Below are 57,671 nucleotides of genomic sequence, written 5' to 3'. Positions count from 1 at the left end.
TCATTAGCTAAACCTCTATTACTTTTTTTAGTCTCAATGATTTCGTTAATAGTTCCATCGGTATCCCATGTACGATATTGCAGTTTACTATCTACACTTGATTTGGCAATTTTTGGACGGCTTTTTAGTACATAATTGAATGCAATACGTAATTCATCACAGAAATTTTTCTGAAAATCATTTAGTTCTTGATCTGCTTCAGGTTGAAGAGCAGACTCTACAAATTGCTCTAATGATAGAAATAAAGCAGGGAATTTAAGAGTTAAGAATGCTTGATAATCTAATGCGTGAGCATCTTTTTTTTTTGCAAAAAAAGACTTGTTTGCAACGCGGAAACGCTGAAATAAGCGCTTAATCGTATTGAGATGCTCTGTATGTTGTTTTTCAAATAAATCTGGTTTGATCTGCGGCAATGCTAATAAATATAGTGCTGCTTTAAGGACGAGCACATTCCAGGTGAGTAGTTCCGTGTGCGCATGATAAATGCTGGCAATACTGTTGATGTAATACGTGATTGGGGAATCACCAATTTTAGATTTTCTAGACGCTTGGAGAGTAGCGGGAATGCGAGGTGGTGAACTTGTAGAAATATCAGATTCAATCTCACTGAGAACAAGCCCCTTAAGATAATCTGAGCAGTCATGGTAAACCAATAGATCTGCGATAAAGTTAATATGTGCATGAAGACACAAATCCTCTGCATTAAAAAGCTTTTTTAATAAGTCTGATAATAAAATTTTGGGTTGAGGAAGGGGCTTAGTTTCACTTTCGTGCATATGAACAATTCCAAAAATCTGTTGGATTTGGTGAAAAATCATTTTGATTTAAATAATGATCGACGACTTTTGATTGCTTGCTGACTTCGTCAAGTAGATGCTGGCGACGTGCATGGATTTTTCTGTTTCTATTGTGGAGTTGTGTATGGCTAAAATTGAGTAACTTACCAAGCCCCTCAAGACTGAGCGTTTTATGTGCTTTGAATGAATGTAAGCGATTAAAGTCGAGTAAAACTTCAGTCGAAATATATCGGTTGATCGCTTGCTGAAGATGCTGCGGATTTAAATTGTGTATATCAAAAGTATTTGCTTGCAAAAAACTTAAGAATTCAAAGCTTGCATAGTGTTTGAGTTGTTGTTGTAAGTTGGCATCAGGTGGGAACGTATATACATGTAATTCCTGAGGTGAAGGCGGAAGCTTCATGTGATGCAGGTACAAATCAAAATTATCAGCGATCCAGAAATTGGATATTCCTGCTATAGACCAAACATTGAGTTTGTTTGATGCTAAACGAAAATGAGAAGTTAATCGTAGAGCTCGAAAGGCCATGTGATAGCAGTGATGAATGCCAGCAAAATCTGGATGAGTGTTTAATGCGAGTTTAGAAAGATCTCGCTTGAAGATAATTTTGGGGTTATCAAAATTAAATGAACATTCAGAAGTTACTTGTTTACGCGTTCCACGGCACATATTTAGATTATTAAAATATAACTATGATACATTTCTACTATTTAACTGTTTACTTTTCAAGTAATCTAACGGTATTTATTGTGTAAGTGTAGAAAAGTAGACACAATTTATAGTTTTGGTGTGCATAATTTAATTTGGTTCTATTTTTATTAGTAATATTTTTAAGCTATTACCGAGGTTGGGATTGATTGATTGTATGGCTGTGATTCCTGCTACAAAGTAGTAAAAGTTAGATCATAAAAATTTACCCCAACCTTGGCAAGGTCACCGAGATTTATTCCATTAAATGACCTTAATTATAAGTATATGATTTGATTACTGGTATATAGTTTTTGGTGGAGTAAAATTTTGATCAATTTAGATCATTTAATGTGGTTTTGGTCACTTCATTTTAGACATTTTAGTTTATAAAAGTCACCTATGTTTTGATGCTGATTTTCGTGAGAAATAATAACAATATATAGTTTAATATAATGATTATTAATAATTTATAAATCGACTACAACATGTAGTAGCGAAGATGCTCAAAATGCACTTACTACGTAACATCAGTTAAATAAAAGTCTCCCACAAACCCAATACGGTTCACTTGGGCCTATGCAGTCTGAAATAGGTTTATAAACTTAATCTGATCTTAAGAACTTAATCTTAGCTTTGTAGAGAAAATCTCTTGAAGGATGAAACGAGTGGATCAGCGAGTAGATGTACTAAATTTTAAAAAACTATTATATCTAATGAGCGTCTTGATCTTGATTAGCCTTGGGCTATGGTGGGGAAGTAAGCTGCTCTCGAATAAAAATATAGAGGCTAAAGTAGAGAGACAGGTTTCAGAGGCTGAGAGGAGTCCTGAAGTCTCAGAGCAACAAATCTTAATTTCTTCAAAACAAATTGAGCAAGTTGGGATCAAATTACACACATTAGGTGCTTCTTCTACTAACATACAAAAACAAATTATTTTACAAGGGCAAGTACAGTGGTCACCAGAAAGCAAAGTTGTACTGACTAGTCCTGTTTCAGGAATGGTGCAGCAAGTTTTGGTACAACCCTTGGCAGAAGTTACCCGGAATCATCATGTACTTGCTGTACATAGTCCAGATTTAATTCAGATTCAAAATGAAATATTGCAGCTTCGTGCTCAACAACAATTAGCCCAGCAAAATTTAACACGTGAACGTAGCTTATATGCTGAAGGCATTATTGCCGAGAAGCGTGTGCAAGAGGCACAGAATCAAGTACAGCGTCTTAATATTAACTTAGGTGCAAAACAGCGAATGCTGCAATTTATGGGAGGAGGGCAGGTAAATAGTCTAAATTCCATTGTCTATGTTAAAAGCCCAACAAGTGGTTATATAGAAAACTTACAGGTTTCTACAGGTCAGTATGTTGAGGCTGGTACAGTATTAGGTCAACTTGTAAACGCTGATTCACCGTTACAATTGTTATTACAAGCTAATTTAGCTGACAGTAAATATGTGCATATTGGGGATGTTGTTCAGGTTGAAGGTTGTGATATTACAGGGCATATACAAAATATCGCTCCAGCACTTGTAGGGAATACACAAACTCAAAATATCATCGTACAAATGGATACCAAACATAATTGTTTGCGGGTGCAACAATTTGTCAAAGTTCATGTTCAAAGTAAGCAGCCAACAGTAATTGCAGCATGGCCAGTACCAAGTACTGCCATAACCTCACAAGATGGTAAACACATTATTTTTGTTAAAAATCAGAAGGGGTTTGAAGCTGTAACGGTTGAAGTTCTATCAGCTGATCAGCAGCAAAGTTATATTACAGCTGAAAAATTAAAACCCAAAATGCAACTTGCTATCAGTGGTGTAGAGCGTCTCAAGGCGGTGTGGTCTGGCTTTGGTGCAGAGCAAGCACCTATTAGCACTACAGAACGTTGAGGTGAGACATATGTTAAAACGTCTTATCGCCTTTTCACTTAGTCAGCGCATTTTAATATTATTGCTCACATTGGCGATCAGTGTGGCAGGCTACATTGCTTTTACGAAACTACCAATTGATGCTTTTCCTGATGTGTCAAGTACGCAAGTACAAATTGTGATGAAATCGCCCGGCATGACGCCCGAAGAGGTGGAAAGCCGTATTGTTGTACCCATTGAACAAGAAATGTTGGGAATATCTCATCAGACAGTAATGCGTTCGCAATCTAAATACGCGATTGCGATTATCACATTAGACTTTGCTGAAGGCACTGACCCTTATTGGGCTAGACAACAGGTGAATGAACGTTTAAGTAATGTGATGTCTGCATTACCAAGTAGTACGTCAGGTGGAATTGCACCCATGACGACCCCATTAGGTGAATCTTTTATGTTTACCTTACATGGGCCACTCAGTGATATGGAAAAACGAACTCTACTTGATCGGGTGGTTCGTCCACAACTTCGTAAAATTGAAGGGGTCGCCGATGTTAACGCTTTGGGGGGACTTGTTCGTACATTTGAAGTGACCCCTAATTTAGAGGCCCTGGCGGCACGAGGCTTATCTTTAACACAGCTACAACAGGCAATCGAGCTAAATAATGCCAGTGATGGTGCTGGGCGGCTTAATGAAAATGGAGAGTCATTACTGATCCGAAGCGATAGCCGCGTCAGAAACCTTGAAGAGTTAGGCGATATTATTGTTTCTAGCCATCAAGGAACATTGGTGCGGGTTAAAGATGTTGCACAGGTACATACTGGAGCACTCACACGCTATGGTGCAGTGACTGAAAATGGCCAAGGTGAGGCTGTCCAAGGTATTGTATTAACTTTAAAAGGTGCGAATGCACGTCAAGTCGTTCAACATGTTCGTGAGCATTTGTCCGACATTGAAAAAACTCTGCCACAGGGTACAACGATTGAACCATTTTATGATCGTGGTGAGTTGGTAAACCGAGCCATTCATACCGTAAGTAAAACGTTATTAGAAGCTATTGTCTTAGTCTTGATTTTACTTTTATTGTTCTTAGGAAACCTAAGGTCTGCTTTAGTGGTTGCGGCAGTTTTACCATTATCTGCACTAAGTACTTTTTTGATGATGCACCATTTTGGTTTAAGTGCCAATTTAATGTCTTTAGGTGGTTTGACGATTGCGATTGGTTTATTAGTGGATGCTGCAGTTGTAGTGGTTGAAAATATTGAAATGCAACTTGCTGAAGCAAAAGAGTCACCGCAACGTTCTTTTTTACCGCCATTAAATATGATTTACCGCGCAGTGTCTGAGGTTGCAGTACCAGTCACAGCAGGCATGATCATTATTATGTTAGTGTTTATTCCATTGGTCACGCTTGAAGGATTGGAAGGGAAGCTCTTTTCACCTGTGGCTTTAACAATTGTATTTGCTTTATCAAGTTCACTAATTTTTTCTTTGACAGTGATTCCTGTACTGTGTTCATTCTTTCTAAAACCGAAAGCACATCACACACCCTTTTTAGTAGCTAAATTAGAAACTGGTTACCGAAAACTTTTGAATCTGAGTTTAGCCCATCCTAAACAGATTTATGTCTTAGCAGGTGGTACCTTACTTCTGGCTGCATTGATTTTCCCATTCATTGGAAAGTCATTTATGCCAACCATGGATGAGGGAGATACTATTTTACAGTTAGAAAAAATCCCTTCGATTAGCTTACAAAACTCAATTGCATTAGATCTGGATATTCAAAAACGTATTTTGGAACAAGTGCCTGAAGTTGAAAGAATTGTGGCACGTACAGGTTCTGATGAATTGGGATTAGACCCTATGGGGTTAAATGAAACAGATAGTTTCATTGTGCTAAAACCACAAACGCAATGGCAAGTCAAAAATAAAGAGCAAATTTTAGAAAAAATTCGTCTTGTACTTCAAGATGTTCCTGGCGTGAACTTAACATTTAGTCAACCCATAGAGATGCGCACTTCAGAAATGTTGTCTGGAGTACGAGGAGATTTGGCTGTCAAAATTTTTGGAAGTGATTTAGACCAGCTTAATGATTTATCAAAGCAAATTGCAATAGTTCTACAAGGCATTGAAGGCAATGAAGATGTCATGACACTCGAAAATTCGGGAGTACAGTATCAAGAGCTGCGAATCCATCGTGATATGGCTATACGAAATCAATTGGACAGTCAAAATGTTCAAGCCCAACTCAAGATGCTCGTGGAAGGCAAAGAAATAGGTTCCATTATTGAACAGGGGCGCCCTGTTCCATTAATGATGAAAGGGGATCCACGTTTGGGAGAGTCGAGTTTTGAATTTTCCAATATTGCCTTGCCAATTGAGAATGCAGCTGCAGTGCCATTGTTATCTTTAGCAGAAGTGGTTAAGACTGAGGGTGTCGTAAAAATTGATCGTGAAAATGCATCACGAATGTCAGTGGTACGTGCCAACGTACGTGATCGTGATTTAGTTAGTTTTGTAGATGAAGCAAAACAATTGGTTGCAGAGAAAGTCAAGTTACCAACCGGCTACTCACTCAAATGGGGGGGGCAATTTGAAAACCAACAACGTGCGGCTGCTCGCTTAATGCTTGTTGTACCTGCTGCATTAACAATGATCTTCTTTTTACTATTTACGACTTTGGGTTCGGTGCGTCAAGCCGTATTGGTTTTCGTCAATATTCCCTTTGCGTTAGTCGGTGGAGTATTTGCATTAGCATTAACAGGTGAGTATTTATCTGTTCCTGCATCAGTTGGTTTTATTGCCTTGATGGGGATTGCTGTACTGAATGGTTTAGTGATGATTAGTTATTTTAATCAACTGATTTCTCGTGGTGTTGCAATTGAGGAAGTTGTTCGTGAAGGTGCTATGCGCCGTTTACGTCCAGTCATGATGACCGCGAGTATTGCAGCTTTAGGTTTGATCCCATTGTTATTTACTACTGGCCCTGGTGCCGAGATTCAACGTCCATTGGCGATAGTTGTGATTGGAGGGCTTATTTCTTGTACTTTGCTGACTCTGATTTTACTTCCTAACTTGTTTAAAAAATTTGGTTTAGCGCGAGATCATCATGTCTGAAATATGCCAACTCTCTATTAACGTGTCCTCTGATATTGCTGAAGAACTTATGGAGCATTTGTGGTTAATTCCTGAGTTGATTTCAGGGTGTACTTGTGTCAACGCACAAGGGTTTGGTAATCGCCAACATTATCGTAATGTTCAGGAAAAAATTCGCGGAGCAACTGAACGGAATCTTATATTGCTGATTGTACAACACGAATCTGTATCATTGGTTTTGGCGCATATTCAGCAAAAATTTAAATCAAGTGATTGTTTTTATTGGGTCATACCTACATTAATTTCTGGTTATATGAGCCAAGGAGCACTTGACTAATGACATTAAATATCAAATTTAAATCAACACTTCTAGGCCAAATTTGGTATCTGTTTGGGTTGGGCTATTGTTTTACAGTGGCTTCGACAGCAATTGCAAAACCTCAACTTGAAGCTGCTTTGCCACCACTTGAAGCAGTACAACAGAGTCTAGTAGAACATCCGAATGTGCGTGCTGCAATATCAGAGCAAGATTATGCAGACTTTGCCCGACAAGGATTAAAAGTAGGGCAAAATCCGTGGACTGTTACAGCCGGTATGCAAGTACGTAAGACGGATACACAACTAGAGCGAAAACAAGCCAATAGTTATGAACCTAGTTTGGGGATAGAAAAACAAATACGTTTGCCTAATAAATACCGGCTAGATCAAGATCTAGCACAACGTATTTCAAGTATTGCAGAACTGAAGTATGAGAATGCTCAACATCAAGCATCTAAAATGTTGTTAAATAGTTGGTTTGCTTATATGCGAAGCACATTGCATTTGAAGCGACTGCAAGAACAGCTGGATCAAATTCAGCAATTTATCCAAGTGACTGAACAACGTATTCGAGCAGGAGATGCACCACGACTTGAGCTAATGCTCTTGAAGAATGAGTACCAACAACTTGAGGAACAATATATGCAAGCTAAAGCTGCATATATTCAAGCTCAGCAATTGTTGGCCCGCGATTATAGAGGAAAGATCCCTGAACAGTGGAGCAGCGATGTTATACAGCCTAGCCCTATACAGTATAGTCAAGCAGAGTGGGTACAGAAAATTTTGTCAGTTAATCATGAGTTAGCACTCGTAAGGATGCAAGCTACACAGCAATACGCAGTATTAAAAAGAGAGCAGCTTAATAGACTGCCAGATCCTACGATTGGTTTTGGTTACAGTAGGGAGCAATCGGGAGAGGAGAATTTATTAGGGGTTAGTGTTTCAATTCCTTTGACTGCGCGACAAGTCGGTATTGCTTCAGGAATGGCAGCGGCAGAAGCAAAAAAAGCGGATTTGGAGGTATTGCGTGTAGAAAAACGTCTGCGTCAAGAAATACAGGGGTGGGTGATTCAAATGGAGTCAGCGACTGTACGGAATACGAAGGCGCAAGAAAACTTACAACTGTTGCAACAACAACATCACTTGATGCAAAAAGCGTATAAATTAGGTGAGTTGAATCTCAATGAGCTTTTGTTGCATTCGCAGCAATTGATTGAAGCACGTAGCCGAGTCGATCAAGCTAAAGTAGATTATGCAGAAAGTATGAGTTCCTTATTACTTGATTCTCATCAATTGTGGCCTTTACATGAGATGGATAGAATTTAACAGTAATATTTACGAGCATAGTAGGGATTATAAATTTGCGCTGTAGTTTGGTAAGCAAGAGAAAAAGGTGTTATGAGAGTTCTATTGGTAGAAGATGATAGCTTGTTGGCAAAAGCAACTGCACGTGGTCTAGATCAAATGGGCTTTGTAGTTGACATTGCGAGCACAGCAGAGCAAGCGTACCATTTTTTAGTGAGTTATCATTATCACTTTATTCTACTAGACTTAGGTTTGCCTGATCGAAATGGGATTGAAATTTTAAAATCACTACGTCGCAAAAAGAATCAAGTTGGAATTATTATTCTGACTGCTCAAGATCAAGTTGATGATCGTATTACAGGTCTAGAGGCAGGAGCTGATGATTTTGTTGTTAAACCTTATGATTTACATGAGGTCGTAGCAAGGATTCATGCTGTATTACGCCGAATTTCAGGAGAGGTAGGGGACCTAATTCAGGTTGGAAATATTAGTATTAACAAAGCGAGTAAACAAGTACTGTTAAATCAAGTCGAAATTGAGTTGACACATAAAGAGTTTCATTTATTGGAGTTATTTACTCTCAATCGTGGTCGTGTAATTTCGCGTGAAAATATAGAAAATTCATTTTATGCTTATGACGTTGATGTGAGTAGTAATGTTGTACAAGTCCATATTCATAACTTGCGTCGGAAATTAGGTAAAAATATTATCCGTACAGTACAAGGTTTTGGATATATCATGGATGAACAGCATTAAATGGCTGATCCAATTCGCAGCTATTCATTAACCCAGCGCTTATCTATAATTTTACTGGCAATTACCACTAGCGTTTGGTTGGGTAGTTTAGGAAGTATTTATTGGGGAATGCAAAACACTGCCAATAATATTTTTGATAAGTCATTAGCAGAAACTGCTCATGCTTTATTGTCTACGACTCTAAGTACCCTAGATGGAAAAGTACCGCAGCATACAGTGATTGAAAAAGCTAAGGGTGAGCATTATGACCAAATTGTATTTCAAATTTGGCATCGTGATGGACAATTAATTTATCGTTCTATTGGTGTGGAAACACAGCCATTTGTTCAGCAAGATAATTTTGGTTGGATTAAACTGAATAATAATACTTATCGTAGTTATTCTGTTTGGGATAGTACGCATACAATACAGGTACAAATTGCGCAGGTTTGGACAATTCGAAAAGATATTCAGCAAGATATGTTGCTGTTTTTGATTTTGGTTTCAATCATATTTTTGCCATTATTATTATGGTTGATTATTTGCACGATCCGTCGTCATTTATTGGCTGTATATAGCATTAGTCAAAACTTAGAAAAACAATCCATTGAACATTTAAATCCAATTAAGCCAGTTGTACCGAAAGAAATAGAACCTTTAGTGAGCTCTTTAAATACCTTACTTAGTGAGATTGCTGAAAGTATGCAACGTGAAAAACGTTTTACCTCAAATGCCGCTCATGAACTCCGTACACCATTAGCTGCTATACGCTTACATGCCCAAGTACTTCAAAATGCACGTTCCAATGAGGAGTCTAAGGAAGCTGCACAGGACATTATTACAGGAGTAGACAAAGCATCAAGAATGATTACTCAGTTGCTTACATTAGCGAGGCTTGAACCGAATGCCACACAAAACAAAAGCAATATTGATTTGGTAGATATTGTTAAAGGTACAGTTGAAATGATGGGTATTCAGTTCAGAAAAGCAGGTGTAGACTTACAATTGCATCTCACCTCAGTGTGCGTTTGGGGGCAGTCAGATCAGTTGGAAATTATGTTGAGAAATATACTCGAAAATGCCATTCTTTATCGTAGTTCAATACATAAACCTATTATTAAAGTCAGTTGTGGAAGTATTGGAAATGGTAGTTTTATACAGGTTGAAGATAACGGCATAGGTCTAGATGAAGCACAAATCCCATTTATATTTCAGCGTTTTTATAGAATAAATCAAGCCAGTTCTGTAGTAGGAAGTGGTCTGGGATTATCTATTGTGAAGCAGATTATTGACTCTCATTTAGGCAAGATTACTTTACAACGTGCAAATGCAGTTGGAGGATTGATTGTCAGAATTGAATTTTTCAAAAAATTGAATATTTATTAAAACGATAGTCAAAAAAATAGATTTTATCATATTGATTTATAAATTTAATTTAAATGCTGGCGTATATCGTTGTCCACTCATAATGTTCTCTCCTATGCAAAAAGAATAGACGAAATTTGTCTAGGAGAATGGTGGCAGTCCAGGGCCTGGTTCAAGCATGACTTGAGTAATACTCGGGCTGTGCTCATGATTTGCTTGAGCATTACTTGCGGATTTTCCCCAACGTGCTTGGGCTGCATTTTTGGTTTTATCAGATTTGATTTGAAATCAAAATATGTATAAGTTTTTGTAGCTCTCAGATTATTTTAAGTCATTTTTAAGATTCAAATTTTAGGCTAAAGCATATTAAAGTCTTTGAACTAAAAAAAATGCTTAAGCTGCCTTCTTTTCCCGGTCTACGCCAGATCAAACCCCTCAGCCTTGCACGCTTCAACCTGTTACTCGCCATTTGGCTGGGACTGGTCTTAAACTTTGCTTTCTATCAGAAAATCCATCAACTGACGCCTTATACCAACCTCAAGGCAGACGCATTATTGGCGGCTACAGTCTTGGTAGTTATCGGCTTGTACAATCTGGTCTTGCAGTGGCTGAACTGGAAATGGAATGCCAAGATACTGGCCAGTGTGCTGATCATTCTGGGCGGTTTTAGTGCTTATTTTGTCAATAGTCTGGGGGTTGTTATTACGCCGGACCAGATCCAGAATATGCTGCAGACCGATGCCCGGGAAGTCCGTGATCTCTGGTCAATACGGCTGGTGATCTGGACGCTGGTCTTTGTGATTTTTCCTTTGTGTATCGTCTGGATGCTGAACATTCAGCCTGCATCTTTCGGGCGTCAATTGTTGCATAAAAGCCTGAGCAGTCTGTTTTCGGCCGTATTGATTCTAGGACTGTTATTCTGTTTTTATGTCGATTATGCAGCCATCTTCCGCGAGCACCGCGATCTGAAGGGCATGATTTCCCCGCAAAATAGTATTGCATCCACCGTATCCTACTATAAAAAGAAAGCACCTAAAGCCAATTTGCCTTTGATTCCTTATGGTGAAGATGCCCATCTGCTGCAGCAGGCTCAAATACAGAAACAACCCAAATTGATGGTGCTGGTGGTTGGGGAGACTGCACGTGCCGAGAGTTTTGCTTTAAATGGTTATGCACGCAATACCAATCCTGAACTGAGCAAGTTACCGATAATTAATTTCAATCAAGTCAGTTCTTGCGGAACTGCCACAGCTGTTTCAGTACCGTGTATGTTTTCAGGGATGACACGTCAAAACTATAATGAACAGTTGGCTAGCCACCGAGAAGGTTTGCTGGATATTGCTCAGCGGGCCGGTTATCAGGTGACCTGGATTGATAATAATTCGGGCTGTAAAGGTGCCTGTGACCGCGTACAAAAATACCAGATTCCAGCCCAACTGAAACAGAGATGGTGTGATGCTGGTGGTGAATGTTTTGATGAAATCCTGGTGGATAGCCTGAAAGATTATCTGGCGCATCTGGATAAAAACAACTCGAAACCGCAGTTAATTGTACTGCATCAGATGGGCAGTCATGGCCCCGCATATTTCAAGCGCTCCAAAGCACCATATCAGCCATTTCAACCGACCTGTAATACCAATGCCATTCAGGGCTGCAGTACAGAAGAATTAAAGAATAGCTATGATAATTCGATTGTATATACAGACCATGTTCTTGCCGAGATCATTGAAACTTTAAAGCAACAGACTCAATATCAAACCGGTTTCTGGTATCTGTCTGATCATGGAGAATCTACCGGAGAGCACGGTTTATACCTGCATGGTGCTCCTTATAGCATGGCGCCCACGCAGCAAACCCATATCCCAATGCTGATGTGGTTTTCTGATACCTGGCAACAGTATAATGCCCTGCAGCTAAACTGTTTAAAAACACAGACCGGACAGGCACGCAGTCACGATCATCTTTTCCCCAGCTTATTAAGTATGCTGGATATAAAAACGCAAGTGATTGAAGCTAAAAATGATATGCTTGCACAATGCTCATCATCATTAAAAAACAGAGCTTGAAATGCATAAAATACTGATTATTGAAGATGACTTTATGATTGCCGAGTCGACTGAAACATTGCTTAAACTGCATCAGTTTGAGGTGTACTGGGTCAATAATGGGATTGAGGGTTTAAAACAATTACAGCAGCAGGTCTACGATATTGTGCTGCTCGATTTAGGTTTGCCAATGATGGATGGCATGTTGGTGCTAAAAAATATCCGGCAGAAGTTTCCGAATTTACCGGTATTGATTATCTCTGCCCGGGATCAATTACAAAACCGGGTAGATGGGCTGAATCAGGGAGCTGATGACTACTTGATTAAACCCTATGAGTTTGACGAACTGCTGGCCCGTATTCATGCCTTAATCCGACGTGCCGGCTTAAAAAATACTGTGACAGATATGAATAAGAAATTATCACACAGTGGGCTGGAACTGGACCTGGAACAGCACATCGTATGCTTTAATGGTGAACCGATCGAGTTGTCTAATCGGGAATGGTCTATTCTCACTGCACTCCTCATGCATCCTAGCAAAATTTTTTCTAAAAACGATTTAGAAGACAAACTTTATGATTTCGATAAGTTGACAAAAATAACTAATCATGCGAAAAAGTTTTTTTAGTTAACAGATGTTCACACATGCCTCGAATTGTTTCTGTACCACTTAGTTTAGAACAGCGAGAATGACTCATTTTTCTGGCCAAGCATGCAAAACATTGGCGTGAAAGACAACGTGCCCAAACTATTCTCTGGCTTTCTGAAGGTAAAAGTGTTGCGGAAGTTGCCACTCTACAAGAAACCCCAACCTTGGCAATAGTCACCAACATAATTTACATTAAATTGTATAAATTGCTGTGTATATAAGTACAATAACATCAATAACTTACGTTTTAAAATATTTGGTCATGATTGCCAATGCCGACTAAATTATCAGCTTTTAATTTCGTCATTCTAGCCACTGCAAAACTCATTGTATGCACCTCATTTCGGAGTTATCTTCCAAGTAAAGTATAACACACTATACTTTACATTCGTAAAGGTGTGCTCTCCGAGGGTCAAAGCAAGAACCTGGCTTGTGCCAGATTCCCAAAGTCAAAAGCAAAAAAATAACCGCTGCTGCCGTTTCTTTTTCCTAGTAACAGAAATGAGATTTTCACCTTTGCGCTTTTCCGCAACGGTTGCAAATTCATTCCCAAGATCAAGTAAAAAAACCATGGGCTTTGCCCAAACCCACGAGGGAAAAATTTCCCCTCGACCCCCTCCAAAAAACTCCCCCAACCCCCTCACTTTTTGAGGGGGCTCCCTCGCCGGTTGGCAGGACAAAACAAAGTTTTGTCAATGCCGAGAGGGTGGAAAATCAGTGGCTCGTATCAACTCCTTAAATTCCTTCCGCTTTGCTCCAGTCAGACATTTACCGTTGACACTTCCCGTTTATCTTTCCTTCTGGCCAAATAAAAAAAGAGTAGCCGTAGCCACTCTTAATTTTACTTATTCAACAATCGCGCCCGATTGCGGCATACTTAAAAATAATCTCAATATTTTTTTGATCTTCTATTCCTCGATTATTCCATATCCTTCTGGTGCAGGAATCCCATGTTCTGCAGAACGACTGACTGATTCCCACTCTTTCCATGTAGATATACGTTTTTCTGCATTTTCAACAGCTAAATCATAAACAAGGCTTCCTAGAATCAATCGGAGAGGCGGATTCTCACTATTAACCAGTTTCATTATAGCTTCGGCAGCCAACTTAGGGTCACTATCAACTGATTCGGTTGAGTTTTGTTGAGCCAACTTCTCACGTAATGAATCATACTCTTTGTTCTGTGTGGTAAAACTCATTTTTAAGTATAGATTCGTCCAATAGCCTCCGGGTTCAACGATAGATACCTTTACACCAAAATGTGCAGCTTCTTGTGCTAATGCCTCGCTAAATCCTTCTAAAGCAAATTTGCTAGCACTATAGATTCCCGACATTGGACCAGTAATCAGTCCACCAATACTAGATATCTGTATAATATGACCTGATCCTTGTGTCCGTAAGTACGGCATAGCTGCTTGACAAATCCAAATTGCACCATAGAAATTAGTCTCCATTTGACTTCTAACTTCATCTTCACTAAATTCTTCAATCATTCCCAATACCATATTTCCTGCATTGTTAATGACAATATCGATCCTTCCAAAATGTTTAATGGCAGTTTCCACTGTAGTAAAAACAGCACTTCTATCAGTAACATCAAGACTTAACGGAAGTAACATTCCTTCAAACTGGTATTTTAACTCATTAAGTTTTTCAATATTTCTAGCAACACCAACAACCTTATCTCCTGACTCTAGTACTTTTTTAGTGAACTCGTATCCTAGTCCACTGCTCGCTCCTGTAATAAACCATACTCGTGTATTTTCTACGTTACTAAATGTCATAAATAATTTCCTCCATTAATCATGTAATATTTAGGTAGCAATTACCCGATATAAAAAAGGGTGAGTACCAAATATTTTATCCAAAAAAGGCTCAGCAAAAAGGGAAAACAAAAAAACGCAAAACGTAATAGAAAACTGAACTGCCAAGTAAAACATGTTGATGGTGGTATGAATGCAACAGAAAAGAAAGAAAAAATCACTTGGCTAAAAGAACAAGCACCTGAAAACACATGCCGTATTTTATCGAATGTACGCTGTTTATCAGAGGGTGTTGATGTTCCATCACTTGATGCAGTGCTTTTCCTTACACCTCGTAACTCACAAGTAGATGTCGTTCAGTCTGTGGGTCGTGTCATGCGTAAAGCCCCAAACAAAGAATTGGGCTACGTAATTTTACCTGTCGTTATCCCTGCGGGTGTAGAGCCTGAACAAGCATTAAATAATAACGAAGCCTATCGTGTAGTGTGGCAAGTATTAAATGCCTTACGAGCACATGATGACCGCTTTGATGCCATGATTAATAAACTTGAGTTTAATGGCAAAGACGTATCTCGTATGGAAGTCGTTGCCATCGCAGACAAAGTCGTTAAAAAGACTAAAAAAGCCAAACCAAAACAAGGTGACGATGAAACAACGACTACAGGTTTAAGTGAAGGTAAAAAACGCAAGGCAAAAGCCCAAGCTAGAGGTGGATCATCTATTGGGGAAGCTGTTTCACCAATGCCACAGCAAACAGAAATGGAATTTGAAGTTGGTGAAATTGAACGTGCTTTATATGCCAAAATCGTAAAAAAATGCGGTAATCGCCATCACTGGGAAGATTGGGCTAGTGATGTTGCTAAAATTGCTAAAACTCATATTGACCGTATTCAAGCCATTCTTGAGAATCCTGCTAATACAAATGAAATTGCAGCATTCAATGAATTTGCACATGAACTACGTGATGACTTAAACAATAGCGTATCTGATGCTGAAATCATTGAAATGTTGGCACAGCATTTAATTACTAAACCTGTATTTGATGCACTCTTTAAAGACCATAGCTTTGCTGAACACAACCCAATGAGTTTAGCAATGCAAAAGGTGCTTGATGCGCTGAATGAGCATCACTTAGAAAAAGAAGCAGATACGCTTAATTCCTTCTATGAATCAGTCCGTATGCGAGCAGAAGGCATTAATACTGCCGAAGGCAAACAAAGTATTATTTTAACGCTATACGATTCATTCTTTAAAAACGCCTTCCCACGCATGACGGAAAAACTAGGGATTGTTTATACCCCTGTTGAAGTCGTAGATTTTATTATTCATAGTGTGAATGACGTACTCAAAAGCGAATTTGGTAAAACCTTTGCGGATGATAACGTCCATGTACTTGATCCATTCACGGGCACTGGTACATTCATCAACCGTTTACTTCAATCAGGTTTAATCCCTGCTGATCGTTTGACCTATAAATACAAAAATGAAATCCACGCCAATGAGATCGTTTTATTGGCGTATTACATTGCCTCAATCAACATTGAAACCGTATATCATGATCAGATGAAAACGGTTAATTCTGCTCTAGAATATGCACCATTTGAAGGGATTTGTTTAACAGATACCTTTGAAATGTACGAAAAAGAAGACTTGGTCAGTAAAGTTCTTGTTGATAACAGTACAAGACGTAAACGCCAGAAGAACCTTGATATAACAGTTATTGTTGGTAATCCTCCTTATTCTGCGGGTCAAGAATCAGCAAATGATAATAATGCGAATGTTGCATATCCACATTTAGATACACGAATTCAAGAAACCTATGCCGTAAACTCGAAAGCTACTTCAACAAAAAATTTAATGGATTCCTATATTCGTGCAATTCGTTGGGCGAGTGATCGTATTAAAGACTGTGGTGTGATTGGTTTTGTGACCAATGGTGGTTATATCGATTCAAACTCTGCCGATGGTTTACGTAAATGTTTGGCTGATGAATTTAGTTCACTGTACTTTTTTCATTTGCGAGGCAACCAACGAACATCTGGTGAACGCTCACGACAAGAAGGTGGGAAAATATTTGGTGGTGGTAGTCGAGCGCCAATTGTAATTGCTGTATTAGTTAAAAATCCAAATGCTAAACAACATGGTCAAATCTATTTTCATGACATCGGTGATTATCTAAGCCGGGAAGACAAATTAGAGAAAATTTCTGATCTAGTCAGTATTAATGGTATTACTGCAATTGATGGTTGGACGATTATCACACCTGATGCTCACAATGATTGGTTAAATCAGCGTGACGACAGTTTTAGTGAATTTATTGAAATTGGAAATAAGAAAACTGCAAGTCCTGTTTTATTTGAAAGTTATTCTTTAGGCATTGCTACAGGTCGTGATGCATGGGTTTATAACTATTCATTTAAATTATTGAAAAAAAATATCAATAATTTCATAAAATTCTATAATACTGAACTTGATAGATACGTTGCTTCTAATAATAAGAATGTAGACATAAAAGACTTTATAGCGATTGATACAACAAAAATTAGTTGGAATGATAACTTACTGTCAGATTTCAAAAGAGAAAAACGACTATGTTCTGAAGATACTTCTTTTTACAGAGTACAGTACCGACCTTACAACAAACAATTTGGCTATATTGCTAAAGAATTGATTGCAAGACGTTACCAAATGCCACAAATTTTTCCTAAAGCTGATACGGAAAATTTAATTATTTCGGTTACAGGGCGAGGTGCAACCAAAGAATTTTCAGCGTTAATCTCAAATCATACAATGGATTTAGAGTGTATTTCTAAGGGGCAATGCTTTCCGCTTTATTTGTATGGAGATGATGTAACTAAAAAAAATGACGATGACCTATTTAGCCATGCTGAAACTAACACGGCAGATGGAAAATATACTCGTAAAGATGCCATTAGTGATGCGGGGCTAAAGCATTTCCAAGATGCTTACCCGACTGAAACGATTAGCAAGGAAGATATTTTCTACTATGTGTATGGGTTGTTGCACAGTGAAGATTATCGTACTCGTTATGCAGACAACTTGACTAAAGAGTTACCACGTATCCCATGCGTGAAAAAAGCCGAAGATTTCTGGGAGTTCTCAAAAGCGGGTCGTGACTTGGCTCATTGGCATTTGAACTATGAAACGGTAGAGCCGTATAAAGCTAAATTGGATTTAGGCGGTAAATCATTAAAGCAATTAGAAGATAAAGACTTCTATGTGACCAAAATGAAATTCCCTAAAAAAGACCAAAAGGATACGGTGATTTATAACAATGCCATTACTATCCGTGAAATACCGTTAGAGGCTTATGACTACGTGGTGAATGGTAAGTCTGCACTTGAATGGGTTATGGAGCGTCAAGGCGTTTCTACGCACAAAGACAGTGGCATTGTGAATGATGCGAATGATTGGGCGATTGAAACGATGGGTGATGCTAAATATCCATTGAATTTGTTTTTACGTGTGATAACGGTAAGTTTAGAAACAATGAATATTGTGAGAAGTTTACCGAAGTTGGATATTTAAGCAAAAAAGCCCTTTCTATTTGAAAGGTAAGCGTCTGATCTGACGTTCTGAAATATGAAGTAGCTGAGCAGCTTGGGATTGAGTTATGCGTTGATCACAGATTTCCTGCAAGACCGACACTCTCCGAAAATATCGAGACGATTCACGGTTGGTTACAGATAGTTTGGGTGTTATTTTTATCTCTATGCTTGATAGGCTTTATGAGCTTACCACAAATAATTTTTCATTCGGTCAGTCCTCGCTTTCATCCGACCAATTTTGACTCAACTCACTCACCAAACGACTCTCATCGCATTTAAAATCAATATAGTGATAGGTATTGGCAGGCAATAGCCAATCCTGCCCTGTCAGTGGACATTTTTGTTCCATATCTTCTGCCTGTGTCCAATCACGGTAATTCATTAGAAAATAATAGGTGGGTACACCTGTGCTTTGTTCAATGATACGGCACAATTCTCGACCTATTTTGCTATGCTCAGAATTGGGATTTTGCATTTGCTCTAAGGCAAAGGCTTCACTTACTGGTTGAGAACCAAGCCACAAACGATATAACGCTTCAGCCTGACGATACCATGACCACACATTATCATAACAAGGGTGATCAGGTTGGGTATATGGGATTTTATATAGAGGAATGCCTTGTAAGGTTACTCCATCTAGTAAAGGCGAACTCCAGCCCCAACGCAACATGTAAAATTCAGATTGCGTTGGTACGGCATAACGGGGAAGAGGATAGTCATGGTCTTCTCCGATATACAAGGTTTGAATGGGTTTACCTGCTAACTGTTCGATTTTATTGTGCATTTCTTGGGCATAGCTGTTCATATTTTTACGGTCAAGGGCATCCATTTCAGGACACACCACAGTCACGCGAGTAATATCATTTTGGCTAACAGCTAAATGATGGTTACGGGGTAATATTTGTCCGTTGCCTTCTAAATTTCCTAAATAACAAAATACATCATGGTCGTGGCTATCATCATCTTCAGCGATACCTGTATATTGGGGTATGATAATATCAAAGGCGTGCATTTTTATATCTCATGCTTAATTTATATTAAATATATTTGGGGATGTTGCTGTTGAAATTGGTTAAAGTGCTGTCTTGTAGTGTCAATTTAACCTATACCGTCAATGCCGTACACTCTAAATATTAATAATACTTAAACTACTTGATATTATAACTATAATTTTTCTTATCATATTTACCGAAATAAGGAACAGCTACATCCTTATGCACTGTATTATTACTATCAGTATATGTAATTACTATAGAGTCTTCGGTGTCAGAATATTTTATAGGATACTTAAATGATTGATTAGGAGATAAATTACCTATATTTTCTGATTTATTAGTGGTTTTATAAGTTAAATTAACCTTAGTTATATCTTCGGAGGTTTTGTTATTTATAATTAGCATCCCTTCTGATTCACTTTGACTGGAACAAGCCACAGTAATTAATGCACTTAAGCTAATTACATACAGTTTTCTTATTGAGATCTTCACGAGCCAAACCTTTAGTTATTTTATTTAATACAAAATAATTCTATGCAAGAAATGCCACTCTCAACTTCTTAAGCCTATTGGAATGGCTGTATTACAAGAATTGTAAGTTTAATATTGAAAGTCTAACCTTCGTAAAATAAATGATTTAGCGAAAAAAAGTTGAGAGTTAAGCATAAAATGGAATCTTATTTTTCACCAAAGGAATTAGAAGATGTTAAAGAACCATTAGTTATAACTTTCATTTTGAGACTACCCTAAATTCTGTGTAACTATCTAGTTTTCTAAAATACTTCTTAAATTTTGTCAAAATGGCTTTATTAGCTCGAAAAACTAACTTTCTATACACCATGAAGTACACCGCGACTACCTAAATAACTCAATATACCAATATCATTAGCCTACAGCCTAAGGTTCTAGTCCTCACTAGGGTACCGAAGCAGTGAAATTGGTTTGCCATAGGCATACTAATCAGAGTATGAAAAAGAAACTCCTCTCTCTGCAAATTCTTGATTGAAAACACTAAGAACCTTCATACTAAAAGTATAATAAATAAGTACTAGCCTTTCTATTATGGTGATGTCGTTCATATTCCAAGATATTCTCCGATCATCTAATAACCCCTCCCAACTAGGATCGTTTATTTTAGGTATAGATTGACTGCCGTAAGAAGGTATTTGATCAACTAAATGACGCATATCATCGAGTTTTTGATTTGATAGGGGTTACCCCAGAATTTGGAGAAAATAGTACGACAAGGAATTTTGTCGACTAATTAATTTATTAAAATCAAAGATTTATATTTTTATGCTTTGCCTGTCTGCTAGAGATTGGCAACATGCAATTTAATTGAAAGATTTTTAACGAAGTTCTTAAATAACAACTACAAAATATTTTTATTGGAATTAATGTTTATTAAGATCGTTTAATTTTGGTCACATAAGTTTTTAAAAATTTACCAAATAATCACCAACATAATTTTGTGATGATTAATTAGGTAAACCGAATGGTAAAAAATCAGGTTGATGGAGTTATATATGGCTGAACCGTACCGGGTTTGTCGGAGACTTTTTTATTTAAGTTAGGCCACCTGACCTAACGGGTTAATCTTATGCTGCTGTTAGGGTCTAAAAATAGCAGTTTTGAAGGGCTTTATCGAGTGATTTTTTCAACACTCTACGCAATTATGGATATCATAGTATCCACTTTATGTTTTATTTCGCTATAATGGATATAACTGTATCCATTTAGTCTTTGCGGATGAATTTTACCTTACTTGATGATACCGATGTAAGCCAAGCTTATGCGGCTTATTTACGTGAGTTACGCAAGCAGGCAAAGCTGTCGCGCGCTGCATTGGCTGAGCGAAGCTGCGTACCTGCGGCCACCATTAAGAAATTTGAGCTGACCGGGCAAATTTCATTTCGTCAATTGCTGTTGCTATGGCAGACACTTGATTCGCTAGATAGGCTTTATCAGCTCACGCAACTTAGCAAAGAACGCGCTGCTATACCCATGAGTATTGATGAGGTGCTAAAAGATGAGTTTTAAACCGATTCAGAAGCTTAATGTTACTCGTACGCTAAGCTCAGGTGAGCAGATATCTGTTGGAGTCTTGGCGCAGAATCGGCAAGGCGTTTTTTTTCAGTATACTGACGACTATTTGCAGCAGTTTGGCAATTTATCACCGTTTACCTTGCAAGCGAATACGCTAGTTCAAGCCGCACCTAAAGCGCCGCACCAAGGTGTACATGGCGTATTTGGGGATTGTTTGCCCGATGGCTGGGGCATGTTGTTACAAGATCGTATTTTCCGGCAAAAGGGCATCCTACCTAATCAATTAACGGCGATGGATAGACTGGCCTTTGTCGGTGATAAAGGCATGGGAGCGCTGTCTTTTGCTCCGGTGTCTGAGTTTTCAGCCACGACATACGCGGACATTGATTTAGCAACCTTGGGCTTAGAAGCACAAACGCTGTTCGATGCTTCAATGTCAGATTATATGGATGATAATCACGATGAGTTAGATGGGCATACGCAACAGGTGTTGGCCGCATTAGTCGCCGGTGGTAGTTCGGGTGGAGCAAGGCCTAAGGCGCAGATTTATATGCCTGCAGGGGAAACTCAGCATTGTCGAACCTTTGCTCAGCCTGGAGATGAGGCTTGGCTGATTAAGTTTACCTCGAAAAATCTCGCGCTCGGGCATGAAGAAGGGTTGTGTGAAGCGGTTTATTTGCAAATGGCCGAGCTTGCCAAGTGCCAACCACCAGTCTGGCAACTCATTGAAGCACCAACTACAAGCGGTGCGTCTGCCTGGTTGGCGCTTAAGCGTTTTGATTATGTCACGGAGCAGGCCCGTTTAAGCGGTAATCGCAGTTCAGGTCGCTTGCATATGCACAGCGCTTGCGGGCTGCTGGATGCAGACTTTCGAACGCCAAGTTTAGATTATATTGACTTGATCAAAGCCAGCCGTCAGTTGTGTAAATCTCCTGCTGCTGGGCAGCTGCAATTTCGCCGTGCCGTTTTTAACCTGCTGTCGTCTAACCAAGACGACCACAGTAAAAACTGGGCGTTTTTGCAAGCGGATGACGGTCAATGGAACCCTGCACCTTTTTACGATGTTACCTACAGCCCACATCCATTCAACGAACACGCCACTGCTTTCGGCGGTTATGGCAAAGCGCCATCGCTTAAGGTGATGCAAAAACTTGCTACTAGTGCTGGCTTTGCGAATTGGAATGATGCAAAGCAAGTTATTGAAGAAGTCGCAGAAGCCATCAGCCAATTTACGTATCTTGCCAAGCAACAAGGGATCAGTAAAACAACAATGTCCGTGATTGCTAAGACATTGGAGCAGCGTAAACAAGAAAATGCAGCGCTTTTTCTATAACAATAAGAAGGGACAGTAATGAAGCTCGGCCGAAACGATCCTTGCCATTGTGGCAGTGGTAAAAAATTTAAACGTTGTTGTATGAGCAGCGTTTCCAAGCAACATGCCCAAGTCTTCGATGATGTTGAAACCATGCTGGCAATGAACCCAAATTTGAGTCTTGATGAACTCAATGCCGCTTTGCAGCACAAAGTGCAAGAACGCAATCATCAACCTCATCCCGATTTTTGTGGCGTAACGCCAACGCAAATGGCCAATTGGCTTTATGCGCCTTTTGATGAATTAAAGTGGGTGACAATTTGCACTCCCGACTCTCTTTCTGCCAGCCCAATAATGCGTTATCTAGCCCTCATTCTTGATGAGGCCATGGCGCAAGAAGGCTCCTTCAAAGCCACGAGTAAAGGCAACTTACCGGCTAAGTTGGTTAAACAGGCCAGTGAGTTATTGCCTGAGTTTGCCGTTGCTCAATTAGAACGTAGTATAAGCATCAGCGAGTTTTCGGGCAGCAATGAAGACAAATTTAATGCCTTGCACTACACCCGAGTGCTTGCCGAAATTAGCGGTATTATTTATCGGCGCAGTGGCCGCTACCATGTAAAAAAATCAGCGCAAAAGCAGTATCAAGCGCTAGGCATACAGGCCTTTTTCAAACCTATGTTAGAGGCCGCTATCAGCAAATATAACTGGGGTTATTTGGACAGTTTCGAATACGATGTCGACTTGCGCACTTTTTGGTTGTTTATGCTGTGGCGTATTCAAAGCCACAACAGTGTGGAGCAGCTTGTGAAAGAGGTGATGACAGCTTTCCCTAATCTATTGCTGGTATTCCCTACGGATGATTACTTCTCGCCAGAAAGAAACTTAAGTATGCTCATCGAATCACGATTTATTGAGCGATTTTTGCAGTTTTGGGGATTTGTAACGATTGACCCAAGACGTTATATAAACGCTGAACAAGTCGCCAGAGTGATTCAGGTACAGCCTTTGTTAAAACAAACTTTTCAATTCACAATAAATAAATAGCAAGGTCACCGTGAGCGAATTTCAATACTATAAATTTGAGCGTCTGGATGGGTATTTAGATGCTAAAGCACGTCAAGCACTCAGAGCCATTTCAAGCCGTGCCGAGATCAGCGCTACGGCCTTTCAGGTGTATTACACCTACAGTGATCTAAAGGCCGAGCCTTTTGAGCTGATGTTAAAATACTTTGATATCGGTTTTTACTATGCCGATTGGGGCTCAATCGATGTATACATCAAGCTACCAGCAGGAACGCTTCCAGATGCGTTACTTGGCTTTTCAAGTGATGGACTTCATGTTCACGAAAACGATGAGTGGCAGTTGCTGATTTTTTCCCTTGAGGAGTGTGATGAGTATTTTGACGATGAGCATGCTGACGACTTTTTCCAGCATTTAGCCGCTTTACGCGGCGGGTTAATGCAAGGGGATTGGCGCCTTGTGTACTTAATGTGGCTCAAAGCGTTTGATTTTAATGATGGCGTTGAGCGAGTGCCGTTAATTCAATTCGATTTTGAGCACCTCAGGGAAGAGGAGCAGGCGTTTGCTGCGCTGTATGATATTCCCTTAGCATTGGTTAAGGCGCTCGCCATGGTGCTGAGCGAACAACCCAGTCACCAAGCCAAACAAACTCAGCTTACGCTTGATGCGTGGATCCATAATCTCTCGCAAGCAGAGAAAGACACGCTATTACGCACGTTGTTTGAGCAAGGCCAGCTAACCCGTCACCAAGCCTTAGCGCTGACGCGAAAAGAACCTGTCAACACAGACGAGATCTATCAATACTGGTTAACTTCCGCCGTCATTTCTCCTTTCATTGAGCAAGCGCAAAGTCAATTACAGCAAGAGCAAGCCGCAGCACTCGCAAAAAAATTAGCTATCGAAAAAGCGGAAAAAGAAAAAGCGTTGACGTATATCTACAATCAACGTGAGCACTACTGGCAGCAATCACAAGAGCAAGCGGATCGAACTTGCGCCAGTGGTTACGATGCGGCATCACGCTATCTGCATCAGCTGTTTGAGGCCTATCAGTTCAAAGCTGATGAAGCGGCGTTTGAACAACGTTTTAAGCGCTTTGTTGTGGCGAATAATAGCCGTAAAGCACTGTTAAATCGCTTGAGTGATTTGCTTTAAACGATGAGGCGATAGGCTGGCCAAATGACGTTAGCAAAAAACCGATTGAGGGTTGGTTGAAAGGTTGTAAGCCCACCAAAGGTCTACAAATTGTTACCTATGAAGTCACTTTGTGTAGACCTCGGGGTCTAAGTAACGCGCTTTTACCATCTCTGTGGTAAATACTGCGTGAAATACAAAGGCATCACGATATTGGTTTGCTCTAATGCGGATGAGCCTTGTGTACCCGTTAACTTAAAGGTTTTACTTGGAGTACATTTTTCAACGTAGGATGCCAACGATTTTGCTCTTGTACGTTTACCACTTTTGACCTCCACAGGGACGATATCGCCTTCATCGGTCGCCAAAATAAATTCGATTTCGGCACGGGCGTCATTCCATGAATAGCTTGGGTCAACGCCAATGGCAGTGAGCTCTTGTTGCACAAAGTTTTCAGCCACATAACCTTTGTATTCATAGTTTTGTTGCTTAATTTCTTTATAACTGCTGCCGAGCATATGATTAAGCAGACCCACATCAAACAAAAACAGTTTCACCATATTTTCTTTTTTATAGGCCGCTAACGGAGATTTCGGCAATCCTTCAATAGGGTAGTTTGGCAAAGCTAGGCGGCAGCAGTTAAGCCAATGGATCGCGGTTTCAAAATCGCTATAACGAGATTTACGCTCATGCACATGCTTAAATTTAAAGCGTTTAACCGACTCATCGCTGACAAGTGATAGCTGGGCTGGAATGCTATTAAATACCGATTCAATCAGTGTGGTGTCGACCTTGCCCGCGTACTTACCAAAATCGCGGCGATAACCTTCCACTAAATCGGCATGAATTTTTGTGACTTTTTCAACACGCTCTAGAATGCTTGAATCCTTATACTGATACCAAGCAGAAACGGCTTCCGGCATACCACCAGTAAAAAAGTAGTCAGTGAGTTTGTCCATCAATTTGGTGTGTACTGCCGGTGTGCTTGCTTGACTATCAAACGCTTTGATCAGCGCTTGCTCGTTGGATGCGTAAATAAATTCTTGGAAGGTCAGTGGTCGTAAATTGTATTGTTCTACCTTGCCCACAGGGAAGGTGTTGAGCAAACCAATATTCGAGCCGCTGGCAGCGACAAAATAGGACGGTGCTTTTTCAGCAAAGTACTTTAGTGAGGTAACGGCACGTTCACATTCGCCAATTTCATCTAATATCAGCAGATCGGTTTCTGGGTTGAACGCTTGGTTGGTTAACAACTCAATATTCATTACTAGCTCGTCAGGTGACAGAGAGCCATCGAACGCTTCTTTGTAGGCAGGGTTTTCAAGGAAGTCGATACGAAGGATGTTGGCAAAGGTATTCCCAAATAACTCTTGTAGCAGATAGGTTTTACCTGTTTGTCTTGCACCATCGATCAATAATGGCTTGCGCACCGGTTGATTTTTCCATGTTATTAGGGCGTTTAGTAAGTTGCGCTGCATTGTCATTTCCCGCCAATTAAGACTGTTAACTGCCTGTAGTATAACTCAGCCTACACTTTTACGCGCAGAAAAGTGCGGAATTTTACATTTTTATGCGCATAAAAGTGTAATTTGATGACCTTTGGCATTCAGGGATTCACATCATCGCCTTGGCCAACGCGCAAGCTAAACCTAAAAGTAGGATATAAATCCAATTATATTGAGTAAAGTGGGAATATAGTCCCTTTGGTTGGTGATATGGCTAAGCGTGACTTACACAATATATTGTTTCCAAAGCAGCGTAAAATCCTGACGCAGTTTGGTGAAGACTTGCTGTTGGCGATGAAAAGACGTGGTTTTACCAAAAAGCTACTGTGTGAACGTACTGGTTTTGATCATAAAACCGTGAATTAAGTCTTAGCCGGTGATCCGGGCGTTGCCATAGGCACTTACTTAAAGGTGATGGCCGTTCTTGGCATGGAAAGCAACTTTGCAGAAATGGCCGCCCATGATGAAGTGGGTATCAAGCTGCAAAACATAAAATTGCTGGAAGGTTCAAGATGAGCCGTGAAATCGTTGAAGTCTATGCCGACTGGCAGCCAATTGAAGCACCTTTGCTAATAGGGCTGCTTTCTTACAGCGATTCAAGCCGAGGTGGCGTGTTTAGTTTTGCCTACGATAAAGCATTTTTAACCTCAGCCTATCGCTTGCAAATTGATCCCATCCTGACCCTCCACTCCGGTGTACTCTAAAACGATGAAGTCGATAAAAGCTTCCGCGCATTTCTTGATTCATCGCCTGATAGATGGGGGCGTATTTTAATGCAGCGGCGTGCGGCGATTGAGGCGCGCAAAGGCATTCGAGCAACAAGTCGATTAAACGAATTGGATTACCTGCTGGGCGTAAATGACTCTTACCGGATGGGTGGTATTCGATTTAAGCGAACAGGCTCGAATGCTTTTTTGGACGACAATTCTGAATTTGCTGCGCCGCCAATGGCTTCTTTGCGAGAGCTAGAGCATGCAGCAATGCAGATTGAAAAAGACGATAACATCGACAGTGACGAGTATTACCGCTGGTTGAAAATGCTGATTTCTCCAGGCTCATCATTAGGTGGTGCAAGGCCCAAAGCTTGTGTCACAGATGAACAAGACCACTTGTGGATTGCTAAGTTTCCCAATTTAAACGATACCCATGATGTGGGCGCGTGGGAGATGGTCTGTTATGAATTGGCGTTAGCGGCAGGTGTTGACATGTTTCCAAGTGAGATGAGGCAATTTTCGTCACAGCACCATACCTTCTTAACAAAACGGTTTGACCGCGACGGTGACAAGCGGCTGCATTTTTCGTCGGCCATGACACAGCTTCAATACTATGATGGTGAACAATCTCAAGGTGCCAGCTACTTAGAGATTGCTGAATTTATTTCCAATTGTGGAGCACAAACCACAGCTGATTTAGCTCAGTTTTGGCGTATGGGGGTAAAGGCATGGGGAAGTGTTTAATGAAGTGCTGCTGTTTATTTTGGCTTGGTATTTGGTGAAGGGATGTTTTCTAATTTCAATGAAGGTTGCTTGTTACTGTTGTCATCAATGTACTCAAGGGCGTACCTCATAGCCTTGTAGCTTTTCTCGCGTTTTTTAAACATGCGTTGCAGCATAGGGAGAGTGCAGTCCACATAGTCGTGAATAGTGACTTGTGTTTTGCCTTCCGATTCACGATGAATACGACCGGCATATTGAGCCAATGTTCCTTTCCATGAGATGGGCATGGCCAAAAACAACGTATCCAGTCTTGGTAGGTCAAACCCTTCGCCTACATATTTTCCTGTTGCGACGACGACTTGAGCCGATTGCAGATGATTGTCAGCGTTCTTGCGTTCCGCAGCTTTCATGGCGCCTTTAAGTACGACAGTGCTTATACCCATTTCGGTAAGTCGTGAGTGTATGGATTCTGCGTGCTCTCTACGCTCTGTAAGGACTAACGGGTGTCCGCCATTTTGAACACACTCGTAGGCGTCTGAGACGATTTTTGAAGTGCGCTGCTCATTATTGACGAGCCAGCGGTAGGCATCGCTTATTTTGGGGCGCTCATCTGTTTTTATAAGCTCTGCTGCTGGTACATCGTAGAGCTGATGAATCATCACGGTTTGAGTAAATTGCTCATCAGGGCTTTGTTTCACTTTGTAGCGAATAGGCCCTGCCGCCATAAAAATGATCTTTTGATGACCATCTTGTCGCTCTGGTGTTGCTGTAAGGCCCAATACATATTTTGCTCTTACCTCGTTGAGTACCATTTCAAACCTTGGTGCAGATAGGTGGTGGCATTCGTCAACAATAATATGGCCGTAGTCTTGAATGAGAGGAGTGATGGAATTGTCTTTTTTATTAACCAAACTTTGGTAGGTGGCTATGTCGATAATGCCACTCGGCTTTCTTTTACCTCCGCCTATACTGCCAATGGTTACTTCGGGTAGGAACGTGCGTAAGCGCTCTTGCCATTGTTCGAGCAGTTGTCGGCTATGAACCAGTATGAGGGTATTTACTTTGCGTTTTACGATCATAGCAATGGCAGTAACCGTTTTTCCAAATGCAGTTGGCGCATGCAAAATACCGAAGTCATGTTTAGATATTGCGGCCACTGCGTCACGCTGGTTCTTTCGCAAAGTGAACTCAGGGGTAAGCTTTAATAATGGTTTACCAATTTCACGCTTATCGTCAAATAGTGGCGAAATGTTTTGCTCTTGTAGCAAAGCAATCGCATCATCGAGGCAGCCTCGCGGTAGTGCTAGATAACCGTTTTCAATACGAGCACAGGAAATAAACCTCGGAATGCCATGGGTTGAAAAGCGCAACGCTTGTGTTTTAAAAAACACAGGATTAGAAAAACTAGCTAATCGCTTTAGTCCGGCCAGTAATGGCCCAGGTAACTCGCTCATCAAAAAGTAGATATGGTTGGCCAAGGTAATGGTCACGTTTTTCGGCAAAGACTCTAATTTTATTGGTGCGGCTTTGGCTGTGATTTCCCAAGGAGGGCGGTTGTCTGTTAGCCCTTGCTCGGACAGTAATAGGGTGTTGGGTGAAATAGTTGTTATGAGTTGGTCAATACTCGACTGAGTGAGCGTTTTAAGCTCAGCAAGGTACCGCCATTGATCATCGATGGCATTCAGGTCACTGTCAACAAAGCAACTACGACCTGAAAGGCGAGCCTCCTTTTGAAGTGGTAACGCAATGAGATTGCCAAACCCGCCTTCAGGAAGTACATCTTGGTTAGGAAAGAGCCTGTCATAGGAGTCAAACGATAGATTTGGAAATATTTCCATGGCTTTATCAAGCAAAGCGAAACCCAGTGCCCGAGCATGGTTCGCTGGGATATTGGTTTCAAAAAATATCCATAAGTGAGCCCCGTTGCCAGAACGCGAGATTTCTATCGCGTGCGGAATATCAAACGCTTGGCACACTTTAGACATTGCTTTGACTTCTTCTTGCCAACAGCCTTTGTCAAAATCGGCTGCCAACAAATAGCACGAATTATCTTTAAGTAGTGGATACAGACCAACCACTTGATGACCGGCAAGGTGCCTGTAAATAATGTGCTCGTTTAATTCGCTAAACTTTCGGTGTGAACAGTCTTGGCATTTAATGCGGGGTTTGTTGCATAGCCCGCTTACCCACTCATTATCACAGGCTACGGAATAGCCACTGCGCCCCTGTTGATTTTGCCAACGATTGGCAAAGATATCCTCTCTTCCACGAAATCGTTGTCTGAATAAGGCGACCTTTTGTTCTGGCGTGAATGTCTGTACTGAACGCTCGATTTGAGCGCTACGCAAAGCCTCTCTTAATGCGAGAAGCTGCTGCTTTTCATTTTCAAGCTCAGCTAGCCTGTTATCAATAGCAGAAATGTTTGGGTAGCGAGCGTCATTCATAACAAACTAATTTTGATTCGCAGCACTATAAAGCGCGAACTTGCGGTGGCTTGATCAGCGACTCTGCTGGAATACCTAACCCTTCATGAAGTTTCCAAATCATTTTTAGCGTGAGTGATCGCTTATGGTTTAGGATTTCATAAACACGATTGCTTTTACCTATCATGGGTTCAAGATCTTTAACGGTTAAGCCTTTGCGCTCCATCTCAAACTTTATTGCCTCAACAGGGTCTGGCAAATCCATTGGAAAATGCTTTGCTTCGTAGGCCTCGACTAACGTAACCAAAATGTCCAGCTTTTCGCCTTCGACGGTATCAGGCTCCGCCATCATTAGGTTTTCGATGTCGTTTAATGCCGCGCGGTAGTCGGCATCTGTTTTAATAGGTCTGATGTCCATTATATTTACCTCTTGTTACTACCTTTTGGCTTCAAATCGTTTGTACATCAATTTTATCGTATTGCGCATGGCTGCCGATAAACCGTATGTAAACCACTTTGTACGCATAATTGATCCAAGCAACTAACCGGTATTTATTACCGGCAATGTTAAACACGACACGCCCATCTTTGAGGATGCTGGCATTTCTAAAGTCCTGTTTCACATCCGCTGGTGCTCCCCAATCAGCGTTTAATGCATGCCTATACCAAGCTAACGTTGGCTCTTTAGCGTCAATGTATTCTGAGCTGTCTTCCCAAAATGTTTTTAAGGTTGATAGTGCGATAATTCTCATAAATAGATATTAGTCCCAATTTGGGACTTTTGCAAGTTTGGTATTCTTGATGCGGTTAGGAGTTGTTACCGCATCCCCAATTGCCCCATTCCTTGGGGCGGTTCACATCCCTCTTATTCACCCTCTTAAGCTCGGCATATCAAGTGTTGCCCCATTGTCCCAACTGCCACGGTAAGTGATCAAATGGGGGGCTTGCTATTTTCGCCTGATGGGCCTTTTCGACATGCGGCTGCGTTTGCCATCGAAGAAGGCCAATACTCTGAACCAATAGAGTGATTCTTCATACCCCAAGCTGTGCGTTGGACGTGCAGGCGGGATGAGCCCCAGTTTGCGTCCTAAACTGACAATCACGTAGAAGCGAACGGAAAATACCTATACGAGCCTGAAACTGTGGCTGAAGTTGAGCATATTCTAGGTGCTGTTGTTGTTCTATTAAGACAGCCGATTTATTCACTCGGTTTAGGCTGTGTGATTAATGTGTTTAGAACAGCCCAAGCTTTAAATATTGGGCTTGAAATTGGGGCAGAGAAGGATAACTTGTATCTCAAACCTGATCTGACAGTTACCCATTTTTTATTGTTTCTATCAGGTTAAATTTTCTAGATGTGTATGAAGGCTAATTGCAGAAATTTGATTGATATTGGTACACAAACTGAGTCTTTGTTGCTGTCGAAGTTGGTGCATTATATTGGGTTAAACCTTTTAAAGCACTGAAGCTTAAAGCAGCACGATCAACTACTTTTCTTGTGAAATTCGCATTGGGATCTGAATATTTAAACGAAATTTCTGCTAAAACAGGTTTTAGACTACCGTAAGGCAATAGGGTATACCATAAACTTAACTCTAAATCTGCATCGAATTCACCTAAATCAATCGTTGCACCACTATATTTTCGTTCATAGATAGTTAGACCACCAACTTGATTCAGGGCTAGACTATTATTAAAATTATAGTCATTTTTGAAGCCAGTAAATAGAATATTGATATCCTCAAAATCGTTAATGGTTCGCGAGGTTGGTACGGTTGTTGACTTGCTTGCAACTACAAGGAAACTCAAGTTATCTTTACGAGTAATGTCATCTTCTAGCTTAGTTTTTGCGCCTGATACATTGCTAGTCAAATCTTTGAAGTCAGCAATATAATGGTCATATCCACGATACTTTAAAGTTACTTCTTTTGTACCATTTTCATTACGCTCTCTGAAGCTGTATCCCATATTTTTTAAAGTACAGCTTCCTTGAGTATCGTAAAAGCGGATTTCTCTTTGTGTATCAAAGATCATAGCACCAGTTACGTCACGACTGATTTTATTTTCAATCGCATTTTTCACCGCTGAAAAATAGCTATTTATGCTGCTTGCTTCATTTCCATAATTAAAATTTATGGGATCTAATAGTACTTTGTATTCGCGAGATGTGACTTTGGGAGATGCATAGCTCAGCGATGGTAGCACTGTAATTGCCAAGAAAGTTATCAAAGCCGATTGAGTTATTCTCATTTTTCTCTCTAGACAAAAGTTGAATTTAAAAAGCCCAAAAGTTTTAGCTTTTGGGCTTCATTCATTGTTATGGGTTGAAAAGATTTAACTTATCGGCAATATATAAGGTAGGTGTATCGACACGCATGCCCACATTATCCAAATACTTTTGCTCTAAACCATTGGTTGTCCAAAGACCCATGTCATCATCATTCACAATGCCAAGAGTTTGTCGGTTAATCAACCATAGACCTTCCATTTTGTCATGCGCATAACTTACACGTTTACCCATATCCAATACCAATGTTTTACTTACTGGCTGAATATTTAGTGCTTGTAATGCTTCCCATTTTTTATCGTTATTGATGAAATATTGCTCGAGGGTTTTACCTGCAATCGTTAAACCAAGTTTAGGATCTTGCACTAGATCGCCCTGAGTTGCGATATCCTCCAAATTGGTAGCATCCTTCAGATCAATACGATAAACATGTTTCATGATATTCGGATCGTCTTTAAGGAATTTGCCATCACGTTCCAGTACTAAAAACTCATGATCATTAATCGCAATAATAGCTGAGTTTGAGTTAGCATCAATTTCTTGACGATAGAGATACTGAGCAACTTTTCCTGTTTCAAGATTGATCGTCACAATACGTGTTAAGGTTGATTTATTAACAGCTTTAGTCGGTAAGTCCATTGTCGATTGCATAATCCCAACCAATGTTTTTTGGTCAGGTGTAATAGTTAAACCTTCCATACCACGGTTGGCACGACGATAACTAAATTCTTGCGGTAAAGTGAAGGTATTGCGCACATCATTTACAAAAGGATTAATACGACCAATTTCTTTTCCATTGGCATCATAGTGCACAATGTGAGGACCATATTCATCACTCACCCAGAATGTACCATCATTCAATGCTGCCAAACCTTCAGAATCGAGACCGTAATCATCAAGTTTGATAGGGTTCGTTATTGGGTCATAAGGCTTTGATGGATCTTTAGCGATGACCTTGCCATGAATATCGTAAGGTGTTTCGCCTGTACCACCTAGTGCAGCAGTATTCGGTAATCCACTAATATTATTTCCATCACGATCTTTTAATAAAATCGTTTTGATGAGTTTGATTGAGCCATCATCTTGTACCTCAAACAACCCAATTTTAGGTATATAGTCTGGCATTGGAAAAATCTTACCAGCACCATTCACGCCATCATTATAGTCAGCATTTGGGCCACGATCTGTGATTGCGTAAAATTGTTTATTGTTCGTAGGATGGGCAGCAACATCAGAGCCAAAGCCACCCTGTCGAAGTGTAAATGCACTCGCAATAGTTGTTCCATTCGCCTTAAAGCTTGTTAAGTTTTGGTAAGGCAATGCAACCCCTTGGGCAAATAAGTTTGGACCACACTGGATGGAGCTTTGCTGGATTTCATTCGCATCCAACTCACCATTTTGATTTTTATCCAAACCACTTTCAATACGTGTTCCAGCACTCCAGCAATCATCATTTCCAAGTACTAAAGGCGTCTGTTGAATCAAACTATTCAATCCATTTTGACCATTGTCCCCATCATCAGTACATGCGGTTAATAAAATTGTCGAAGCTAATAAAGCTAAGGTTAGTGGTTTTTTTTTCATTTTTTTGAAGCATCATGTTTAAAAAGCTTCATCATAAGAAGCAAAAATGACAATTACATGAATGAAATATGATCAATGTAAAATTTTAGCAAATTAAAAATATCAGTAGTTTGTGGGGGTTATATCTAGGTTTTCTTCATTATTTATCAAATGTGGTTTGAGGTAAAATTAAAATAAAACTTTAAACTGCCACAGTATTCTAGATATAAGCAGCCTTATTATGAAGCTGTCTCATAGGGCAGGGTTATACCAATGCTAAGTTTGAAGTGATTGAATCATCCTACTTACTAACGACACAATGTGACGTGTCGAAATTTATGTTTATTGAAAATTCCCCCAAATAATTTAAATTACTGTAATATTTTCCAATAGTTAAAACATTGCTAGTAGCATCATCAACTTAAATGTACTGTGTTGCAGGTAATAGAATTAAGACATCAGAAATAGCTTCAGCACCATGACTAAACCACAGGCAATGGTGATGACAGTGGTTCAACAGATTATCAAAAGTTACTTCCAACTGTCGCTTTAGGCTGGGATATATTACCTGAGCTTTATACTTATGCTAGCTATGGCAAAGGCTTCGAAACACCAACCTTTACCGAGATGGCCTATCTTACAGTAGGGACTTCAGGCATTAACTTTAATTTAAAACCTGCGACCAGTGATACCGTAGAACTTGGCTTAAAATCGCAGAATACCTTAGGGTTATTTACTTTTGCTGTATTTCATACTGAAACTAAAAATGACATTGTGCCTGACGATGCCAATGGCGGGCGAAGCACATTTCGTAATGCAGAAAAAACCTTACGTGAAGGCTTAGAGTTATCGTGGCAAAAACAGCTCTGGCAAGCACTCAATATTCGAACCAGTTATAGTTATTTAGATGCGACTTTTGATGCTGATATTCCAGCGACCACAACCAAACCGCTGATACAAAAAGGAACATATATTCCAGGTATTGCCAAGAATCAAGCTTTTGTAGGCTTGGCATGGCAACCTGAGCAGGGATTTCAGGCAGGCTTAGAAGCACGTTATATGGACAAGATTTATGTCGATGATATCAACTCTGATACTGCACCAAGTTATACGGTCGTTGCGGCAAATGTTGGCTATTTGTGGGTCAATAAAGACTGGAAAGTAAATACTTATGCACGACTAGATAATTTATTAGATCGAAACTATGTGGGTTCCGTGATTGTCAATGATAGTAATAATCGTTTCTTTGAGCCCGCAGATAGACGAAATTTTAATGTTGGACTATCGATAAAAAAATATTCTAACATAGGCTTTGTTGCATAAATACATAACCAACTGATTTTGTTCATTAATTTTTAGGTTGAAATTCATACAAACCTATTTAAATCAGAAGCTTACAAAATCTTTATGCAACAAAGCCGTGGAACAGCCACAAATAAACTCAGTAATAAATTTTTAAACATATTAATCCCCCGTTAAGTAACGGATTATAACAGCCGTAACTATCTAATCACATGCAAAAAGTAGCCGTTTCGCCTTTTCCTGTCCTCACATGATGCAAGCGGACCATACATCTTAATCAGATAGAAATCGAGTCGAGGTAAATCAATCCATCACAAATGGAGCAGAAATTATGCTTGATCACACTCTTGGTTAATGCTGAAAAGTCTTTGAGTTTTAATTAATAAATAAGTGTATCCATGTCTACCCTCAACTTTACTTATTTTCAGATAGCAACCAATCGAGAGCACTCATTTTTACAATACCATTATAATTCGCTTCAGTCCCTATCGTGTCTAAGGTAAGCAAATACTTGGGATACGAATCAGAAATTTTCTGTAATGGACGTAACTCTCGGCTGAGTGTCTCCTCATTGAGCGTTTCTAATGCCACCTGATAATAAGTTAAATTCTGTAAAGTATCGACAGCAACAAAATCAATTTCATATTCATCAACCCGCCCTACATAGACCGTATAACCTCGTCTGACAAGCTCAAGATAAATCACATTTTCTAAGATATGACCTTGATCAGCATTAGCATCAGGCAACATAATCCGGCGCAATCCGACATCAACTAAATAGTATTTTTCAGAGGATTGTAATAACTCACGCCCGCGTACTTTAAATTGTGCGGCACTATAAAATAACAAACTGTCCTGTAAGCCCTGAATATAGCGTTTTACTGTTTCAAATGAAATTTTAACCCCACTTGAAACAAAGGTATTTTTAATTTTATTGATGGAAATAGGTGAGCCTGTCACGCTTGCCAAATATCTTGCGACACGCTCGAGAGAGTTAATATCGGCAGTATTCAAACGGGGAATAACATCTTTAAACATTACACTGGCATAGACTGCTTGCAAGTAATCATAAGTTTCCTGCTGGCTAGTCATGGCAAGCGTATAAGGGAAACTACTGCGCGTATACATGGCATACAAATCACGATTTGATAATTGTTGGATGATCGGATTATTTTCAATATGCCACTGTTTAAATTCTTGGAATGACAGAGGTAGAACATGTTGCTCGATATAGCGTCCTGTAAGTAAAGTCGCAAGTTCTCCACTTAGAAAGAATGCATTTGAGCCTGTAATATATAAATCGATATAATCCCGAACATATAAAGAGTCGACTACTTTCTCAAAATTTGTAACATGTTGTATTTCATCTAAGAAAACATAGTTTTTTTTACTTTTATCAACTTTGGACAATACATAATCATGTAGTTTACGGTAATCGGTGAGTTCTTCAAATTCCATAAATTCGAAGTTGATGGCAATGATGTTTTCGGCTTGTACACCCTGTGCTTTTAGGATTTGTTGAAACATTGCCAATAAGGTGGATTTTCCAGAGCGACGCACACCTGAAAGTACTTTAATGACATCACGGTCTTGCCATGTATTCAGAAATTTTAAGTAGCCATCACGTCGAATATTAGCGCTTCTCATTATTTACACTTGGAATCTAAAGTTTTAATAAATTATATCAAATTTTAGAACGTATATGTAAATATATTTAATTTTAAAAAAAGTTTAAGGTTAAGTGAAACATTCAAAGCTGCTGTTGAAGTATACGGATAGTAAATGTAATAAAAATCCAGATTCTATCTTTTTTGACTCTGTACACGACAAAAAACCTAAATATGCCTAATATCGTATCTGGGTCTACTCCTTAGATGAGCAATGGTGATGCCTTGTTTTCGGATTTGTTGAGACTGTAAATAAAACTATGTAAACGCTTAAACTCCCCCAACGTTGTTGGGGTCAAACAAAAGGTGTTTACCATGAAAGATGAAGCAATGTTGGCACTCGCTAAAGAGTTAGCCAAGAACCTAAAAACCGAACTCGATCTCAATAATTTTAGTCGGGCTTTAAAGAAATTGACTGTTGAAACTGCCCTTAATGCGGAACTCACCGACCATTTAGGTTACGAAAAGAATAGTCCACGAACAGGTAAAAATGCTCGCAATGGTTACACAACGAAGCGTCTACTGACTGATGATGGTGAGTTTGAACTAGATACCCCTAGAGATCGTGAGGGTAAATTTGAGCCACAGCTTATCAAGAAAAATCAGACCCGTATCACAAAGCCAATTTCTGCTTTTGAGTGAGGTAAAGCAATTTGAACCGTTAACATATTAGTAGAAATAGGATCTAATGGTGCAGAGCAGGATAAGGCAATAAATGCAGGTTTATTCGGTGGTGGTGAGCGATCATTCTTTGGTTTACCATCAAATAAGCGAATCCATTTGGATACAAGATTTGCATTCAATCCATGTTGCAAAGCGACCGAAGCAATTGAAACGTCAGGTGCTTTACAAGCCTGAACGATCTGCTGTTTAAATTCAGCACTGTATGTTCTTCGTTTTTTCGCTAGAGATGCGATGGATGTCTGATTATTTGTCGTCATAAATTTAAGTCCCCACTTGTTTTTAAGTGGGGACTAAATTAAGGCTTATAGGATGAATTCATAAGGTGTGTTCAGCGGACGCTTACGAAAAAACAGCCAAGTGCTCATATGGTACAGTTATATCAAGAACAATGGTCAGATTGGCTATCAACGACACATGTGGCAAGTGAAGGTGTCCTGCAGAATGAAAGTTAAGTGTCTATTGAGGGGTACAATCTAATGGGAGAAATTGAAAAATAAAATACCATTGAATATTTGGTCATTATTTGTTAATTTCTGCGCAAAATTTAACATGCAATAAATTTATGTTCAAAAAAAATATAGTATTAAAAAGTATTTTGCTTACTTTGGGTGGTTTTGTTGTTACTCCTTTTGCATTTGCAGAAACATTTGATCCAGCGATAGATGGTTTGATTCGAAACCAGCAGCGCCAAGCAGAACTAGAAAAAATTATACAACCAGAACGTGATGTTAATTTAGATGTCATCCAAAAAAAAGAAGCTGTACAACTTACCGACCTTGAAGATCAGAATTGTTTTGAAATCAAGACAGTTGAACTTGATGGCGAAATGAGTAAGCATTTTGATCAATATGTGCAACAAGCGTTAAAAGATTTAAGTTTTACTCCAGGTTTATGCATGGGTGAGCAGCGAATTAATCTGTTGATGACGCAAACGCAGAACATCATCATTGGCCGAGGCTTTACTACGACACGAATATTGGCTGCACCTCAAAACTTAAGTACAGGCGTATTAAAACTCACCGTCATTCCGGGATTAGTTCGAGAAATCAAACTCGATTTAAGTGATGAGGAAAATACCCGAGCAGGCCGAATTCAATATGCCAAAAATATCTTTCCAATGAAGAGTGGCGATATTCTCAATTTACGTGACTTAGAGCAAGGCTTAGAAAACTTAAAAAGACTGCCTACAGCGGAAGCTGATATTCAAATTATTCCTGCAGATGCGCCCAATCAAAGTGATGTTATCGTCAAATGGAAACAGCGAAAAATTCCAATTCGCGTGACCTTAAGTGCTGATGATGCCGGTAGTCGTCAAACCGGTAAATACCAAGGTAACATCACCGTTTCAGTCGATAACCCTTTATTTAGAAGTGACTTATTTTACGTCACCATGGGCCGTAACTTAGCAGATCAGCAAGAGATTACGGATCAAAATGGAACCACTGTGAAGAGCGGAACCCATAACTATGCCCTTCATTATTCAGTCCCTTATAAAAACTGGCTGATCAGCGCCAATGCGAGTCGATACAATTATGACCAAGCTGTTGCAGGCACCAATAATGTCTATAACTATAATGGAGAAAGTCAGACTCAAGACTTAGGCTTGACCCGATTGCTTTATCGGGATGCCAAGCGTAAAACCTCAGCGACCTTGAAAGGCTGGCATCGAGAATCTAAAAGCTATATTGATGATGCCGAACTGACCATACAGCGCAGAGATGTTGCGGGTTGGCAGTTAAACCTTGATCATCGTGAATATATTCAATTTGCAGTGCTGGATTTGAGTCTAGGGTATAAGCGAGGCACAGGTGCATTCGATTCATTACCAGCAGTTGAGGAAGCGCTGAACGAAGGTACATCACGGATGAAGATCTGGACGCTAGATGCCAATCTGAATGTTCCGTTCCAATTTGAGAACCAGCAATATAGCTACTCAAGTGCCTTTAGAGCGCAATACAATGACACCCCGCTGACCATCCAAGACCGGCTTTCCATTGGTGGAAGGTATACAGTACGCGGTTTTGATGGTGACCTAACCCTAGCAGCAGACCGTGGCTTCTACTGGCGCAATGATTTAGCCATGTCTATTTTTCCCGCACATCAATTCTATATGGCCTTGGATGCTGGGCATGTTGATGGTCAATCTGCCCAATGGCTTTTAGGTAAAACCCTTGTGGGTGGTGCGATGGGGCTACGTGGTCAATTTAAGGTGGGTGGCACTTTTTACTACGATATATTTATCGGTAAACCAATCAAGAAGCCTGAATATTTCCAAAATTATGATTTGAATTATGGTTTTAGTGCCAGTTATTCATTCTGATCTAAAGAAAAGTACAAACTAAAAAATGAGCTCGTAGTATTAAAGCGAAAAAATCTCCCAAATAAAGACACATTGGTAATTGAAAAATGAATAAGAACTGCTATAAAACGATTTTTAGTCAAACCCGTGGTGAAATGATTGCTGTTGCAGAAAATGTCGCAGCTGCAGGACAAGCCTCAACACAGAATAATAAAGCGGTTGATCTTGAAACACCAGTCGTTGCTTCTGAAAAAAGTTTAGCTTTAAAAGTTCTTTCATTTTCATTGATGCTGATTACAGGCACTGCCCTGATCAATGCATCTATTGGTGTATCGCACAGCAATGTTGTTGCAGACTCGAATGCGGCAGGCAATCAGCGTCCAACGATATTGAACAGTGCCAATGGCACAACGCAGGTGAATATTCAAACCCCAAGCAAAGCTGGGGTATCGGTGAATCACTACCAGCAATTTGATGTGAATCAGAACGGTGTCATTTTAAATAACAGCCGCCAAAATACTCAAACGCAGCTTGGGGGTTATATCCAAGCCAATCCGTGGCTTGCAGGCGGTGAAGCCAAAGTCATTGTTAATCAGGTGAACGGCAGCAATCCAAGTCACTTAAATGGCTATGTAGAGGTCGGTGGACGTAAAGCAGATGTGATCATTGCCAACCAAGCTGGGATTAATGTCGATGGTGGCGGTTTTATCAATGCAGGTGGGGTGACTTTAAGTACCGCCAATCCGAATATTCAAAATGGACAAGTGACAGGTTATCAAGTCCGTGACGGGGTGATTAACATCACAGGTCAGGGCTTGGATGCCAGTAAAGCCGACTATACCCAGTTACTCAGCCGTGCTGCACAGATCAATGCGGGGATTTGGGCTAAAGAATTGACGGTGGTTGCTGGACAAAATGATATTGAAGTTAATCCGCAGGCTGGTGCGATACAGGCGGCTTCGGGGTTGGCAGGCACTGTGCCACAGTTTGCCATTGATACCAGTCACTTAGGCGGAATGTATGCGGGCAAAATCAGTTTAATCAGTACCGAACAAGGGGTTGGGATTAACAATGCAGGGCAAGTGTTTGCTTCAGCCGGGCATATTAAAATCAGTGCCAATGGCGAGCTGCAAAATAGCGGTGCAGTAGTTGCAGAAAATAAAGTCGATAGCACCCCAGCGAGTTTAAATCTTCAAGCAAAAGATTTAAACAATAATGGCAAGATATTAAGTCTAGGCGATCAACGCATTCAGGCTGAAAACGTCAACAATACCGGCCTCATTAATAGCCAAGGTTTAACTCGTATTGATGCCAGTCAAGGCATCCAAAACGTGGGTACAGGTCAAATCTATGGTGACCATATTGCCCTGCAAGCCGCGCATCTTCTCAATGCAGAACAGCAAACCAATGGCGATGTCAAAGCAGGCACGATTGCGGCACGTCAACGCTTAGATATTGCAGGCGGAAAAATTGAAAACCGAGAACAAGCCTTAATTGCCAGCGAAGGTGCGCTGACTGTTGGTGGACAACTCAATGCAAACCATATGGCAGAAGGCTCTGCCGCATTATTAGACAATGCCAGTGCACGTATTCAATCCGTGGGTGATATGTACTTAGGCGTGGATATTTTGACCAACCGAAATTTGCATTTCAGTTCAAGTGTCAAAGAAATACCAGAAACCCGCAAAGATGTGACCGCTTATCAAGGTGCTGGAAGCGCTGAAATTCTTGATTCATCGCATATTACAGGTCGTGGCAGTTATGACAGCATTTATCTGGATGGTCAAAAATATGAAGACTATACCCGATATATCTACAACCAGTACGAAACCCAACACTATGTGGATTCCAGTGCACCAGCGGAGATTATTTCAGGTGGCACACTGACGCTAAAAGGCCAAAGCCTGACCAATGACAAGAGCCAAATTCTAGCGACGAAAGGCATTAATATTGAACAAAATGAAGTGAATAATATTGATGCTGAGGGTGAGCATCGTGTGATTAAAACGGGGACATCACAGTATCACTATGTAGGTTGGAATACATTAGGTACAAGTAAACGAAGTAAGTGGAACAGTGTTAAACCCTATAATCCAGCTGATATCGTAACGCCAATAAAACTTGATGTGGTGAAATATGATGGTGCTCACCAAGGCACATTAAATGGTGATACCTCAGAACTCAGCTTACCGCTGCAATCCTTATACAGCGTTAATAAAGAAAATAATAACCGCCCTTTGATTGAAAGCAGCGATGCCTTTACCAATTATAAAAATTGGTTAGGCAGTGATTACATGCTGCAAATGTTCACGACCAACCCACAAAATATGCAAAAACGTTTAGGGGATGGTTATTACGAGCAAAAACTGGTCAATGACCAAATTGCACAACTGACGGGTCAAGTTTATTTAGATGGTTATACGAACTTCGAGGATCAATTCAAAGCCTTGATGGATTCTGGGGTAAGTGCTGCCAAAGATCTTAATTTAAGTGTTGGAGTGAAGCTCTCAGAAGCACAGATTGCTCGATTGACCAGTGATATGGTGTGGCTGGTGACAGAAACCATTACCGTTGATGGCGAAAAAATCCAAGTCTTGGTACCGAAAGTGTATGTTGCGGTACAGTCGGGGGACTTAAACAACAAAGGTGCCTTGATTGCAGGCGAGACGGTCAATTTAAAACTGAGTGGGGATTTAAACAACCAAGGCAGTATTGCTGGACGCCAATTGGTGAGTCTTGAAGCCAATAACATTAATAACGTGGGTGGCTTAATACAAGGTCGAGATGTCTTTGCGACAGCACACACCGATATCAATAATATTGGTGGGACAATGACCGCCAATCAAATCCTTGCCCTTGATGCGGGCCGAGACATTAACAACATCACCACGACGATTAAAACTGAAAATAAGCACGGTTTAAGTGAATTTAGCGCTGAAAACATTGGCCGTGTTGCTGGGCTGTATGTACAAGATGCGGATGGTCAGCTGGTTGCCAATGCCAAGAATAATATCAATCTGACTGCATCAGATCTACAAAGCCAAGGTAGCATTGCGATCCAAGCGGGACAAGACCTGAATCTTTCTACGGTGAATGTCAGTCGCAGTGATTTAAGCTCAGCAGGTGACAAGGATCAGATTCTGAATGCTTCGAGTCGAGATGTAGGGACGCAGATTCAGGCGAAAGGAAATATTTCCCTGCAAAGTGGTGCCAATACTCAGATTAAAGCCAGCACCTTGAACAGTACGTCGGGCAATGTAGTGATTGATGCTGGACAAAATGTCTTGATCGAAAATGGACGAGATGAACGCAGTTCTCAGCTTGCAGCCCAAGAAAAAGGTGGCTTCTCTACAACAGATAAAAAAATCCAATCTTCGACCAGTCAATCGATTGCAACCGACATCCAATCGGGTGGCAATATCCTGATCAATAGCCAAACAGGAGATATTCAAGCCACGCACCTGCAAGCTGGTGCGAAAGACAGCATTCAAATTACGGCAAACCAAGGCAATGTAAAACTTTTGTCAGATATTGATACTGATATAAAGAGCACGGAAACAGCCAAGAAAAATACAATTCAATTTAAAAACCGTCAATCAGGATATATCGACGAAGATGTTGCACAAACACAGCTCAAAGCTGGCAAAAATGTTGATATCAATGCCGGTAAAAATATCGAGCTGCAAGCCAATGATATACAAGCTCAAGACAATATTTATATTGGCAATAAACAATTCGAACGCCAAGCGGATGGCAGTTTAAAATCCAAAGATGGTAATGCCCTGCCCGAAAATGTCAGTCTGACGACATTAGAAACCAATGATCAGCAATGGGATGAAACCCAAAAAGGTTATCGTGGCATTGCCAAAGACTTAATGAAAGTGACTGCTGTTGGCTTAGCGGGTATTGAGGCTTTAGCTCCGGGATTAAAAGCACCGAAGATCACGATCGGAGAATCATCGAGCACACGGACTGAGCAAAGAACACAAACAGGGACCGATCTTGGTGCCAATAATGTCTATGTGGGTTCAGCAGGTCAAACGACACTGACCAGTAGCAACATTGATGCACAGAACACGGTCTTAGCGGGCAAAAAAGTCACGCTCGATGCAGCAGAAGAACAACACAAAACTGTTACGTCAAACAGCAAAGAAACGGTACAAGGTCTTGGGGTTAAGCTGAATAAAGACAGCATTCGAGTGGGCGGCTTTGTACTTGAAGACGCAGAGAATACCGTTAAAACTACAGCCACAACGCATAAGTCAGGCAATATCAATACTGAAAATTTAACAATTCAAGGTGCAGAAGGTGTAGATATCCTCGGCCAAAATATCACAGCGACAGGTGATACGATCATTGATCATGGTCGAGGAAATCTTAACATAGGCGGTTATGAAAATAAAACCACCACAGAAGAAAAGACTCATACTGAAACCATCAGTACAGAAGTCGGCATTCGCAATGCCTATTTAGATGCAATCTTAGCGGTAGAAGCTGTTGCAGATGCAACTAAAGCCTTATCTAAAGCTAAAGATGATTATAGCCAAGCACAACGTGACTATGCAGCGGGTCGAATTACCAAAGGAGCCTTAGATGACAGCAAAGCCAATGTCGCAATGGCAACGGCCAATGTGGCAAGTGCACAGATTGCTGTAGGGGCAGCAGCCGCATCTGCGGCTGCAAGCAGTGCAACCTATGGCTTTACTATTGGTGCCAATGGTGAAAGGATTGAAACTACGACGACCACGAATACAGAACAAAGCCAATGGCAAGGTAGCAACTTAGATTTAAATAACCTTCAGCTTAAATCAGAAGGCCAAGACATCAATATCCAAGGCAGCCGAGTGAATGCAACAGGCACCACGACCTTTGATGGCAGCAAAGACCTCAATGTGACTGCAGGCGTCGAGCATAGTAAACAGGACAGCAATAGTAAAACCAATAGCCAAAGTGTGAGCTATACCTATGGCGGTGGCGGCAGTGCTTCAATAGGCAAGCAAACCAGCCAATCACAAAACGAAAGCCTCACCCACGTAAATAGTGAAGTTGTGCTGAATCGTACTGAAGGTGCAATAGACAAACTGAATATTCAGGGCGGTGAGGTTTCTATCGCTGACCGAGGTAATCTACAAGTAAATCAGATCCATGTAGAAAGCTTGCAGGATACAGAGACTAGCAGTAATAGCAGCAAAGGCGGAAATATTGGCTTAGGTTTTGGTTCTAACGGTAAAGCCAGCAATATCAGCGCTGGCTATAACCAAAGTAAGGGCAGCATTGACAGTGCATGGGTAAATGACACTAGTAAGCTGCTGATTGGCAATGCGCAGAACGATGCTGATCTAGATGCGATGGGTGTTAAAAATATTACCAGTATTGGTGGTGTGATTGCCAATGCGACGAAGAATGAAGACGGCACATTAACGGATCACGGTAAGCTGAACTATTCAGGCGAACTTGCGCTGAAAGACATAGAAGATCATAACTACAACAGTAGCAGTGGTTTTAATGTATCAACGACGATAGGCAAAACCACGAACAACAAAGATGGAGAAAAATCCAAATATCCAAACGGTTCAACCACCATTGGCCTTAACAGCAGTGGACAAGAAACAGAACAATTGACTAAGGCAACGATGGGTCAAGGGACTGTTGCAAATGCCTCAGACAGCACCAATCGGGACATTAATAATACGCAAGAAATTACTCGTGACCAAGTGACGGGCATGCTGGATGGTTCTGTGACGGTTGATCAGCGTTTACTGAGTAAGAGTGGACGGGCGGAGATTATTCAAGAGCAGAAGGAATTACCTGAAAATTTCCGTCAAAGTGCTGAAAATATTGTGAAGCAAATGCCTGAGGGAGAATATAAAGAGAAGGCTTTACAAAGTTTAAATAATATACAAGCAAAACTTTATAGTTTACCAGCAGATTTTGAGGGTTTAGAGGAATATGGGCAGCAAGTTGCAGGGGAGCTATTGAAAAATGGTCTTGAAATTAAAGAGGTCGAAAAGATTATAGATACAGATAATTATTGGTATGCAATTCAAAAATTATCTGCTGTCCAAGAACAATTAGATATTTTGAGTCAGAATGGTAGTGGCATTGAACAGATTCTTAATTCTGAGCTCTCTAAAGAGCAACCAATAGTCAACTCAAACTCCTTAATTAGTATATTAGCTGAAAATACAGATAGTTCTCTTGCTGTAAAAGAAACGGATTTACTAGGTTTTAAATTTTTACATGCGGCAGCAGAAATTAGTAAAAATATAGAAAAAATTTCTGTAGATAGTGGTGTTGACATTGAAAAAATACAACTTGCTGCTAGCGTGTTGTTAGGAGGGCCTGTAAAAGCAACAGCAGGATATATAGTTAATCAATTTAGTGGAGAATATATTGATTATGCTACAAATGCGGTATCAGATCATTTAGTAAAATCACTCTACGGACTTTCAGATGGTCTATATGATGATTGGAGTCGGTCTGAAAAAATTAGTGAGTTGAAACAGCTTGGACTAAGCGATGATGATTTTCAACGAAGTCTTAATTATGCGGAATCACTGCAAAATGCAAAGCTAGGTGCTACTTTTATTGTTGGTATAGCTGCTGAGACACTAATTTCAGGGAAAGGAAAAGCTAAAAATAGTGATGAAATATCAGTAAAACCTACTGTTCCTGATTATGTTACTCGTAATGATCATGATTTTTCTGCTACAGAAAATTATAAAGGTAAACCAAAAGCTTACATAAATGACAAAGGTGATTTGGTTGCTGCAAACCCTGAAGGAACAGGATCTGTTCAATCTCATATTAGAGGTGGTAATTCTGAGAATACACCATACATTTCAACAAGTGATCCAGCAATAGCTATTGATTCTAAAAATTATGGTGGTGAGCAAATTAAGATTGATACGAAGCGATTGCAGGAAGATATTGATGCAGGTAAGATTTCTGGTAGTCAGATTGTGACACATACCGAAGTTAGAAAGGAATTACAATCTAAAGTCGATGCAGCTCAGGCGAAATATGATCGTAATCCTAGTAAAAAAAATCGAGATAAATTAAGAGATGCAAATAAAGATTTGAATCATGCTATTAGAGATGGGGAATGCTTAATCAAAGGTTGTGTTCCATCAGAATACATAAAGAAATAGTTTGTAAGGAGTATAGAGTTGGAACAGAAGATTATAGACTTATTAAATGAGATTCCTGATAGTGTCAATTATACAGATATAGCAGAGGACTTAGATGCTGAAGATATTTCAGTTAGCCGTATAGAACAGTTAAGAGAATTATTAACAAATTCGGATGACTATATTGTATTCCAAGCTGCTAAATTGTTGACATTTTGGGGAGATGATTATGGTTTTAATGCTTTAACTGCATTATTTGAAAACAATAAATTAAATGGTTTTATTGATCATAGGCTAAATGGTTATGATGATACATTGCAACATGTTCTTAGAGCATTTATTCGTTATTGGGCTGATAAATCTGACCATGGTCTAGGTACCTTAACAAGAAAAAAATTGTTTCCATATATTGTCAAAATAATAGAGCTTGCTAATACTCAACCTTTTGGAATAGATTCTTTATTTGGTTTAATAATCGATGAGGACTTCAAAGAATATATTCCATTTTTAAAAGAACATTTAATTTCAATCATTGATCATCCAGAAATACATGGTTGGAAAATTCATGATGTTATTGAGTTATTTTTAAAAATTGAACCTGATTTTGTATATAAATTATTGGATGAAAAAGGAAAGACGTTAAAGGATTTTAATTTTTGAAATTAATGTATCGACCAGTATTGGTATTCCACAAAAGGGAACTAAAGAAGCTTCTACAGCTCCAAAAGGTTCAACGACCATTGGTATCAATAGCAGCGGGCAAGAAACAGAACAACTGACCAAGGCAACCTTAGGTCAAGGTACTGTGACGAATGTGAAAGATACGGTAATCCCCCCTAAAAATAATAGGATCTAAAAGTAGAATTTTCTCTTAAGATACGAGCAGGAGATTCTGCATGAAAACATCTAAATTTACTGATAGTCAGATCATGTCCATCTTGAAACAGGCAGAATCTGGCACACCTGTAGCGACCCTTTGCCGTGTACACGGCATGAGTAATGCTACCTTTTATAAATGGCGTGCCAAATATGGTGGTATGGATACATCATTAATGGCTCGACTGAAAGAGCTAGAAGCCGAAAATACCAGACTTAAAAAGATGTATGCGGAAGAGCGATTAAAGGCCGAAATCATCCAGGAAGCGATGGCAAAAAAGTGGTAAAGCCATCTTGCCGGCGTAAGATGGCACAACAGGCAGTTGCCCAGCATGCCATTAGTATTCGTTTGGCTTGTAAAGCATTTGGCATTAGTGAAACCTGCTACCGCTATCAAGCCAAACTCAGCGATGACAATGCACTCATTGCTGAACAGCTCATTGAACTCACTGAGGAAAATTCCGATTGGGGCTTTGGTTTGTGCTTCTCGTATTTACGGCATGTTGAGAGTTGCTGCTGGAATCACAAGCGGGTTTACCGCATTTACTGTGAGTTGGCACTGAATCTGCGTATTAAACCGAGAAGAAGACTAAAACGGCATGCGCCTGAACCATTGAAAGAACCAATCCGAGAAAATCAGGTTTGGTCATTAGATTTTATGCATGATCAGCTTTCCGATGGTCGCAAGTTTCGATTATTGAATGTGATTGATGATTACCGCCGCGAAGGCCTAGCCATTGAAGCAGGGTTCTCATTGCCCACAATCAGGGTTATTCGTACGTTGAATCAATTGCTGGAGTGGAGAGAAAAACCGTTAGTGATCCGATGCGATAATGGTCCCGAATTTATCAGTCACGAATTTGTGCGCTGGGCTACTGAGCATGGTATTCGTATTGAATATATTCAACCGGGTAAGCCACAGCAGAATGCGTATATTGAACGCTATAATCGGACCATACGTTATAGTTGGCTGAGCAAGCATTTATTTGATACTTTGGATGAAGTACAAGATTATGCAACAAACTGGTTGTGGCATTACAACCATGAAAGACCACATCAAGCTAACAAAGGAAAGCCACCTCTAATGGCTGCTTAACCTCTGCTTTTAACTTCGGTTATTTATGGGAGGATTACCATACCACCAACCGTGATATCAACAATACCCAAGAAATTACTCGTGATCAGACCACAGGTATGCTGGATGGTTCAGTAACGATTGATCATCGATTACTGACAGAAGCTGGACGACAGGAGATTATTCAAGAACAGAAGGATTTGCCAGAGAATTTCCGTCAAAGTGCAGAAAATTTAGCACAAGCCTTACCAGCGGGTGAGTATAAAGATAAGGCTTTACAAACACTAAATAATATTCAGGCAAGGCTTTACAATTTACCAAGTGAATATAAAGAAACGGGTGTAGTTGGTGACAAAGTTGCAAGTGAATTGCTCAAACGAGGGATAGAGCCAAAAGAAGTTGAAGCTTTATTTTCTAAATTAGATTTTTTCTATGCAGCAAAAGAGTTTAGTGAAATTCAGAGTCAACTAGATACATTAGCTCAATCTGGTGTTGGTTTAGAAACGATTTTTAAACAACCTAAAATAGGCGTAAATGAACAAGAAGTAATTTATGCGAAAGGAACTGACATTGAGACAAAAGTTACGACCCAAACCACAGTTGGTATGACGATATTAAGCAATATTGCTGATTTAGGAAATAATATAAAGCAGATTAGTGAAGATACTGGAGTTGATTTAGGTACTGTTCAACTTGCGGTAGGACTAATGATTTCAGGCCCAGTCCGTTTAGCAATTGAGACAGGAAAATCTTTAGCTTTAGATAGTGCGGTAGGAGCTGAAATAGCTCAAGGATTTGATGCGCTGGCGACATCATTAACTGCCGCCGCTCATGTTACCAATTCAAATACGATTAATAATTGGACTAATTCAGAGAAAGTTAAAGAAATTGAAGCCTCAACATCTGAAAATAAATTAGATGAATTGAAATTTGCAAATGAAATTGAAAAAAATAAACAAGGTGCAGAATATTTAATTAATGCTGTGGCTGGAGTTGTAGGTGCTGGAGTAGGTAAAGGTGTCACTAAGGGGAAAGATGCTGATATTGAAATAAATCAAAAGCAATCTCTTGATGTGGGATGGGTTGATAATTATGGAAATCAAAAGAAAGTCACTGGAGATGGAACCGTGGCTAGAGATCATCAGCCGTCTAAAGCTGCATTATTAAAGAGAGCTGAAGACTTAAAGGAAGCGCCCTTAACTCAAGCAGAGAAAAATCGTATTATTAATGAAGGAATGAGTGTAACTGTACCAAATGAGGTGCATGCCGCAGGTCCAACCTATGCAGGAAAAAATAATAAAGGACTCATTGAAAATGATGCAAATGATTTACAAGCAGCACAAATTAGGGATTCTGAGGCAATGATAGATAATGCAAAAAAATTAACGCCTGAGTACGTTACAAAGTTGCAAGAAGCATGTACTACATTGAGCTGTAAAAATAATGCTGATTATGATAAATTTTTGAAAAATATTATGGATGAGGAGGCGAGAAAGAATGACAAATAAGTTTATTGATCATTTAATATCACTGTTGGGTAAGTCAAATATTGATGAAAAATTAGTTGATTTTTTTGTTAAAAATCAATTTGTGAAAAGTCAAGAGGAAATTAAATTACCAATTTATGATGAAGATGGTGATTTATTGGATGAGTATAATTTTTATATTAGTAAATATGATGAGGGATTGGGTTTTATATTTACTGATGAGTCTTTTTATTTAAATCAGGAGGACAAACCCATAACTGGTGAAAAAATATACTTAACGACTATATTTTTTTATAATGATGGTGTGGAAGGCTTTTCTCAATATAAACAAGAACTGCCATTTAATTTAAAATTTTCAATGAATAAAGCTGAAATTGAAAATATATTAGGAGTGCCATTATTTATTAAGAATGATGATGGCGTGGTTAGAAGCCAAAAATGGAAAATTGAAGATATTCCATTTACAATATATATTTCATATAACAATATAGGTGAGATTAGATATATTTCATTAAGTATTCCTTACTGATTTAGTTAAAGTCGTTCCTACCCTATTTTGAATAAAAAAGCGGTTCTTTATTTAAAATGGAGCTACATTAATAGTTTTTAAGGTAATCCTTCAATAAATAACCGAAGTTAAAAGTAGAGGTTAAGCAGCCATTAGAGGTGGCTTTCCTTTGTTAGCTTGATGTGGTCTTTCATGGTTGTAATGCCACAACCAGTTTGTTGCATAATCTTGTACTTCATCCAAAGTATCAAATAAATGCTTGCTCAGCCAACTATAACGTATGGTCCGATTATAGTGTTCAATATACGCATTCTGCTGTGGCTTACCCGGTTGAATATATTCAATACGAATACCGTGCTCAGTAGCCCAGCGCACAAATTCGTGACTGATAAATTCGGGACCTGAGATACCGTCTTGGTAGTCAATCAGGTTTTGAGATTATTCGACCACTAAATAATCTCTTCGATAGGCAGTCTGATGTTTTAAAACGCCATAACACAGATGTATAAGCTTGCGCATTGCAGCACCTAAAGCACACATTTTATTTTTACCCTGGCTTAATAATCGTTGATATAAAGCTTCAATGTGTGGATTATATTTAATCGCTGTTAATGCCGACATATACAATACTGAGCGTATTTTACTGTCACCTGCTTTTGATAAGTGACTTTGCTTGTTGACTGAACTGCCAGACAACTGATGTACTGGAACCAAACCTACATATGCAGCAGCTTGACTTGCTTTTTCAAACTTGTGCGAATGAAATAACCCCAACAGTAATAAGCCTGATCGTTCACCGATTGAAGGAATAGTTTGCAGTAATTTCAAATCCTGTTTCAATGTTGGATCTTGATCTATGTGATTATTTATTAACTTATCAATATGTTCAAGTTGCCGATTTAAATAGGCTTTGTTGCATAAACATTTTGCAAGGCACTGATTTTTAAAGGTTTGTGAAAATTTCAACCTAAGAATAAATTTAATAAAATCATATTCTTAGGTATTTGTGCAACAAAGCCGATCCGAATCGGAAGCCAAAAAGCTTTTGGGGCAGATTATTAGGACGGAAGTGAATTCATAGTAACTGTCCAAATGAAAGAAGAATCAGTGTCCTTTACGATAAGAATATGCAATTTATCTAAGAATTATATTGCTGAATAAGCTTTTAAGAATATAGGTTTGGGCAATAAAGCCTTTAAATTCTATTACTGAATAAACCCTAAGTGGCCGATTTGGAATAGGAATGAGTGGTAGGGTGCGAATAGGAATAGGTGGTAGGTTTATGCTGGAATATGCATTGAGTCCAATCCTTGATCGTGGAGACTATTGTATTAGAAACAATAGCAGACCTAAAAGGCTTTACTGGTATCCATTGATTATTCAATAACATTAAATAGAGCCGTGAGACGTTGAAAGGCTCACAGAGTGGGAGGTAAAGTATATCCTCATCTCTCGTAAAACAGCTGACGAAGTCCGAGATAGAATCATTGCGTCAAAAAAAACGTGATATTTGAGAACTAAAAAAGAAGTGGTACTCCTACTGGTTACTAAAATTAAAGTATATTGAATAATAAATTTATAAAACAATACTTTACAAATCTATATGATGCGTAGTGTACGCATCATACATAAAGCGTTCTATTTTGATATAATTGATCCAATCAACCCATTGTTAGGTTTCATTTAAATTCCATGAGTCTTACTGAAATTAAAGTTCGCCAAGCTCATTGTAAGGAAAAAACCAGTTTTTTATCCGATGAAGATGGGCTTAGCCTGAAGATTGAGCCGAGTGGAAGAAAATCTTGGTGCTATCGCTATACAGATCCACAAACTAAAAAACGTCGACGCATTCAGTTAGGTCGTTATCCTGATTTATCGCTGAAAAAGGCACGACAAGTCAGAGATGACTTTAAAGACAATGATTTCTGTTTTGAACAAGATACTGCCTCTAATGTCATCACCTTTGGTAAGGTCGGGGAGGAGTGGTTACAGTTCAAACTGAAAAATGCCTTCAACGATCTACCCCGCTGTGGTGTACTACAGTTAGCAGAAAGATGCTTACAGCAAGATATTTATCCAGACCTTCAGGATCTACCTTTTCAAAACATCAAGCGTTATGACCTGGTTTCAGTAATCAAAAAAATAGAGGGACGCCAAGTAAAAGAACCTGTCAAGAAAGCTTGTAGTTATTTGAACCAAATTTATGACTACGCTGTAGCGATGGGTTATTGTGAATTCAACATCGCGCATGGTTTAAATAAAATCGCCATTAACAGTAAAATCAAGAAAAATTATCCGTATTTGAAAGCGGAGGATATATCTGATTTTAAGTATAAATTACAAAAATTGGATGCCCATCCGATTATTAAAAAAGCACTGCTGTTCAAATTACATACTAGCGTGCGAGGGGCTGAATTGTTATTGGCTGAGCCTCATCATTTTGATTTAAATGAAAAAGTCTGGAAAATACCTGCCTTGCATATTAAACAGTTTCGACGAAAAGTCATATTAGGCCATGAGATTCCCGACTTCTTAGTTCCACTTTCAGATCAGGCTTTAGATATTTTAAAAGACGTCATGCAATGGTCATACGGTGAAAAGTACATTTTTGCTAGCCCACGGAAACATAATCAACCGATTCATTTTAATACATTAAATATGGCTATACGTAAGATGGGCTATGGAAAACATCAATTATCCTCTCATGGACTACGTTCCACTTTTAGTACCATTTTGAATGACTCAGGTTTGTTCCAGGATAACTGGATTGAGGCACAACTTTCACATATTGATAAGAACCGTACCCGTGCCAGCTATAATCACGCTGACTATTTAGCCCAGCGGACTGAAATGATGCAGTGGTGGGGTGATTATTTAAGTACTGCTAAGTGAAAATCGTACTTTTATACATAGACTTAAAACATTATGGGGTTTCAAATGGATAGTAAACAATATACTTGCCGTGTTACATGGTCAGCAGAATATAATGAGTATGTTGGGTTGTTCGAACCACAAGCACTAGCCATTTGTTGTAATTCAGCTTTAAGCGCCCTTAATTCTTTCATGCGTTTATTCACTAGTGCAAGTTGCTGATCAATTAATGCATTAACGCTAGAGCAGCTTTCTTCTGGCTTATTTTTTAATTCGATAAGACGTTTAATATCATTGAGTGATATATCTAGGCTGCGACAATGCTTTACGAATTCCAATTGTTTAAGTGCTTTGCTATCATACAGCCTGAAATTACCTTCTGAACGATTTGGATTTAACAGAAATCCTTCTCTTTCATAATATCTAATCGTTTGTATTGAACAGCCCGATTTTTTTGACAATTCGCCTATTTTCATCAATTTCCCCCAGACATTTGACTCTATAGTTACTATAGAGTCTATAGTATAAGTATGCAACGAAAAGGATATATAAAAAATGACTGAGAAATATTTAAACAATACGAATATCGTTAATTTTGAACACAAAGATATCCAATCCTTGATCGATCAACGTAGGTGGAAAAACTTGGATAACTTCAACAAAATTGGTGCCGCTTATCAGTTTGTAAAAGATGAGATTTTCTTTGGTTATAATGAAAGCGATGATATTGCAGCAAGCGATGTGCTAGCAGATGGTTATGGACAATGTAATACTAAGGGTAATCTGTTAATGGCACTATTGCGTGGACTAGGCATTCAATGCCGATTTCATGGGTTTACCATAGACCAGCAACTACAAAAAGGTGCTATCCCAAGCTATGTATTTTGGTTAGCACCTAAATACATCATTCATAGTTGGGTAGAAGTTTACTTTGAAGGGCGTTGGATAAACTTAGAGGGCTTTATATTGGATGAGCAATACTTAAGCTCTCTACAGGAGAAATTTGACCAAGTAAAAGATGATTTTTGTGGTTATGGTGTTGCAACAAAGTGCTTTTCATCACCAGATACAGATTGGCGTGGAGAAAATACCTATATTCAAAAAGAAGGTATTCATGATGACTTTGGGCTTTATGATTCCCCTGATGAGTTCTATCTCGAAAAAGGGACTAACTTGTCGGGGTTCAAACGCTGGATATATCAACGCTTGATACGTCACTTGATTAATATGAATGTATCAAAACTAAGAAATAGAAAAGTACTAGAGGTACAAAATGCACAACCATAATCATAGTCATCAACATGGTAAAGATGACCGTATTGGTTGGGCATTTTTCCTTAATGTGACATTCACTATTATCGAATTTATAGGTGGTTGGCTCACTAACAGTACGGCGATAATGGCAGATGCAGTTCACGATCTTGGTGATAGTCTTTCAATAGGTTTTGCGTGGATTTTAAGTCGTTTTTCAGATAAAGAAGCATCAGATAAGTTTAGTTATGGTTATCGTAGACTTACTCTCTTTGGCGCATTGATAAACAGTATTGTTTTAATCATTGGCTCAATTTGGATTTTATTTGAAGCAATTCCAAAGCTGTCCAATCCTGAAATGCCTGTAGTCGAGGGGATGTTAGGGCTAGCGATACTCGGCGTTGCCGTTAACGGATATGCTGTATTAAAATTAAAAGCGGGTGAAACATTAAATGAGAAAGTGCTGACATGGCACCTTCTTGAAGATGTACTTGGATGGGTTGCCGTTCTTATAGTCTCTATCGTACTGTTGTTCGCTGAACTGCCGATATTAGATCCCCTTTTATCAATAGGGTTCACGCTGTTCATCTTGTTTAATGTTTTCAAAAACCTGAAATCAACACTCGTTTTATTTCTTCAAGCTGCACCCGATAAAGAGACTCAAAAGCGTATTAAACTATCACTAATGGAATTTCCTGAAGTTAATGGTATCCACCACATGCACTTTTGGTCACTAGATGGTGAAAGTCACGTTTTAACAGCGCACCTTGAGCTGAGTGACAACTTTGACGTTAAAGAATTAATTAGGCTTAAACAAGAAGTTGCAGCTAAATTATCTTCCTATCATTTATCGCATACAACGATAGAGTTTGAGTTTTTAAATGAAAATTGTCGGGATGAAGCGCAGTAAGCTTTATCAATAAAATGTTGGGCATACAATATTAAAAGCAGCTTAATTAGGCATAACCTAGTAATTAAGCTGCTTTTTTTGATTTTAAATTTCGTCGGATTGCTGTTTGCTACTCTCAGAGCCATGCGCCCATTGATATAAAATAGGCAATACAAACAAAGTTAAAATTGTAGAAGATACAATACCGCCGATAACAACTGTTGCTAGTGGTCGTTGTACTTCTGCACCAATTCCAGTGTTTAACGCCATTGGAATAAAACCTAAACTTGCGACCAGTGCCGTCATTAAAATAGGTCTTAAACGAATGATGTGCTGAGTTTCCATCATTGTCTTGGCTTGATGCGGATCAGTCTAAAGCATTCTCAGGAATAGAGGAGCTCGTTGCTGATGTTGTCGCTGATATGATTAGCAATAATGAAAAAGTTCCTACACCACTCTCCGGGAAAATATAGTAGGCAGTTTGTTGTCCTTGTTCTCAGTGGTTCAACAAAAACTAGCCCTCGAAGCCGCAGAACGTGGCGTGGACATAAATTGTTTAGTATCAGTAAAAAGAGCGATGTAATTTTAGTACGAGTGAGTGATAGAGCAGGAACCTATGCTTCATATATTCAGTAAATGGTATGTTTTTGAATTAATAGGTATTTTTAAATAAAGCTTTCTTTGATTTAGTGCTTTTTATTTAATAAATTAATTTTAAAAACAACTTAGGCTAATTGATAAACACTATCTGGAAAGATTAAAAGAAAATATTTTTTAATTTCTGCTAATTCATTTAAGGCAGGTTCCCTTTCAAGCAGTTGAAATGTCCAAATAAGTACAGCCTGATGATTATCATAGCAAGTATTTACTCCAAGAAAATTAGCCATTCCATAACTTCTATTGATGTTCATTTCTTTAATTAATTGATTTCCTAAGTCACGAGCTTGCTGGCTGATCAATAACTCATTTGGTAACACGGCGGTCATCTCCACAAAATAATCTAATGCAGGTTCAATCCTTATATTTAAAAAGTTATAATTTAGTTGAAATGGATAAAATATACTTTCTATAAGTTGTAATAACCTGCTGTAGGTTAATTTTAGCAAAGTATTACTCAGTCAACAACTTCAAATAACCCACAGCAAGTTATTTTTTGTAAATTAATTTAAATATGATTACTTGTAAGTTATCTAGCCTCATGGGCGATAGAAAAATTTTAAAATTAAGTGAAGTGGTGCATGCAACAGGTATCAATCGCAACACGCTCACAAGTATGTATTATGACCGTGCTGTACGTATTGAATTACCAGTCGCCGATAAGTTGTGTAAGTACTTTAACTGTACGATGAATGATTTGTTTGAGTTTAAGGAAGAAGTTGAAGAAAAAGATTAACTTAATACTTCGTTTGATAAGTTTTTCGAAGAAAAAGACTAGCCAATACTTAGTTTGATAAGTTTTTCTCTGCAGATCTAATATTGAATTTTATAAAATATCATTACAAACAGAGGTGGTTCCACTTGTTTGAACAACTAAAAGCGTATTTATAAGTGATATTCCGCTCTAGTTAAGCCACCTTGTTTTGTTGGGGTAGCTGATCATAGTAAAACTCATTTGGTGTCATTTTGTCTAGACTCGAATGAGGTCGTTTCAGATTATAAAACTCAAAATATGCACTCAATTGCTTTTTCGCATCTGTGACACTGCTATAAGCTT

At 39.4% G+C, this 57,671-nt stretch carries 38 protein-coding genes and 13 pseudogenes (1 of these 51 running past the window's edge); 31 read left to right on the top strand and 20 right to left on the bottom strand.

Features of this window, described 5'->3' with window-relative positions:
* A protein-coding gene (locus FTU06_RS14170) for a hypothetical protein (protein WP_070153152.1) crosses the window boundary here: on the bottom strand, window positions 1–776 show its 5' end (the start). 1,495 nt of this gene lie to the left of the window's left edge; only the first 776 of its 2,271 coding nucleotides appear in the window; the start codon lies at window positions 774–776; the stop codon falls past the left edge of the window.
* Complete coding sequence (locus tag FTU06_RS14165; protein WP_070153154.1) at window positions 763–1,200, bottom strand: hypothetical protein; 438 nt, start codon at window positions 1,198–1,200, stop codon at window positions 763–765. The genes FTU06_RS14170 and FTU06_RS14165 overlap by 14 nt, the downstream gene beginning before the upstream one ends.
* 953 nt (window positions 1,201–2,153) lie before the next feature.
* On the opposite strand from FTU06_RS14165, the gene FTU06_RS14160 reads away from it, so the two are divergent.
* The 9 genes and pseudogenes from FTU06_RS14160 to FTU06_RS14120 form a co-directional block, all read left to right on the top strand.
* A complete protein-coding gene (locus FTU06_RS14160; protein ID WP_004974297.1) occupies window positions 2,154–3,377 on the top strand; it encodes an efflux RND transporter periplasmic adaptor subunit in 1,224 nt (407 codons plus the stop codon).
* A gap of 10 nt (window positions 3,378–3,387) precedes the next feature.
* Window positions 3,388–6,471: an efflux RND transporter permease subunit gene (locus tag FTU06_RS14155; protein ID WP_004974298.1), complete on the top strand. Its 3,084-nt coding sequence runs from the start codon at window positions 3,388–3,390 to the stop codon at window positions 6,469–6,471.
* Window positions 6,464–6,787: a DUF3240 family protein gene (locus tag FTU06_RS14150; RefSeq protein WP_004974301.1), complete on the top strand. Its 324-nt coding sequence runs from the start codon at window positions 6,464–6,466 to the stop codon at window positions 6,785–6,787. The genes FTU06_RS14155 and FTU06_RS14150 overlap by 8 nt, the downstream gene beginning before the upstream one ends.
* Entirely contained in the window at window positions 6,787–8,094 is a 1,308-nt protein-coding gene (locus FTU06_RS14145) for a TolC family protein (protein WP_004974304.1), read from the top strand. Before FTU06_RS14150 ends, FTU06_RS14145 begins: the two co-directional genes overlap by 1 nt.
* A gap of 72 nt (window positions 8,095–8,166) precedes the next feature.
* Window positions 8,167–8,829, top strand: a complete 663-nt coding sequence (locus FTU06_RS14140) for a response regulator (protein WP_154320134.1) — start codon at window positions 8,167–8,169, stop codon at window positions 8,827–8,829.
* Window positions 8,830–10,194, top strand: a complete 1,365-nt coding sequence (locus tag FTU06_RS14135; protein WP_004974307.1) for an ATP-binding protein — start codon at window positions 8,830–8,832, stop codon at window positions 10,192–10,194.
* Window positions 10,195–10,562: 368 nt separating this feature from the next.
* Window positions 10,563–12,239 carry a phosphoethanolamine transferase gene (locus FTU06_RS14130; protein ID WP_154320133.1) on the top strand — a complete coding sequence of 559 codons (1,677 nt, stop codon included), beginning with the start codon at window positions 10,563–10,565 and terminating at the stop codon, window positions 12,237–12,239.
* A gap of 1 nt (window position 12,240) precedes the next feature.
* Window positions 12,241–12,804: pseudogene (locus tag FTU06_RS14125) on the top strand (response regulator transcription factor); the annotation flags it as partial.
* Between the two features lie 110 nt (window positions 12,805–12,914).
* Window positions 12,915–13,022: pseudogene (locus FTU06_RS14120) on the top strand (helix-turn-helix domain-containing protein); the annotation flags it as partial.
* A gap of 753 nt (window positions 13,023–13,775) precedes the next feature.
* Here FTU06_RS14120 and FTU06_RS14115 read toward each other — a convergent pair.
* Window positions 13,776–14,651, bottom strand: a complete 876-nt coding sequence (locus FTU06_RS14115) for an SDR family oxidoreductase (RefSeq protein ID WP_012478242.1) — start codon at window positions 14,649–14,651, stop codon at window positions 13,776–13,778.
* A gap of 132 nt (window positions 14,652–14,783) precedes the next feature.
* On the opposite strand from FTU06_RS14115, the pseudogene FTU06_RS14110 reads away from it, so the two are divergent.
* Window positions 14,784–18,179: pseudogene (locus FTU06_RS14110) on the top strand (type ISP restriction/modification enzyme); the annotation flags it as partial.
* Window positions 18,180–18,410: 231 nt separating this feature from the next.
* Here FTU06_RS14110 and FTU06_RS14105 read toward each other — a convergent pair.
* Entirely contained in the window at window positions 18,411–19,211 is an 801-nt protein-coding gene (locus FTU06_RS14105; protein WP_114237944.1) for a DUF2310 family Zn-ribbon-containing protein, read from the bottom strand.
* A gap of 136 nt (window positions 19,212–19,347) precedes the next feature.
* On the bottom strand, window positions 19,348–19,686 hold the full coding sequence (locus tag FTU06_RS14100) for a hypothetical protein (protein ID WP_114237945.1): 339 nt from the start codon (window positions 19,684–19,686) through the stop codon (window positions 19,348–19,350).
* Between the two features lie 1,257 nt (window positions 19,687–20,943).
* Here FTU06_RS14100 and FTU06_RS14095 point away from each other — a divergent pair.
* From FTU06_RS14095 to FTU06_RS14080, 4 genes are read left to right on the top strand one after another with little or no spacing between them, the layout of a single operon-like run.
* Window positions 20,944–21,234 (top strand): helix-turn-helix transcriptional regulator, encoded by a 291-nt coding sequence (locus FTU06_RS14095; protein WP_070153163.1) that lies wholly within the window; start codon window positions 20,944–20,946, stop codon window positions 21,232–21,234.
* Entirely contained in the window at window positions 21,224–22,573 is a 1,350-nt protein-coding gene (locus tag FTU06_RS14090) for a type II toxin-antitoxin system HipA family toxin (RefSeq protein ID WP_154320132.1), read from the top strand. The genes FTU06_RS14095 and FTU06_RS14090 overlap by 11 nt, the downstream gene beginning before the upstream one ends.
* 18 nt (window positions 22,574–22,591) lie before the next feature.
* Window positions 22,592–23,596, top strand: coding sequence for a YecA family protein (locus FTU06_RS14085; RefSeq protein WP_070153169.1), 1,005 nt, complete (start codon window positions 22,592–22,594; stop codon window positions 23,594–23,596).
* 10 nt (window positions 23,597–23,606) lie between these two features.
* A complete protein-coding gene (locus FTU06_RS14080) occupies window positions 23,607–24,725 on the top strand; it encodes a hypothetical protein (protein WP_154320131.1) in 1,119 nt (372 codons plus the stop codon).
* Between the two features lie 143 nt (window positions 24,726–24,868).
* Here FTU06_RS14080 and FTU06_RS14075 read toward each other — a convergent pair whose 3' ends face one another.
* Complete coding sequence (locus FTU06_RS14075) at window positions 24,869–26,182, bottom strand: ATP-binding protein (RefSeq protein ID WP_070153175.1); 1,314 nt, start codon at window positions 26,180–26,182, stop codon at window positions 24,869–24,871.
* Between the two features lie 237 nt (window positions 26,183–26,419).
* Here FTU06_RS14075 and FTU06_RS17010 point away from each other — a divergent pair.
* Window positions 26,420–26,725 (top strand): annotated as a pseudogene (locus FTU06_RS17010) (transcriptional regulator).
* Window positions 26,722–27,636: pseudogene (locus FTU06_RS14065) on the top strand (type II toxin-antitoxin system HipA family toxin); the annotation flags it as partial. The pseudogenes FTU06_RS17010 and FTU06_RS14065, both read left to right, overlap by 4 nt.
* 44 nt (window positions 27,637–27,680) lie before the next feature.
* On the opposite strand, the gene FTU06_RS14060 reads toward FTU06_RS14065, so the two are convergent.
* From FTU06_RS14060 to FTU06_RS14050, 3 genes are read right to left on the bottom strand one after another with little or no spacing between them, the layout of a single operon-like run.
* Window positions 27,681–30,089: a DEAD/DEAH box helicase family protein gene (locus tag FTU06_RS14060; RefSeq protein ID WP_094069352.1), complete on the bottom strand. Its 2,409-nt coding sequence runs from the start codon at window positions 30,087–30,089 to the stop codon at window positions 27,681–27,683.
* Window positions 30,090–30,114: 25 nt separating this feature from the next.
* Window positions 30,115–30,486, bottom strand: coding sequence for a type II toxin-antitoxin system HigA family antitoxin (locus FTU06_RS14055; protein ID WP_000354814.1), 372 nt, complete (start codon window positions 30,484–30,486; stop codon window positions 30,115–30,117).
* Window positions 30,487–30,517: 31 nt separating this feature from the next.
* On the bottom strand, window positions 30,518–30,820 hold the full coding sequence (locus FTU06_RS14050) for a type II toxin-antitoxin system HigB family toxin (RefSeq protein WP_154320130.1): 303 nt from the start codon (window positions 30,818–30,820) through the stop codon (window positions 30,518–30,520).
* Window positions 30,821–31,210: 390 nt separating this feature from the next.
* Here FTU06_RS14050 and FTU06_RS14045 point away from each other — a divergent pair, with 390 nt between their 5' ends.
* Window positions 31,211–31,414 (top strand): hypothetical protein, encoded by a 204-nt coding sequence (locus FTU06_RS14045; protein WP_094069354.1) that lies wholly within the window; start codon window positions 31,211–31,213, stop codon window positions 31,412–31,414.
* A gap of 22 nt (window positions 31,415–31,436) precedes the next feature.
* Here the strand turns inward: FTU06_RS14045 and FTU06_RS14040 are convergent, their stop codons facing one another.
* The gene (locus FTU06_RS14040) at window positions 31,437–32,318 is read right to left on the bottom strand and encodes a hypothetical protein (protein WP_094069355.1); all 882 of its coding nucleotides are present in this window, start codon (window positions 32,316–32,318) and stop codon (window positions 31,437–31,439) included.
* 67 nt (window positions 32,319–32,385) lie between these two features.
* Window positions 32,386–33,939 carry an esterase-like activity of phytase family protein gene (locus FTU06_RS14035; RefSeq protein ID WP_167846514.1) on the bottom strand — a complete coding sequence of 518 codons (1,554 nt, stop codon included), beginning with the start codon at window positions 33,937–33,939 and terminating at the stop codon, window positions 32,386–32,388.
* Window positions 33,940–34,413: 474 nt separating this feature from the next.
* On the opposite strand from FTU06_RS14035, the pseudogene FTU06_RS14030 reads away from it, so the two are divergent.
* Window positions 34,414–35,241 (top strand): annotated as a pseudogene (locus FTU06_RS14030) (TonB-dependent receptor domain-containing protein); the annotation flags it as partial.
* A gap of 268 nt (window positions 35,242–35,509) precedes the next feature.
* Here FTU06_RS14030 and FTU06_RS17005 read toward each other — a convergent pair.
* Together FTU06_RS17005 and FTU06_RS14025 are read right to left on the bottom strand one after the other, a co-directional pair.
* A pseudogene (locus tag FTU06_RS17005) lies at window positions 35,510–35,596 on the bottom strand (HNH endonuclease); the annotation flags it as partial.
* Window positions 35,597–35,634: 38 nt separating this feature from the next.
* Entirely contained in the window at window positions 35,635–36,867 is a 1,233-nt protein-coding gene (locus tag FTU06_RS14025) for an ATP-binding protein (protein WP_094069408.1), read from the bottom strand.
* 335 nt (window positions 36,868–37,202) lie between these two features.
* Between FTU06_RS14025 and FTU06_RS14020 the strand changes: the two are divergent.
* Window positions 37,203–37,505, top strand: a pseudogene (locus tag FTU06_RS14020) (transposase); the annotation flags it as partial.
* Here FTU06_RS14020 and FTU06_RS14015 read toward each other — a convergent pair.
* Window positions 37,490–37,828: a transposase gene (locus FTU06_RS14015; protein WP_154320127.1), complete on the bottom strand. Its 339-nt coding sequence runs from the start codon at window positions 37,826–37,828 to the stop codon at window positions 37,490–37,492. The pseudogene FTU06_RS14020 and the gene FTU06_RS14015 sit on opposite strands and share 16 nt — an antisense overlap.
* 305 nt (window positions 37,829–38,133) lie before the next feature.
* Here FTU06_RS14015 and FTU06_RS14010 point away from each other — a divergent pair, with 305 nt between their 5' ends.
* From FTU06_RS14010 to FTU06_RS13985, 6 genes are all read left to right on the top strand, one after another.
* Window positions 38,134–39,891 carry a ShlB/FhaC/HecB family hemolysin secretion/activation protein gene (locus FTU06_RS14010; protein WP_154320126.1) on the top strand — a complete coding sequence of 586 codons (1,758 nt, stop codon included), beginning with the start codon at window positions 38,134–38,136 and terminating at the stop codon, window positions 39,889–39,891.
* Window positions 39,892–39,977: 86 nt separating this feature from the next.
* Window positions 39,978–47,021, top strand: coding sequence for a hemagglutinin repeat-containing protein (locus FTU06_RS14005; RefSeq protein WP_167846512.1), 7,044 nt, complete (start codon window positions 39,978–39,980; stop codon window positions 47,019–47,021).
* Window positions 47,022–47,039: 18 nt separating this feature from the next.
* Window positions 47,040–47,660, top strand: a complete 621-nt coding sequence (locus tag FTU06_RS14000; RefSeq protein ID WP_154320123.1) for a hypothetical protein — start codon at window positions 47,040–47,042, stop codon at window positions 47,658–47,660.
* Between the two features lie 236 nt (window positions 47,661–47,896).
* Window positions 47,897–48,972, top strand: a protein-coding gene (locus FTU06_RS13995) for an IS3 family transposase (RefSeq protein WP_154320122.1) whose coding sequence is annotated in 2 segments (ribosomal slippage) — window positions 47,897–48,149 and window positions 48,149–48,972 — 1,077 coding nt in all. Because the reading frame shifts where the segments join, the coding sequence is not laid out codon by codon here.
* Window positions 48,973–49,070: 98 nt separating this feature from the next.
* Complete coding sequence (locus FTU06_RS13990) at window positions 49,071–50,459, top strand: hypothetical protein (RefSeq protein WP_154320121.1); 1,389 nt, start codon at window positions 49,071–49,073, stop codon at window positions 50,457–50,459.
* Window positions 50,449–50,967, top strand: coding sequence for a hypothetical protein (locus FTU06_RS13985; protein ID WP_154320120.1), 519 nt, complete (start codon window positions 50,449–50,451; stop codon window positions 50,965–50,967). The genes FTU06_RS13990 and FTU06_RS13985 overlap by 11 nt, the downstream gene beginning before the upstream one ends.
* A gap of 120 nt (window positions 50,968–51,087) precedes the next feature.
* Here FTU06_RS13985 and FTU06_RS13980 read toward each other — a convergent pair.
* Window positions 51,088–51,351 (bottom strand): annotated as a pseudogene (locus FTU06_RS13980) (integrase core domain-containing protein); the annotation flags it as partial.
* A 33-nt stretch (window positions 51,352–51,384) separates the two neighbouring features.
* Window positions 51,385–51,861: pseudogene (locus FTU06_RS13975) on the bottom strand (transposase); the annotation flags it as partial.
* 490 nt (window positions 51,862–52,351) lie between these two features.
* Between FTU06_RS13975 and FTU06_RS17000 the strand changes: the two are divergent.
* A pseudogene (locus tag FTU06_RS17000) lies at window positions 52,352–52,453 on the top strand (recombinase); the annotation flags it as partial.
* 185 nt (window positions 52,454–52,638) lie between these two features.
* The gene (locus FTU06_RS13970; protein WP_180147244.1) at window positions 52,639–53,838 is read left to right on the top strand and encodes an integrase arm-type DNA-binding domain-containing protein; all 1,200 of its coding nucleotides are present in this window, start codon (window positions 52,639–52,641) and stop codon (window positions 53,836–53,838) included.
* Between the two features lie 41 nt (window positions 53,839–53,879).
* Here FTU06_RS13970 and FTU06_RS13965 read toward each other — a convergent pair whose 3' ends face one another.
* The gene (locus FTU06_RS13965; protein WP_179989169.1) at window positions 53,880–54,293 is read right to left on the bottom strand and encodes a Cd(II)/Pb(II)-responsive transcriptional regulator; all 414 of its coding nucleotides are present in this window, start codon (window positions 54,291–54,293) and stop codon (window positions 53,880–53,882) included.
* Window positions 54,294–54,372: 79 nt separating this feature from the next.
* Between FTU06_RS13965 and FTU06_RS13960 the strand changes: the two genes are divergently transcribed.
* Entirely contained in the window at window positions 54,373–55,104 is a 732-nt protein-coding gene (locus tag FTU06_RS13960; RefSeq protein ID WP_005245162.1) for a transglutaminase family protein, read from the top strand.
* Complete coding sequence (locus FTU06_RS13955; RefSeq protein ID WP_127800877.1) at window positions 55,091–55,978, top strand: cation diffusion facilitator family transporter; 888 nt, start codon at window positions 55,091–55,093, stop codon at window positions 55,976–55,978. Before FTU06_RS13960 ends, FTU06_RS13955 begins: the two co-directional genes overlap by 14 nt.
* 84 nt (window positions 55,979–56,062) lie before the next feature.
* Here the strand turns inward: FTU06_RS13955 and FTU06_RS13950 are convergent.
* Window positions 56,063–56,287: pseudogene (locus FTU06_RS13950) on the bottom strand (efflux RND transporter permease subunit); the annotation flags it as partial.
* On the opposite strand from FTU06_RS13950, the pseudogene FTU06_RS13945 reads away from it, so the two are divergent.
* Window positions 56,287–56,430 (top strand): annotated as a pseudogene (locus FTU06_RS13945) (antitoxin HicB); the annotation flags it as partial. The pseudogenes FTU06_RS13950 and FTU06_RS13945 sit on opposite strands and share 1 nt — an antisense overlap.
* A 252-nt stretch (window positions 56,431–56,682) precedes the next feature.
* Here the strand turns inward: FTU06_RS13945 and FTU06_RS13940 are convergent.
* Window positions 56,683–56,934 carry a hypothetical protein gene (locus FTU06_RS13940; protein WP_004658363.1) on the bottom strand — a complete coding sequence of 84 codons (252 nt, stop codon included), beginning with the start codon at window positions 56,932–56,934 and terminating at the stop codon, window positions 56,683–56,685.
* A gap of 194 nt (window positions 56,935–57,128) precedes the next feature.
* Between FTU06_RS13940 and FTU06_RS13935 the strand changes: the two genes are divergently transcribed.
* Entirely contained in the window at window positions 57,129–57,350 is a 222-nt protein-coding gene (locus tag FTU06_RS13935; protein ID WP_004658364.1) for a helix-turn-helix transcriptional regulator, read from the top strand.
* A gap of 172 nt (window positions 57,351–57,522) precedes the next feature.
* On the opposite strand, the gene FTU06_RS13930 is transcribed toward FTU06_RS13935, so the two are convergent.
* Window positions 57,523–57,671 (bottom strand): integrase core domain-containing protein (locus FTU06_RS13930; RefSeq protein ID WP_079745370.1); only part of this gene is annotated, 149 nt, incomplete at its 5' end.

This window comes from Acinetobacter sp. YH12052 (assembly GCF_013419835.1).
GTDB classification, from domain to species: domain Bacteria; phylum Pseudomonadota; class Gammaproteobacteria; order Pseudomonadales; family Moraxellaceae; genus Acinetobacter; species Acinetobacter amyesii.
The sequence above is the reverse complement of the archived record's forward strand: the minus strand, read 5'-3'. Positions and strand labels throughout refer to the sequence as shown.

Coding starts and splice junctions, on each gene's coding strand:
- FTU06_RS14140 (WP_154320134.1), top strand. CDS start 8,167: ATGAGAGTTCTATTGGTAGAAGATGATAGCTTGTTGGCAAAAGCAACT.
- FTU06_RS14040 (WP_094069355.1), bottom strand. CDS start 32,318: ATGAGAATAACTCAATCGGCTTTGATAACTTTCTTGGCAATTACAGTG.
- FTU06_RS13970 (WP_180147244.1), top strand. CDS start 52,639: ATGAGTCTTACTGAAATTAAAGTTCGCCAAGCTCATTGTAAGGAAAAA.
- FTU06_RS14090 (WP_154320132.1), top strand. CDS start 21,224: ATGAGTTTTAAACCGATTCAGAAGCTTAATGTTACTCGTACGCTAAGC.
- FTU06_RS14135 (WP_004974307.1), top strand. CDS start 8,830: ATGGCTGATCCAATTCGCAGCTATTCATTAACCCAGCGCTTATCTATA.
- FTU06_RS13960 (WP_005245162.1), top strand. CDS start 54,373: ATGACTGAGAAATATTTAAACAATACGAATATCGTTAATTTTGAACAC.
- FTU06_RS14085 (WP_070153169.1), top strand. CDS start 22,592: ATGAAGCTCGGCCGAAACGATCCTTGCCATTGTGGCAGTGGTAAAAAA.
- FTU06_RS14015 (WP_154320127.1), bottom strand. CDS start 37,828: ATGACGACAAATAATCAGACATCCATCGCATCTCTAGCGAAAAAACGA.
- FTU06_RS14095 (WP_070153163.1), top strand. CDS start 20,944: ATGAATTTTACCTTACTTGATGATACCGATGTAAGCCAAGCTTATGCG.
- FTU06_RS14005 (WP_167846512.1), top strand. CDS start 39,978: ATGAATAAGAACTGCTATAAAACGATTTTTAGTCAAACCCGTGGTGAA.
- FTU06_RS14050 (WP_154320130.1), bottom strand. CDS start 30,820: ATGAGAATTATCGCACTATCAACCTTAAAAACATTTTGGGAAGACAGC.
- FTU06_RS14165 (WP_070153154.1), bottom strand. CDS start 1,200: ATGAAGCTTCCGCCTTCACCTCAGGAATTACATGTATATACGTTCCCA.
- FTU06_RS14025 (WP_094069408.1), bottom strand. CDS start 36,867: ATGAGAAGCGCTAATATTCGACGTGATGGCTACTTAAAATTTCTGAAT.
- FTU06_RS14060 (WP_094069352.1), bottom strand. CDS start 30,089: ATGAATGACGCTCGCTACCCAAACATTTCTGCTATTGATAACAGGCTA.
- FTU06_RS13955 (WP_127800877.1), top strand. CDS start 55,091: ATGCACAACCATAATCATAGTCATCAACATGGTAAAGATGACCGTATT.
- FTU06_RS14150 (WP_004974301.1), top strand. CDS start 6,464: ATGTCTGAAATATGCCAACTCTCTATTAACGTGTCCTCTGATATTGCT.
- FTU06_RS14035 (WP_167846514.1), bottom strand. CDS start 33,939: ATGAAAAAAAAACCACTAACCTTAGCTTTATTAGCTTCGACAATTTTA.
- FTU06_RS13935 (WP_004658364.1), top strand. CDS start 57,129: ATGATTACTTGTAAGTTATCTAGCCTCATGGGCGATAGAAAAATTTTA.
- FTU06_RS13985 (WP_154320120.1), top strand. CDS start 50,449: ATGACAAATAAGTTTATTGATCATTTAATATCACTGTTGGGTAAGTCA.
- FTU06_RS14145 (WP_004974304.1), top strand. CDS start 6,787: ATGACATTAAATATCAAATTTAAATCAACACTTCTAGGCCAAATTTGG.
- FTU06_RS13965 (WP_179989169.1), bottom strand. CDS start 54,293: ATGAAAATAGGCGAATTGTCAAAAAAATCGGGCTGTTCAATACAAACG.
- FTU06_RS13990 (WP_154320121.1), top strand. CDS start 49,071: ATGCTGGATGGTTCAGTAACGATTGATCATCGATTACTGACAGAAGCT.
- FTU06_RS14130 (WP_154320133.1), top strand. CDS start 10,563: ATGCTTAAGCTGCCTTCTTTTCCCGGTCTACGCCAGATCAAACCCCTC.
- FTU06_RS14105 (WP_114237944.1), bottom strand. CDS start 19,211: ATGCACGCCTTTGATATTATCATACCCCAATATACAGGTATCGCTGAA.
- FTU06_RS14115 (WP_012478242.1), bottom strand. CDS start 14,651: ATGACATTTAGTAACGTAGAAAATACACGAGTATGGTTTATTACAGGA.
- FTU06_RS14155 (WP_004974298.1), top strand. CDS start 3,388: ATGTTAAAACGTCTTATCGCCTTTTCACTTAGTCAGCGCATTTTAATA.
- FTU06_RS14010 (WP_154320126.1), top strand. CDS start 38,134: ATGTTCAAAAAAAATATAGTATTAAAAAGTATTTTGCTTACTTTGGGT.
- FTU06_RS14075 (WP_070153175.1), bottom strand. CDS start 26,182: ATGCAGCGCAACTTACTAAACGCCCTAATAACATGGAAAAATCAACCG.
- FTU06_RS14055 (WP_000354814.1), bottom strand. CDS start 30,486: ATGGACATCAGACCTATTAAAACAGATGCCGACTACCGCGCGGCATTA.